Raw genomic sequence first — 56852 nt, forward strand, 5'->3', positions numbered from 1 at the left:
GCAAAAATGTCGCGGGAATGATGTAGCCGAATCCGAAAGCGCTATAGCAAGCCACCAGTGCGTAACTTCTCCGACGGTCCTGGCCGGCATTCACCAGGCTTGCGGCCGACTTCGGCGCGCTTGCGACAATCGGTCGATTGCGCATGCAGGCCATGGCCAGCGCCATCCCGGCACAGGCCACGATGCCCAGCTCCAGCCAGAGCGCCGTGGCAGACTGGTGACCGCCAAGCCAGGTCATGACGCCGGCCAGGGTAATGCCCAGGCCGACCCCGGTATAGATCCAGCTGCCCTGCCCTGTCGCCTGGCGAAGCGCCAGCTCATTGAGGCACCATCCGGATGTACAGACCAGCACCCAGGCACTGAAAATACCTGCCGCGCCGCGCAAGATCGCGCCGGCTGTCGCTATCTTGCTATCAACCAGTACGATTGCCAGGGTAGTCAATGCGATGCCCGCGAGACCGATTTGCACGCCGCGCAAGGGCTTTCTGAAAATCCGCGCGGCGCTCAACGCACCAAGCAGATAACCGATGTAGTTGGCAGCCGCCCATTCGGTCCCGGTAGCGATATCGATGATCCCGTCGCGAAGCATCAGCGGCAGCAATGGCGTAAATGCGAATCTGCCGATGCCCATGGCCACTGCGAGCGAGACAATACCGCCCACGACGATGGGCCAGGTCGCACCGGTCAGTATGGATTGGTTATCTGATGACGGATTCATAGCGCATATTAGACCTCAATATCCTGCTATTGTGGCAAGCCGTCAGCGCAAATTATTTTTTCGCAGCCTTGACGGTCTGCGATTTCTTGGGATTGGTGGGCTTTTCCTTCTCGCCTTGATCGAGGCTTAACAAGGCATCCGCGTATGAAATGAACCGGTTGAGGTAATCCGGCGAGATATCGCGCATCAACGCCAGCGAGCGCAGCATCAGCATATGGGAATTGATTGGCCCGGCATTCTTCGGCGCCTGTTCCAGCGCCTGCGCCACCTGCTTATCCACGCTGAGCTTTGCCCAGGTATTGCGGTGGTCGCGCAGCGCTTTCAATTCCGGCCGCGATCCAGCTTGGCTGGCAATTTTCGCCATGTGCACTTCGGCATTGCCCGCTGCATGTTGCTCAAGTTCGCGTACCAACGCGCTCAGGGATGCCGATGCGTCGCCGCGATTCAGGGCCGCCAGCAATCGGTGCAAACCCTTGAAGTCACCGGCATCGATATGCCGCTGCAACTCGCTTGCCGCATGCGGGTAGTGCTGGCCATGTTGGCCGGCCAATTCTTTAGCCTCGCGTTGCGCAACTGCGAAGCGCTCCTGAAATGCTGCGATTGCCTGCGCAAGCCTGGCGTCCAGCACCTCCCTGATATTGCCCTGGTGCGCCAGGGTCCGTTTGGCCAAGGCTTCAATGTAGCTCCAGCGCACCGGGTCGAACCGCTCCACCCCTGCTGTGCGCAGGGAAGCGATTTGCGCATCGATCTCGGGGTTCAGCCCCGATGGAGCGACTTCGACCTGGCTGCAATCCGGCTCAGTCATGGCGCAGTTTGTTTAGTGTTGGCGGCTTTCGGCACGGGCGCCATTTCCACGCGGCGGTTTTGCGCGCGCGCGGCATCATCGGTATTGGGCTTGACCGGCTGCTCCGAGCCAAAGGCGGCGGCAAAGACCATGGACGATGGCATGCCTTCCTCGATCAGGGTCCGGGTCACGGTCAGGGCGCGCTGGGCCGATAATTCCCAGTTGTCGCTGAAACGGCCACCGCGTATGGGCTTGTCATCGGTGAAGCCGCTCACCATGAGCAATTCATTACGCGCCCCCAGATAAGCCTGCAGCGGCGTGACCAGGCTCTTCAATACTTGCCGGCCTTCCGGCTGCAGCTCATCCGAATTGAGCGCAAACAGCACCTGGCCGCTAATGCCGATCCTTCCATCGTTCAAGGTGATGCGACCGGTGGCCAGCGGCACCGCCAGCGCTTTTTCCAGGCTCATGCGGCGCTGCTCTTCCTGCTGGCGCTTCTTGACTTCCTCCTGCAGATGCGAGGTCAGCTCCATCTGCACGCCCATCACCGCAACCAGGATCAGCACGAACGCGCCCAACAGGCTGGACATGAGGTCGCCGAAAACCGGCCAGACCGGCGCGCTATCCTCGACGCCGCCGTCGATGTCATCCACGCTGCTGCTCACTGCCCGACCTCATCGGCTGCCATGGCTTGCTGCGCCGGCAATCTGCGCAGTGCTTCGACGATTTCCTTCTGCGACATCATGGAGAGATCGATAATTTCACGCGCCTGCGCGACGTAATAGGCAAGCTGCTCGTCGCTTCTCGATTGCGATTTATCCATCGCACTTTCGATGCGCTCCAGGTTGCCGATCAGCTTGTCGTTGGCCTCGTTGAACTGCTGCACTGCCACGCCAAAGGTTTCGGAAAGGCTCGCCACATCGACCGCGCTGGTGGTGACGTGCGCAGCGATGTCGGACAATTTGGCGGCTTCGGCAGCCACGTTCTCCGCGAACGCGCCTGCTGCGTCGTTGAGCGTCGTCGCCGAAGATGCGACCAGCGAATCGATCACGGCACGCTGCTCGCCGGAGGCATGATTGATTGCTTCCAGCAAGGCATTGAGCGTTTCCATGATACGGCTGCGCTCTTCCAGCAGTTCGTTGTCGCGTGCCACCGTGTTGGAGATTTGTTGGCGCAACTGGCCGATGACATCGGCGGCCGCGCGCGGCGCTTCCGACGCGGTTTCGATAAGCCGCGTGATCGGTTCTTCCAGCGCCGTGCCCAGCGTGGTCAAGTGAGTTGCCAATTCAGCCTGCAATTGCGCCAGGCGCTCGACCGCAGCATTGCCGCGCGCGGCCTCATCATCCCGTAGCGCACCGAGCTCGGAGCGCAGGAGGCTAGCCAATTGCTCGGTGCGTTCGCGATGCTGTTCCATCCATTGCGCTTCGGCGCCGATGCGCGTACGCATGAGCTCCTCCGCGGAGGCCACCAGGCGAGTGGTTTCGGCAAGCGTATTGCGGGCGCCGGCCTGGGCATGCTCAGCGATATCCTGCACGGTCCGCGTCAGGGTGTCGCACATCTGTTGCTGCTGCGAGAGTGTCTGCGTTCCGGTTTGCTGCCATTCGCGGGAAAGCGAGGTCGCCATGTTTTCCAGCGATTGCGTCCATGCTTGCTGGCGCTGTTTGTCTTGCTCAGCCTGGCCGGACTGCAGGCTGGCATAAGCCTCGCCAACCTTGGTCACAAGCGCGGCGGAACGCTGCTCGAAGGTCTCGTTGAAGGCATGCAGGGAACGCCCGACCTGCTCCACCATGCCGGTACTGGTCTGTTCATGGTTTTTCAGCGCTGCCGTCCAGGTTTCGCTCACGCTGCCGGCAGTAGCACTGAATCGCTCGGAAAGACTGTCGAGTTGCTTTTCCACGGTAGTCGCCATGCGCTCGTGCGCCAGCGTCGCTTCGCGCGCAATCCCGCTCATCGCCGCCTCGACCACCGGCTTGATGCTCTCGCTCGCCGCATGCGCGCTCTGATTCAGGCTGTCGCGCAGCGACTTGTCTACCGCATTTGCCAGATCAGTATAGACGCCTTTGACATTGCTGTGGAACGCTTCCTGGTTGCTCAGCAGGCGCTGGTTCAATTGCTGGGTAGCGCTTTCCATCTGTGCCATCATCGCTTCCAACTTATCGACGACGGCAGGCAAGGCTTGCGATTGCATCTGCAAAGCCTTGAAGGTTTCCTGCCGCTGATGAGCAAATGAGAAGCGGCGCAAGACCGTCGCGATCTTTGCGTCCAGTAGCTGCGCCGTCTGCATTCTTTCGCGCCGGCTGAGCGACGACATCAACCCCAGCATTGCGGACGCCGCCACGCCTGCCACCGATGTGCCGAACGCCAGCCCCAAGCCCTTGACCGGCATAGCCAGCGCCGAGCGCATGGCTTCGAGATCGGTCGTTTTTTCCAAGGCAAACACGGCGCCTTTGAGCGTGACTACCATGCCCAGGAATGTGCCCAGCATCCCCAGCATTACCAGCAAGCCGACCAGATACGGCGTGAGAGCTGGCGCCGGCAAACCGACCCGCTCCCCCTCGATGCGCAAGCGTACGGCATTTTGTAGGGAGGGATGCACGCTGCCTAACCAGTCACCAAGGTCTGCAAGGCTATGGGGAATCGCAGTCAGCGCGCGTTCCAGGGACGACGTGGCTTGGCGAAACCGTTTCAGCTCGAGCGCACCATATGCATACACGGCACCGATGAGGGCGGTCATGGCCAGTGCCAGGGCGCTGGAGTCGATGAAGCCGATTCCGGCCCAGATGATGCCGAGCGCGCCTAACAGGAAGACGACGGTAAATAAGTGCTTATTGAATACTTTGATCATTGCGGTTCTTGTTTGAATGATTCGACGAGCCCCATCGTCGGTTGCAGCCGGAGCTCCACTTCCGCCAGCAGGAGCATTTGCATGTCATTGCAAAAGCGTGCCAGCCATGCTCCCGGTTTCATCCAGCCGGCGGGGTTGTCGGCCTGCTGCATATCAGCGAGCTTTTGCTGATGCTCTTTAAATAATTGATCGAAACGCGTCTTCAACAGGACCGGCACCTTCGACAGCAAGTGTCTTTCGCGGTCGTGGAAGATTTTTTCAAGCACGGCATCCAGCTCCGCGAGTTTCTTGAGTTGCGGCGATGTTTTTGCCAGCGCCGCCCGGACATTGAACCGCAGAGGCTGGATACTCAATTCCATGTCGCGCTGATGCGCTTCATAAAAGCGGCGATACGGCGCATAAGCGTTTTTGAAATCCGCAGGCAGATCGACATCCGGCGCGGGCAACTTGATGTGCGACTTGCCGGGATTGGGCGAACAGCTCTTCTTGACCGAATCGACCAAGAGAGTTTGTATGCGGTTGAATTCCGCGCTGGCCGCTGCGCAGGCGCCAGCATGCTCTTCCTGATGCAATTTAGGCAGCGCTTTTAGCGAGCCATCCGTGCTGCTGCTGTGCACGGCAGACAAGGTAATGGCATCAGCGAAGTGGATCCAGCTTCCCAAAGTTTCTGCGAATGCATTGCCGGAATCTGCGGCATCGAGAATGTCCAGATCAGCAAGACAACGAATGAGCTGCGAACTGTGGAATTTTGTACGCGTTAACATTCGCGTCATATGTAGATGCTGTCAAATTCGAAAAAAGCAGGAGGACGAGAAGCTCACGCCGTTATCCGCATGAACCCTTGTCTTGGCCCTTCTCTAGCGAATCCGAGCCACTTTCGGCGGCCAATTCATGGCATACATGAGCGGGCGATTATAGCGTGGAGGTGTGGGGAACTCAAACGAGCATGAAATACAAACAACAGCGACCCTGCCCAAGCGAAGGATGCCTGCGTGGCTGAGAAAATTGATAAGCGCGGCGGGTATGCGAAAAATGCGTAGCCCCCCGAATGAATCATTTCGGGTCAACCCTCGAACTTGCATCTTTAATATAAAAAAGGGGTGGACATAGTCCACCCCTTTTTAGCTAGGCTGCTCCGGCGCTAGCAAGCCGCCGGATGTGCCAATTTATTTCGGGCAGTTGCCGACATCGAAATATCCAGCCGAGGTTTCTGCCAAGGTGCTGGTATAGAACATGTTATACAAGCCCATCTTGGTTGCGGAACCCTTGGCATAGGCATAACCGCCAGAGGTATAGGCGCGGCCAGCCTGGACATGCGCATAATTGCTTGCGGTGGTCTGGGTGCAGGTGAACGCAGACTTGGTCGTCACGGTTACCAGAGCCGATAACGCGCTGGTGCTGCCGGAACCGACCGATTGCACCGTGAAGGTGTACGAGGTCTTCTCCAACAGGCCAGTGGCTTTGTGGCTGGTCGTCGTGCCGCTTGCTGCCGGAACCGAAACCACGACCGTACCTGCGCCACCGGTGCGGGTAACGGTATAGCTGGTAGCGCCGCTGATATTCGTCCAGTTCAGGACGATTTCATTAGCGGTGACCGAAGCTGCCGGTGCGGTAACGTCGGACGGCGGCACCAGGGCGATAGGGCCAACCTGGAATGAGGTCGAGCAAGCCGCATCCGATACGCCGCCGACATTGTCGGTAGCCTTCACTGTGGCGGTATAGCTGCCATTGGCCAGGCCGGTGTATTGCTTGCTGAAGCTCGGGCCGCTGCCGGCTGCGTTATCGTTCGACGGCGTCGGGCCGCTGATGCTCACGCTGTAGCTGGCGATCGAACCGTTGTCGGTCGCAGCACCATTGATGGTCACGGCCGTTGCAGTCGGCGAAGCCACCGAGGCCGAGCAGCTCGTCATGACAGGCTTGGGATCGCCACGTTGCACGCGCAGGTTGTTATCGAAGAAGAACTGGGTGACGTAAGCAGGATAGTTGACGTGGGTGTAGTCGACATAAAGACCGCCGCCGCTACCGCCGGCACCTGCCGGCCATGCATGGCCCATGCCGGTTGCTTCGATATAGGAGACGCGAATCTTGCCCGCGTTATCCTTCCACAAGGTGCCGGTGCTCTTGACTTCGGTGAAGGTGCCGGCACTGGTATTGGCGCCATAGGCGAGCTTCATGCCGTCACGATTGGTCCAGTCGTGGGTCGGATCCACAACGCTATCGGTCGAACCATTCACCACCGAGGTGATTTGCTTGTCGAGGTAGCTGCCGTAGCTGCTGCCGGCATAGGCGCGGCAGTCATTGGCAACCTGTTGCGCCGTGCGGGTCGATTTGGAACCGACACCTGCAGTGCCCGGGGTATTGAGTGCGGGACCGGCATTGATGCCGACGCCGGCAAAGTAATCCGGTGCCACGCAAGCCAGGTCAACCACCAGGCCGCCGCCAGCGGACAAGCCGGTGATGTAGATCTGGTCCGGATCGATGTCTAATCCGGAGCGCGATTTCACGGCATCGACCAGCTTGAGGATAATGGCTTCGTCGCGAGTCGAGCGGCTGTGGTTGGCGCCGAACCAATCCCAGCAACCGGAGTAGGTGCGGGTAGCGGTCGTACCGGAGGGCACGGTCGGCGCAACCACCACCATGCCGTATTTTTCAGCGGTGTCTTCCCAGTTGTATTTCTTGTTGATGACGTTACCGGATGCCGTCATCCCGCAACCATGCAGGGTGATCATCAATGCGCGGCCCTTGCCGATGGTGGCAGGTGCAGTGTTTTTCGGGACATAGGTGTAGGCATCAGCCAGGCCAAACAGGTTCGTTTCCTTAACCCATGTGCCGCTGCCTGGGGTTAATGCATGGGCAGATGCTGCCAGCGTACCCAGCACCAGCGAAACCGCCATTGCTTTCAAATTCCTGCGCATACTGAAGTTCTCCTTGATTGGTTGCATTGTAGAAACAATGTAAGGGGATTTTTGTTATGGCTCTTGCGGCCTTATTTGTCGTCTGAATACCTGATATGCAGGCAGGCGGAATTATTATCGCAATGACAATCACATGGGCGGCGATACCGTATTTTTACGATACCCTCATGGACTGGTCATTCAGCCAGTTCCCACTTGCGTCTCGCCTGATGTAGAGCAAGAACAAACGGCTACAGGAGCAGCGTTTACGTCAACAAGGAGAATCAATACAGAGAGGAAGGAATGCGAAATAAATATGACAGACGCGTGAATCAGTAATGCTCACACGGCAGGGAGAAAATCCTATCCAATATTCAGATATGGATTTCAGTAGGAAGTCTTAGTGGAAATAGATTGTTTGTCGCCATGAGCAAGCATGGCGACAAACGAAGACGGGAAATTAACGCGAGCCGGTGCCCGAAGAACCGCTCGACGAGCCGCCGGAAGTGCCACCACCGGTCATACCGCCCGAAGTGCTGCCAGTGCCGCCCGTACCGCTGGAACCTGAAGAACCGCTAGACATGCTGCTGCCACCGGAACTGCTGCCGCTCGAACCGGTACCGCCCTGATCGCCACGCTGGCAACCAACAAGGAATGCGCTCAAGACAGCCACTGCCAACACCATTTTCGAGGAATGCTTCATGTTATTTCCTTTCAATAAATAGTTATACATTGTGCTATCTAGACTGTGATCGAAATAATAAGTTCGATAACGGTTCGCCATTTTCATTTTTCTTCAAATATAAAATCGCGAACTTGTTGCCATTGATTTTTGCCAGCCACAAAATCCTTTACATGAGTTCATTTTTTATAAGATAGCTATACCATTTCTGTTACATGTATCAGTGTTGATACATGCGTATCGGGTCTGGTAAAAGTTTAAGCAAGCCGTGCAGCAGTAACGGCACCACCACCAGATCGTCCACCGCACCAAGCAGTGGAATGGCATAACTCAGCGGCGATAAGGCATATAACCCGAGTCCGATTAAAGCCGGCAGCAACCATGCAGGCCGCGAGGGATGGCGCAGTGCATACCAGGCGAGACGCAAATCCGTCCTGCTTGTACGCCACAAAATCATTAACAGCCTTTTCATTCGTAAATCCTGTTCGTAAAAATAAACGAAGGAAAACTTAGATACTGTTAAAAAGCAGACGTTCAGTTAAGCAAAGTCTCCTCTTAATTCTTCTTTTCAAATGTATCTTTTTTGCACGGTTAAACTTGCCAAGGTTTTAACTTACAAAAACGCTATGGCACAATCGGATTAGAAGAAAGGCAACAATGCCTTCTTCTACCAATCCTTAACAACCAGTATTAAAAAGAGGAGACAGCATTGGATAATCCCTATTTGGCACCAGATGCCGTATTAACCGCTCCGGCGGCGGATGACATCACTTACGAACCGTCGATATTTTCCTTGCATGGCAGGATAGGCCGCATCCGTTACCTGGCCTATTCATTCGCACTGTCATTGATCGTGCTGGTGATTGGCGGCGTGTTCAGCGCGATTGTCGTCGGCGTCACGCAAAACCCAGCCGTGGCCATGATCGTGTTGGGAATCGCCATCTACATTCCCTCTTTCGCTCTAGCCTTCATCATGGCCAAGCGGCGCCTGAACGATCTCGATCATTCCGGCTGGATGTCGCTATTGATGCTCATCCCGCTGGCCAATGTCATTCTTGGGCTCTACATGGTTTTCGCTGCCGGCACGCCGACAACCAATCGCTTCGGTCCGCGCCCGGTCAAGAATTCACGCGCAATCGTCATTTTCGGCTTGGCGATGCCAGTATTTTTCTGCGTGATTGGCATTCTTGCCGCGATTGCGATTCCGGCATACCAAAGCTATGTCATGCGCGCCAAGGCTGCCGAAATCCAGCAAACCATTCGTCCCTGATCTGCATTCGGCCGGGCAGGCACTGTCCGGCTGAACGTGCTAATCGACATGCCGTTATCAGGGCAGCACTGAGCCGCGAGAGGCATGTCGAAAGTCGTATTAAAGCTGGCCGCTTTCCTTGATGTCCAGATAGCGGTTCACCAGCACCATTCCCAGCTTTTCCGGCACCACATCGATCAACTGCCCGGCACGCATGCCAAGCCGGCGGATGGCATCGCTGCGCTGTTCGAGATACAAGGCCGTTGCGCAATGACGCAAGGCGTCATTGAACTGCAACACCGGCGCCTCGATGGCGTTATCCAGGATGCGCTCGCGCAGGCTGGCGCACAGCACGAGGTGACGGGAAGCCAGCAACTCGCATGCGGCGCGCATGGCATGATCGTCTTCATCGCGCAAATTGGTGATGACGACGACGAAGGCGCGCTTGCCCAAGCGCTTGAGCAATGCACCCGCCGCCTGCAGGTAGTCCGGCGCCGCCTCGCCGGCCTGCACATCATAGATGCCGGACATGAGGCGATCCAGCCCGGTTCTTCCCTTGGCCGGACTCATCCAGCGTGTTTCCGCGCCAAAGCTCATCAGGCCGACCGCATCGCCCTGCCGTTGCGCCACAAAGCCGAGGGTCAGGACAGCATTCAAGGCATGGTCGAAATGCGCATGCGTGCCATCCCGGGCCAGCATGCGCCGTCCGGTATCCAGCAAGAATACGACTTGCTGATCGCGCTCTTCCCGGTATTCCCGGGTGATCGGCTTTTGCAGGCGCGCCGTGGCTTTCCAGTCGATCGCGCGCAAGCTGTCGCCCTGGCGGTATTCGCGCAACTGGCGGAAATCCGTGCCTTCGCCGCGCCGGCGCTTGCGGATCGATCCTGCCGTCGGCGCGCGACGGTCAGTCGCGGTCAGCGCATGACCGAGCAGCTTGGAAAAGTCCGGGAATACCTTGACCACATCGTGTTGGCCCAGCCGGTAGCGGCGCTGCCACAATCCCAGCGGCGAGCCGACGCGGATATGGGCCTCACCAAAGCTGGCATCGCCACGCCGGTCGGGGCAAAGCCGGTAAGTAACAGAAGCGAATTTGCCGCTTTCGATACGGGTGGCATGCGGCAGCCCTTCCATGCCCCACGCAGTCGGGTAGTCATCCATCAGTTCAACATCCAGTGCGCGGGCGCCTTCATTATGCAAGGTCAGCGTTACCGCATTCCAGACATCGACCGGCCACACGCCTGCTAGCCGGCGCTCGACCTGCAGCGGCGGCGCCGTCCTCGCCAGCCAGGCATCGATGGCGCATGCCAGCAATAGCGCCACGCCACCGCCCAGCCAAAGCTGATCGAGCGGTTTCCAGAAGCTGGCTGCCAAGCCCAGCAGCGTCCAGGCCGCCGCCAGGTACAGCAATCGGCGCGAGGGAATCATGCGCGCGGCGCGGCGACTTGTTCCATCAGCGCGGCCAGCAAATCATCGCTGCTGAGGCCATCCAGTTCGCTTTCCGGCGACAGCGCGACGCGATGGCGCAGCACCGGCAGCACAGCGGCCTTGATATCGGCCGGCGTGACATAGTCGCGGCCCGCCATCAAGGCCATGGCGCGGGCAATGCGAACCAGCGCAATCGAGCCGCGCGGGCCGGCGCCCACTGCCAGTCCCGGCCAATCACGCGTGGCGCGCACCAGCCGGACAGCGTATTCCGCCACGGCGGCATCGACGCGGATCTGCGCGACAAGCTGCTGCAAGGTCACGATGGTGGCCGGCTTGACGAGACTGTTAACCTGCCCGACATCGAGGCCGTCGCCGATGCGGTTACGGGTGACGGTCTGCAGCATGGCCACTTCCTCTTCCTGGCTCGGGTAACCGATGCGCACTTTCACCAGGAAGCGATCGAGCTGCGCTTCCGGCAAGGGATAGGTGCCTTCATTTTCCAATGGATTTTGCGTGGCCAATACCATGAACGGCGCGGCCAGCGCATGCGACTCGCCTTCGATCGTCACCTGCCGCTCCTGCATGGCTTCCAGCAGCGAAGACTGGGTCTTGGCAGGCGCCCGGTTGATTTCATCGGCCAGCAGCAAGTGAGTAAAAACCGGCCCCTTACGTACGCTGAAGGTCTGATTCTTCATGTCATACACCGAGTGGCCCATCACGTCCGCCGGCATCAGGTCCGGCGTGAACTGGATGCGGGAAAAGCTGCCCGAAAAAGTGCGGGCCAGCGCTCTGACCAGGAGTGTCTTGCCCAAGCCCGGCACGCCTTCGATCAAGACGTGACCGCCGGCGAGACAGCACGCCAATACCTGATCGATTACGGCTTGCTGCCCGACCATCGCCTGGCTGATCTGGGCACGCATGCGCTGCACGATATCGATGGCTTGCTGAAGATGCTCGGGCTGCACGCCGGACGGCGTGGCTGTGACGGCGACAGTTGCGGCATTGGTGGCGGCAGTGGCGGAAACCGGATTAGCGCTCATGGGATTTTCTCAATTGTCGAAGAGTGTGAATTTGACGGGTGAAGGCGGCGGGCGTCTTGCCGGCCGGATGACGCAAGGCGTCCGCCACATCGGCGACGGCAAGATTGCTGGCCTTCGCCAGGCGTTCGATTTGCTCGTCCGGATGCCGACGCAGCAACTCGGGGCTGCGCCGTTGCCATGCCTTGTTGGCAGCAGCGCGGGCTGCTTCCAGCAGCAGTTCGCGGCCGCCCTTGAGCTTCCAGAGCCAGCGGCCGCTGGCATCGATATGCTCGATCAGCGAGCGCCGCTCCAGCGTCGGTTCCGGCAAGATCGGCCCGAAGCGGCGCAGCGCCGTCCACAGCATCAGCAACAGCAGGCAGACTGCGCCAATCAGGGCGGGGCGGAAATTATCCCAGAGGGCTTGGTACCATTTCACCATATCGATGTCGCGCACGATGATGAAGTGAGCGGCAGACGGTTTGCCGGTGTGCGCGCCTTGCCTCAGCTGGGCAAGTCCCAGCAGCATTTCGGCGTGATCGTAACGGGCGAGCTGACGGTTATTGAAATAATTCTGCGCCACCAGCACGACGTGTCCGCGCCCTTCCGCATAGACACGTACCGCATCGCCGGCGACGTCGCCGTGCAGCGGCGCGGGATGCGCCTTACCGGACCGCATGCCGACATAAGAGACGTCGAGCTGCAACGCATAGCCTGCGCCCGGCGGCGTGAAGTCCGTCAGCCGATCGGCTGCCTTGCCTTTGATTTCAGGAGGAGTAAAGAGGCTGGATTCCTTCGCCGATGCCGATTCCTTTTTTTTGCATTCACACTTCGCGTGCTTTAACGTCACGCCGAACCGGGCGGCGACAGGATCCGTTTCCACTTTGGCGACGTTACTGCCGCGCTGAGCCGCAGCCTGACTATCGTCATCGCGATCGTCGTCGGCATCGCTGCCCCATTTGGGCCGCATGATGAGCGTATTGCCCTTGCGGACCCAGGCCAGCAACAGATTGGCTTGCTCGGGGCTGACCATGCCGCCGTTTTCCGCGATGAGCAAGGTGCCGTCGGGAAGCGGCTTGAGCAGCGCTTCGCGCAATGTCGTCTCATCCCTGACGGTGAAGCCATGGTTCGTCAGCAGGCGGGTGCTGGCCAGCATGGGATTGTTGCGCAGGGAGTCGGAAGTATAGGGGCGCGCCACCCAGCGCCTTTCAAAAGCGCTGAACCACCACAGGCAACCGGCGCCGATCACCAAGAGCGTCATTGCGGCATATAGCCACTGACGATGCTTGTAACTCATGCTGCCACCGCCTTGCCAGGCAGGTTGCGGCCAAACTGCTCATGCCAGCTCATGCAACTGGCGCTGAGGGTTTCCGTGGCCGGCCAGCGGTCGCCGTATGCGCCGTCCAGCCAAAGAGCAGTGACAGTATCGGTCACCTGCAAGCGCCCCGTGCCCAGCTGCTGTTGACGGCATGCGATCCGGGCCAGACGCAGGCAATCCGCCTCGGTCGCGCCGCGCGTCAGCAGCAAGCCATCCTCGGTGGTCAGGCGGGAAACCGTTGCGCGATAAAGCAAGGCCAGCGCGCCGCGCCGCTCGCCTCTTTGCCATAACGCCAGCACGTTACCGACAATATCGTCCGGCAGGCTTTCAGGCCGGATGTCGAGACCGCCGATTTCAGTCGCAGGCAAGGGCTTGGCTGACTGGAACATGCCGGCGAGCTGGCCGCGGTAGCGGTAGAGCAGCCACGCCACCAGCATGAGCGCCGCCGCAATCAATGTAATCCGGATGATTTCAGCGACCACCTCCAGATTCGGCAAATCCGGCGCCGGGTCCTTTACTTCTTTCTCCTTTGTGCTTGCCTTCGGCTCCCACGTCTCCATGCAACGGTAATTGCGCAAGTCATCGCTTTGATACAGTTGCTCGATTTCCCGCCGCAGCCGGGCTTGCTCGGTATTATGGTCGGGAATGCGCGGCGTGGGCCTGGAGTTGGCCCATTCTGGCTCGGCGCATTGCTGAAAAGCGGCAGGCGGCTTGGCGGGCGTTGCCGCGTTTGCAGCGGCGGGCCAGCTCGCCAGTGAGCCCGCCGATACGCAGGCCAGCATCAGGCTGACCGCTGCCGCCACGGCACTGATGCCGCGGTATGCCGGCGGCGCCTTCAGCTGGCGCAGCGTGATTTCGATATCCCAAGCTTCCAGTGTCGCGCGGCGGCTCAGATACAGCGTGAAGCAGCAGGCTGCATAAATCGGGCCGATGATGCCGCCGCTTAAGGCGTAGCCGCCGAAACTAAGCGCCAGCATCAGCCGCGATGGCTCGCTCGAGAATTCGCCAAACAGATAGGCAAATGGGTTGATGGAGTTTTCATTGGTCAGGAAGATGCCGATAAAGGCAATCAAGCCGATCTGCAGAATCACTTCCAGATGCGCGCAGGCGATGCCGAACCAGTATGCCGAACGCGATGTCCCGCCGCTGCCGATGATGGCGCGGCGCGCCGCCGCCGTTGCGCTGTTTGCGCCTTCGAGCTGCCAGATTGGCTGGTACAGGCCGCGGCTGGGAACAAACGGACGCCACCAGGTCAGCAGCCGGAACCATCCACCCTTGAGCTGGCGCGGCCAGGCACGCAGGGCTTGCCGCCATGTCACGTTTTCGCCGAATACCTGGCGCGACAAAATGTATAGCGGAGCGCGCTCCAGCAAGGGCCGTAACCACCATGGCAGAACCAGCCACCAGGTGCCATGCTCGGGAAACCAGTACGCGAGAGCAGCCGCCAGCGCGACAAGCGGCAGCCATAGCGCCAGCCATGCCGCATAGACGGTGCCGGCATGCGCGCGCAGCAAGGCCATGCCGAGCTCAAGCGCCAGCGCATTCGGGCGCGGACGCAGATCGATGCGCAGCTTTTCGAGTTCCATTATCGGCCTGCCCTTCCTGCCAGCGAAAAAAAGGCGATCACGGCAATCCAGCAGATCGTGCCCACGACGTATTTCACTTCGACAGAGATATTGCCGCTGGCCGACCAGAACGCTTCGACGAAAGCCGCCAGCACGGTCAGCATGGCGGCTCCGACGATCACCGGGAACATCGCCCTGGCGGCGGATAAAAGCGCATGCCGGCGTGTCAGCCGGCCCGGCGCGATCAGCGACAGCCCCAGCCGCATTCCTGCCAGGCCGGACAGCAGCAGGCCGGTGACTTCGAAACTGGCATGGGTAATGACGAAGGCGCTGAAGGTTTCGCGTGTGGCCGGGTCCTTGCCCAGCCAACTCGCCACCACGCCCAGATGCATGCCGTTAAATACGATGCTGAGCAAGGCGGGAATGCCGCCGAAAAGTCCGGCCGCGAAGGTGCGAAAGCCGATCGAGACGTTATTCCAGATATAAAAGCCGAACATCATCACGTCGCTTTCGCTGCCGCCGCGACCGAGATTCATCTTCCCCGGCTGGTACATCGCCTGAAAATCCTGCAGCTGTTGCGGCGACATGAAGGCATAAGCCCAGTGGGGCTTGACCCATACCAGCCAGCCCAGCGCCAGCGCCACGCCCCAGAACCCGACCAGAGCCAACAGCAGCAGGCGCCATTCTCGGCGCACCTGGCGCGGCATTTCCTGCAGCAGCCAGTCACGCAAGGTCTGCGGGCGCTCGGCGGCGGCGCCATACAAATGCCGATGACAATCCGATACCAGCCGCTGCAGATAACCTGTCAGAAGCGGCGAATACCCGCGCTGCCCGGCCAGCGCCAGGCATTGGCACAAGCGCCGGTACAGCGCCGGCAATTGCGGCGCGGCCTCATGCGTCTTGTTCTGCAAGATGGCGGTGATCTCGTTCCACAAGTCGGCGTGCTCGGCCTCGAACTGTTTTTGCTTCATCAGGTCAGCCCTGCCACGATGCCGCGCAAGCGCTGCAGCGATGCCGCCCCTGTCAGCCCGGTCAGCGGTTCAGCCAGCGAGCCCAATTCTTCTAGCCGCTCCGGGGATAGGGTCTTTTCACGCTCGAACAAATCCACCAGGGCCCGTTGCTGCTCGGGCGTAAGCGGAAAAGGCGCAGCAAGCGGCGGCACGCCAACGGCAAGCTGGCTGCGCTCCTGGCCCTTATCCGTGTAGACGACTTGCGTGCCGGCGACGATGTCGCCAAGGCGTCGGCTGCGGCCATCGAATAACATGGATAACAAGCCGGCGAAATACATCGCGGGAAGAAAGTCCGCCACCAGCATCAGGTTGCGCAAAGCGGATTCACGCCAGCCGACCGGCAATCCGTCGGCACGAACCACTTCTATGCCCATGATGCGCTTGCCCAGCGTGCGCCCGCCGCAATACACCTCGCACAGGATCGGATAGCCCCAGTAGCTGACGAACAGCAGCACCAGATACACGCCCTGGCCGACCTTCGATCCAAGCAAGACCATCGCCAGCGCCCATATCGCCATCAGCCAGATCATGAGATCGATCGCCCAGGCCCAGGCCCAGGCGCGGGTCGCGGCTCCCGCAGGCGTCAATAACAAGCGCACACCCTCGGGGGTCGTCAGTGACAATCGGCCATCGATCAAATTTGCTTGGAAAGACATGGAAGCGTTATTTTTTGTCACCAGGACATATTTACCGGCACACAGTCTACGAGTTCACCTTTTTTATGTCCATAAATGCAACATGGATGCGTCGTGCGCACAACAGCCTATGGCGTATGTTCTAAAAAATTTAACAAATAGCCACAAAAAAGGGATTTAGTTTCCGTCTGGAATTATTTATTATGGTACGAAGCACCTAGGCTTTATGTTGAAGCCTCCGCGCCGTAAAGAAAGTAAGTGATTCGTGCAAGCTGCGCCACAAAATTATTGCTCCAGATCAACATTACCGTTCTTTTCAGGAAACTCATATAGAATGAAAAGCAATCGGTTCATGCTTGCGTATTGCCGCCACGGCGCCTGTTTCAGGTTCAAGTCAAAGCCGATCGATTGCAAATGTTTGCCGCTGACATGTGCGCGCCCAAATCCGCGCGTTCCGGTATAAAAAGCCGGCACATGAAAGGCGGCAATGGCCCAGACACCGAGCATGGAAAACCTTTTAAAACATCTGGTAGAAATCACGGGACACCGTGATCACAACCTGCTTGATATTTCCGTCATCTCCGCGCTCAGCGATCTGGTGGGCGCCAGCCAGGCGCGTGTCCTCGAAATTTTCCGTGTGCGCGATGAATTGTTTGTGCGGCCGCGCGTATGGCTCAAGGAAGGCAAAGCCGTTTCGGTGGATGACCTCGCCGACGGCGAGCAAAACGGTGAACCGCTTGCCGACTTCCCGGCGCTGGTCAACTGCATTGAAAAGCATCTCGACAGCGTAGAAGAAGATACGCCCAATGGCGACTATGCGCTGTGGGTGCCGGTCTGGCTGAACGACAAGGTCAGCACTTGCCTGCATATCGTCAACACGGCGCCATACACGCATTCGACGAAGGATGTGATGGCAGGCATCCTGAACGTGTACCGCAATTTCCAGAGCCTCCTGGATTACAGCGAGCGCGACTCGCTGACCGGCCTGTTGAACCGCAAGACCTTCGATGAAAAATTCTCGAAGATGACTGCCTATATCGCGCCGCCAGATAGCAATAGCGCGAACGATGGCGAGCGGCGCAATAGCGACGAGGCACGTGAACACTGGATGGCGATGGTCGATATCGACCACTTCAAGCGCATCAACGATACCTTCGGCCACCTGTATGGCGACGAGGTGCTGATCCTGGTGGCAAACCTGCTGCGCGCTTCCTTCCGCGCCCAGGACCGCATCTTCCGCTTCGGCGGCGAGGAATTCATGATCCTGCTGCGCTCGGCGACGCTCGACGATGCGCGGCGGATTTTCGAACGTTTCCGCGCCAGCGTCGCGCAATTCAATTTCCCCCAAGTCGGCCAGGTCACGGTCAGCCTCGGCTTCGTAAAGATTTCGGCGCAAACGCCGGTGGTGCTGCTCGGCCATGCCGATCAGGCGCTTTACTATGCCAAGACCCATGGCCGCAACCAGGTATGCCAGTATGAAGAGCTGGTCGCCAATGGCTTGCTGCACTCTGGCGTATCGAACGATAGCGTCGAGTTCTTCTGATAATATCCTGATATCTTTCTGTTGATCCTGCCGTGGCACTTTTGGTGCCGGTGCATGCGGAGCTTTTGGATGCAGGCTTTTTCCCGCACTCTCATCGACCTTTACCATGTAGCGGAAAACGCCTCCTTGCAGCGCTTTCCGGAAGAGGTGCTGCGATTGCTGCAACCGTGGATCGATTTCGATGGCGCCGTATTCGGCATGGGAGAAAGCCAGACCGAGGCGCAGGCCAATCTGCAGATCGTCCATGCCCATATCCATAACCGTGACGCATCGCTCCTGGCCGATTACGAGACTGTCTCGGCCACCGACCCGGTCACCGGCGCCTTCCTTGCCGGCCTGGCCAGCCCCATGCCGGTGGATTGCCAGGCCGTGTATGCGAACCGGCAGCATGAACAAGTCGACGCTTTCGCGCATAAGCACCAGCTGCGTCACCTGATGCTGTACGGTGACGCGCCCAGCGCCGAGCGCAGCGGCCGCTGGCTGGTGCTGTACCGTAGCGACAATCGGGCGTTCCAGGAACTTGAAGCGGATTTGCTGCATGCGGCGTGGTTCCATGTCTCGCGCGCGGTGGATATCAACCGTGCGGTTGCGCTGGACCGGCAAGACCCGCAGCATGCGCGGCGTGCCTCGGCATTGGTCAATCCGCGCGGCTTGATCGAGGCGGCCGATCCGCAGTTTCATGCCTTGCTGGAGCACGAATGGCCGAGCGGCGGACACAAAAGCCTGCCACAGCCCTTGCTTGACAGCGCTGAACGCGGTCAGCCTTACCGCGGCCGCCGCATTGAAGTGACGATGCGGCGCGAGGATGCCTGGCTGGTGTGCGTGGCGTGCGCCATCGAGCAGCGCGGCAGGCTGACGCCAGGCGAATATGCCGTGGCGCGCCGCTTTGCCGCCGGCATGAGCAACAAGGAAATCGCCCGCGAACTGGGCGTGTCGCCGCATACCGTGCGCAGCCAGCTCAGCAATGCCTACGCCAAGCTGGACGTGCATGACAAGGCTGAGCTGGCGCAGCGCCTGATGACGCTGTCGCCCTGAGTCTTCACTCCGCCAGAATTTGGCGCATTACAAGCCGGTGAAGACGCTGGTCTCCCACGCCGTTTCCGCATTCGGATAGAAATTCACCGTCGCGCCGCCCAATGCCGTCGGGGCGCTCGCTGCAGTTAACGTGCCCTTGATGAAGGCATCGATCAGGCGCACTGTCTCCAGCGGCTTGCCGACCGGGAAGCCATGGTCGAAGCCCTGATTGGGATTGATCATGACCGCGTCGACCGTGGCGCCGGCCTGCTTCAAGTCATACTTCGAGGTCGCCGTGTAATTGTCGTAAATGACCTGGTCGCCGCGCCATGTTGCAAAGTCCGTGCTGGCCTTGGCCAGCATGGCTTTCTTCCCGCTCAGCAGCGTACCCAGGCGGCCATCGCCGGGAATCGTCACCGGCGTGCCATCGCCATTGGCGACCGGCTTGACGACGTTGCTGCCCGATACGTTGAACTTGTGCGCGTAATAGAGCGACTCGGGCATGTACTGGATGTTGAAGCCGTCGTACAGCGAATTGGTGTAATTCGGCGAGGAACGGAAGGCCGGGTCGGTGATTGCCGCCGGGGTGAAGGCCTGGGTAATGTCGTACTTGAGGATATCGTTATACACCAGCATGTCCCAGATATTCTGCACATTGGTGAAGGTACGCTGATCGCCCTGCCAGGAGCGTTGCTGGAATTCGGTGGCGACGATGCCCTTGGCGTCATCGGTCACCGGCACCCAGTCGCCGTCCGCCCAGACTTGTCCGAGCGGGTCGGTGCCGGCTTGTCCGGCGTTGAAGGAGACGCGCACGCCGCGCGTGCCGATGCCGGCCAGCCCCACCAGGTTGGCGTAGCGGTTGGGATTGGCGATCACCATTTCGAGCGCCACGCCAAAACCGAGCGAATAGCCGACCAGCGTCACGCCCGACGTCGGAAAATCGGCAATGCTGTTCATGACTTTTTCAAAGTCGAGCGCGAAGTCGCGCAGCGAAGTGATCTTGCGGTTGTAGCTCGACTTGCCGCTGCCGCGATAGTCGAAGGTGTACACGGTGTAAGCATCGTTGAAGGCATCCACCGCGCGGAAGGCTGCCAGCATGCCTTCGAAGGTCGCGCCCGAGGTGTTATTACCCGGCACCAGCACGATGGTGTGCGGGCCATGGCCGACCTTGCGCACGTAGATGCTTTCCTTCGGATCGGATGGCGAGGTGCCATTGATAATGACCGCGCCTTCTCCGAGCGTGGCCACCGGGCTGAGTGTCGTCGTGGTGGTCGTGGTGACGGCGGTCGAGGCGCCGCTGGTGAGCGCCGCCTCCGGCGAGGAAGAACCGCCGCCGCAGCCGGCCAGCAATGTCGCGCCGGCCAGGCCCAGCATGGTCAATAATCTTCTTGCGATTGTCATGGTGTGTCTCCTGTGATGAACGTGGCTTGTCAGCCACTTTGGGGAATCACACATTACGCAAATCCGCCGGCGACCTCCATCACGCAAATGCATGAGATGACGATATGCCGGAGGCGGAATCGCATAAAAATTTCTTGAGCTCAATGAAGGGAAAAAGCTGCGGCAATTCGATGCCGTAAGTTGCGCAATTAGCGTACGTGCGCAGATTTATCGGCGTATGATCTTGATGGGTTACCCATCTATTCATGACTAGCTGAGAGGCAATATCTTGCAACACTCTGCATCAGCTCAGGGCGCCACAAGGCAAAAACCACCTTTGTACCGGTCGCTCTATTTCCAGGTCATCGTCGCCATTATCCTTGGCGTCTTGCTCGGGCACTTTTACCCTGAAACCGGCGCGGCGATGAAGCCGCTTGGCGATGGCTTCATCAAGCTGATCAAGATGATCATCGCGCCCATCATTTTCTGTACCGTCGTGATCGGCATCGCCGGCATGGAAGACATGAAAAAGGTCGGCAAAACCGGTGGCCTGGCGCTGATTTATTTTGAAGTGGTGAGTACGATCGCCTTGCTCATCGGGCTTGCCATCGTCAACCTGGTACAACCGGGCACGGGCATGCATGTCGATCCGGCTTCGCTGGATATCAAGGGCTTGGCCGCCTATACCGGGCCGGGCAAGATGGAAAGCACGACGGATTTTTTTCTGAACATCATCCCATCCAGTGTGGTGGATGCTTTTGCCAAGGGCAATATTCTCCAGGTTTTACTGTTTGCCATCCTGTTCGGCTTCGCCCTGCATCGTTTCGGTGGCCGCGACAACATGGTGTTTCACCTGATTGAAAAGACCGGCTCGGTATTGTTTGGCATCGTCGGCATCATCATGAGAGTCGCGCCGATCGGGGCCTTCGGCGCCATGGCGTTTACGATCGGGAAATACGGCGTCGGCTCGCTGATTTCATTAGGCAAGCTGATGGGTACCTTTTACGCAACCTGCCTGCTGTTCATCTTTGTCGTGCTGGGCACCATCGCCCGCTTTCATGGCTTCCGCGTCTGGAAACTGATTAAGTACATCAAGGAAGAATTATTCATCGTTCTCGGGACATCTTCCTCCGAATCGGTACTGCCGCGCATCATGGCAAAGATGGAAAACCTTGGCGCGAAAAAATCCGTCGTGGGCCTGGTGATACCGACGGGTTACTCCTTCAATCTCGATGGCACGTCGATTTACCTCACCCTAGCTGCAGTGTTTGTCGCTCAGGCAACCGATACGCACATGACGCTGATGCAGCAGCTGACGCTGTTGGCGGTGCTGGTGGTGACCTCCAAGGGCGCCGCCGGCGTGACGGGCAGCGGGTTCATCGTGTTGGCTGCCACCCTGGCCGCAGTCGGCCATGTTCCGGTTGCCGGCCTGGCGCTCATTCTGGGTATCGACCGCTTCATGTCGGAAGCCCGGGCGCTGACTAACCTGATCGGCAATAGCGTGGCAACGCTGGTGGTAGCCAAATGGACGGGCGACCTCGATATGGACCGCATGCGCTCACACCTTGAACATGAATCTGCCGAAGAAGCGGATGCCCCCGAAGAAATCGTCGCTGAAAAACTCGAGAGGGATGAAAAAAGCGCTTGATCGATCCACTGCCTGAATGCCCGTACACTGGCATTCAAACCCGGCGTGGATGGCAAGTCGATAGCGCATTCAAGTCGAGGAAAAGTGGCAAATCGGCAAAGGTGCGATAATGCTCCTCTGCTTCTCACACCCCTTATCTAATCGATGAATCCCGGACTTGCTTATGCCGCCACCGCCTATACGGCATGGGGCTTGTTCCCCCTGTACTTCAAAGCGCTGCATCACGTGCCGCCTTTGCAAGTCCTGATGCACCGCGTGGTGTGGTCGCTGGCATTTTTAGCCATCGTCTTGACGACGCGTCGTCATTGGGCATGGCTGGGCCGGGCACTGCGCGACATGAAGGTAGTCGGCGGCTTCGCAGCCAGTGCGCTTTTGCTATCCGTGAACTGGTTCGTGTATATCTGGGCGGTTGGCGAAGGGCGGGTGGTCGATGCCAGCCTGGGATATTTCATTACGCCGCTCGTCAATGTCATGCTCGGTCTGCTCCTATTGAAGGAACGGCTGCGGCCGCTGCAGTGGGGCGCAGTCGGCCTGGCGGCCGCCGGCGTGGCATGGCTGGCTTGGCAAAGCGGCGGCTTGCCCTGGGTCGCGCTAGTGCTGGCTATGACCTTTGGCTCCTATGGCTTATTGCGCAAGACGGCCGCGCTGGGGGCGATGGAAGGCTTGACGATGGAAACCCTGCTGATGTTTCCGGTGGCACTTGCTTACCTTGGCTGGCAATACACGAGCGGCAACGACGCCGTCGGCAGCGCCCCCGTGACCGAGCAATTGCTGCTGGCAGCATCCGGGCCCATCACGGCGATTCCGCTGCTGATGTTCGCCGCCGGCGCGCGCCGCATCCCGATGTCGGTGCTCGGCTTGCTGCAGTACATTGCACCCACCATTCAATTCCTGCTGGGCGTAGCGCTTTACCATGAACCCTTCAGCGGCGCGCGCCTGGTGGGATTCGCGCTGATCTGGAGCGGCCTGGCGATGTATTCCTGCGAAGGACTGTGGCGCAGCTGGACAAGAAGAGCCGCCGTGCCCTGAGCCATCCCCAGGTTCAACGGCAACGAGAATTGCCGCCTGATCCGAACACGGGATTAAAGCCAATCAACTGTCATGCGCTGAGCGCACCGGATTTCATCTCGGGTGACATATCGGGTATGCTTCCACCTTTCCATTGAAGTCATCTGATATCCATAATGGCTAACTACGTTTACACCATGAATCGCGTGGGCAAGATCGTGCCGCCCAAGCGTCATATTCTTAAAGATATTTCTCTTTCCTTCTTCCCTGGAGCAAAGATCGGCGTGCTCGGCCTGAATGGTTCGGGCAAATCCACCCTGCTGAAAATCATGGCTGGCATCGACAAGGATATCGAAGGCGAAGCGATCCCGATGCCGGGTCTGAACATCGGTTACCTGCCGCAGGAGCCGCAGCTCGATCCGGAACAGACCGTGCGCCAGGCCGTGGAGTCGGCCCTTGGCGAAGTGTTCGAGGCGCAAGCCAAGCTCGACGCCGTGTATGCCGCCTATGCCGAGGAAGACGCCGACTTTGATGCGCTGGCCGCCGAACAGGCACGCCTGGAAGCGATCATTGCCGCAAGCGATGGCAATAGCCTGAACCAGCAACTGGAAATGGCAGCCGATGCGCTGCGCCTGCCGCCGTGGGAAGCCAAGATCGGCGTGTTGTCCGGCGGTGAAAAGCGCCGCGTCGCGCTGTGCCGCCTACTCTTGTCCAAACCCGACATGCTCTTGCTGGACGAGCCGACCAACCACCTGGATGCGGAATCGGTCGACTGGCTGGAGCAATTCCTGCAGCGCTTCCCCGGCACCGTGGTCGGCATCACCCATGACCGCTACTTCCTCGACAACGCTGCCGAATGGATCCTGGAACTGGACCGCGGCCACGGCATTCCCTGGAAAGGCAATTACAGCTCCTGGCTGGAACAAAAGGAAGCGCGCCTGAAGCAGGAAGAAGCCAGCGAAAGCGCGCGTCAGAAGACCATCGCCAAGGAATTGGAATGGGTGCGGCAAAACCCCAAGGGTCGCCAAGCCAAGAGCAAGGCACGCCTGGCCCGCTTCAATGAACTCTCCGAATACGATTACCAAAAGCGCAACGAGACGCAGGAAATCTTCATTCCGGTCGCCGAGCGCCTGGGTAACGAAGTCATCGAATTCAAGAATGTCTCGAAAGCTTTCGGCGATCGCCTCTTGATCGACAATCTCTCGTTCAAGATTCCTCCGGGCGCCATCGTCGGCATCATCGGTCCCAACGGTGCCGGTAAATCGACCCTGTTCAAAATGATCGCCGGCAAGGAACAACCGGATAGCGGCGAAGTGGTGGTTGGCCCGACCGTGAAGCTGTCGCTGGTGGATCAGTCGCGCGAAGAACTCGATAGCAAGAAAACCGTGTGGGAAGACGTGTCGAATGGCGCCGATATCCTGACCGTGGGCCGCTTTGAAATGCCGTCACGCGCTTACCTCGGCCGCTTCAATTTCAAGGGAAGCGACCAGCAGAAAGTCGTCGGCAACCTGTCGGGCGGTGAACGCGGGCGTCTGCACTTGGCCAAGACCCTGCTCATGGGCGGCAATGTCTTGTTGCTGGACGAACCGTCAAACGACCTCGACGTGGAAACCCTGCGCGCGCTGGAAGACGCCTTGCTGGAATTCGCCGGCAGCGTGCTGGTGATTTCGCATGACCGCTGGTTCCTGGACCGTATCGCCACGCATATCCTGGCGTTCGAAGGCAATTCGCAAGTGACTTTCTTCGACGGTAATTACCAGGAATACGAAGCCGACAAGATCAAGCGCCTCGGCGAAGAAGCGGCCAAGCCAAAACGCGTGCGTTACAAGCCGGTGACCCGGTAATAACGCGCATTCATCCCGGATGGCTTGTATCGGCATCCGGGGTCGCCTCCTTCCTGCCTCCCTGCCCTCTCCGCCAGCCATTCCAACAGGAATCGATCGATTCCCACCCGCACGCAAGCCTAGGGAATTTTTTAGGCCGCATGCCGCCATCGCCGTGCAGAATACTGCTTCAATTTATATGTAATCAAAGGCTTACAACATTTTTCCTGCCTATGATGAGGTGTTCTTCCCTTGCATGAACACTTTTCATCTCAACGATATCCCGAGGAAAAATGAAGACAAACAGCACTCTTCTTTTGGCTCTTTTTGGCGCGCTGGCGGCTAACGCGGCGCATGCGGTTGGCGTCACCGGCGAACTTGGTACCACAGGCGTGGGCGTGCATTTCAGCGTGCCGCTGACTTCCAGCATCAATGCCCGCATTGGTGCCAATGTGTTGAATTACAGCTTCGACGGCTCGACCAGTAACGTGGACTATGACTTCAAGCTCAAGCTACGTACCGTGGATGCGTTACTGGATTGGTTTCCCACCGCGAATCAATTTCGTTTGACGGCAGGCGTCATCTATAACGGCAACAAGGTGGATGCCGTTGGCCTGCCCACCGCCGGCACCTATACGCTTAACGGCAATGTCTATAATGCGGCGACTGCCGGCACGCTCAATGGCCGCATCGATTTCCGCAATTTTGCTCCGTATGTGGGCATCGGCTGGGGCAATGCCGCGTCCAGAACCAGAGGCTGGAGCCTCTCTTCCGATTTGGGCGCGTTCTATCAAGGGAAGGCGCGCACTTCCCTGAGCCTGAATGGCTGTTCAGCGGGCCCGGCGATCTGCAACCAGATTGCCAACGACGTTGCCGCCGAAAATCTTCGGCTGGCCGACAAAGCAGACGATTACCGCGTCTATCCCGTTATCCGCATTGGCATCACATATATCTTCTAAGCCCCGCCTGGTGAGATAACTTGGCGCTGCGCGTTCTGGGCTACCTATTCCACCACGCCCTGCTCGCGCAGCCATTGCACCAGTTGCTGCAAGCCTGCCTGGTTGATCGTGATTTCGCTGGAAACGAGATCCTGGCCATCCGTGTCTTCACGAATCTGGATGCCCACGGACTTGCCGCTTTCCCCATGCAGCGTCACGACCAGTTTTTCATTGCCGATGGCGGAAGCATTCTGGATTACCGCCTGGCCGGAATCCGATGCCTGGAATGTCGATTGCATGGCAACTCCTTTTCATTCATCCATGCCATTCAAGGATTCGATATCGCCGATGGCTAGCTTCAGCATCAAATCCGGCTTGGCTTCCTTGAAAGGAATGCCGGTTGCCATGGCGTCGGGAAAAGCCTTTTTCATCAGGCCATTCTGAAAAATAAAATACTCTCCATGATCGTATTCGATCGTGTAAGTCAATTGCTTTCCGGTGCGGCGCTTGTATTCTTCAATAGGCATGGTGCTTCTCCATGTACGATGACCATCCATCATTGTTTATAGCGCTTACGCTAGCATGGCTTGCCGAATCGTGAAGCGCGTTTAGTCAAAGATGATTTTTTTCCACGGAGGTTGCCATGCCTTTGGAAATAATCGATGAATATGAAATCGAGTATGAGGGCGTACTCCTGCCGCAGCACGAGGGCTGGGGCGCCTATGTCACCGTGTATGGCCCCTCGCACAATCCCATGCACATGAATGCGATTTATCCGCGTCACCATGTCTCGTTTGAAAAAATTTTTCCTAACGAACAGTTAGCCGAGGCGGAAGCGCGTCGGGTCGCGCTGGAGCTGGTGCATCACCATCGTCGTCCGGCCTGACGCTTTGCCGCTCAACACCGTCACGGAGAGGCTTTGCTGAGGAAAGGAACGATTGCGCTGTTTATCGGCCTAAATCCTTTATCACTCCCAGCCTAATTGGAGATGGATATGAGCGTGTCGAAACTGCAGAAGGAAGCATGGCACCCCTATTTTGACGCCATGTCGCGGATGTTAACCGGCAAAACCGCAGAGATTGCCGTGGATTCCTTGAAGCTCGGTCATCAGATCGAAGCGGAATGGCTGCCCTTGTACGGCCTTGTCTATGATCCGAAAAGCGATGTGTTCGAAGTAGTGATGGAAGGACTGGACCACATGATCCGTCATCCGCAGGAAGTGTACATCGACATCGACGCCACCGGCTTGAACAGCGTAGAGGTGGTGGATGAAGACGATGTGCACCAGATCATCAGTCTGCGTTCACCCCTGATGCTGCCGCAATCGCTGCACTGACGAGAAGCCTCGTTAGCCGCCCGCAGGCCAGATGCATGAATTGAGCGGCAGGGTGGACAAACAGGCCTTGCCGCTGCCCACCCTGCCGCCGTCCAGCCCTAACTCACACTTAGGGCTTCAGCACGACCTTGATGCATTCATCCTGCTTGTTCTTGAAGAGATCGTAGCCGTGCGGCGCCTCGTCCAGCGGCAAATGATGCGTGATGATGCAGGTGGTATCGATCTCGCCCTTCTGGATCCGTTCCAGCAAGGGTTGCATGTAACGCTGCACATGCGTCTGGCCGGTCTTGATGGTCAGCGAGCGGTTCATCACCGAGCCGAACGGCACCTTGTCGATCAAGCCGCCATATACGCCGGGCACCGATACCGTGCCGCCGTTGCGGCATGCCATCATGGCTTCGCGCAGCGCGATGGGCCGGTCGGACTCCATCCTTACCGCCTGCTTGATCGTGTCATACGCGCCCACCATGCCGACGCCATGCGCTTCCATGCCGACGGCGTCGATGCAGGCATCCGGGCCGCGTCCGCCAGTCAGCTGCTTCAAGGCTTCTAGCACGCTGACCTCTTCGTAATTGAGCGTTTCGGCACGCAGCTTTTTGGCCATGCGCAAACGTTCAGGGAAACGGTCGATGGCGATCACGCGTTCCGCCCCCTGCACGAAGGCGCTCTGGATGGCGAACAAGCCGACCGGGCCGCAACCCCAGATCGCCACGACATCGCCCGGCTCGATACTGCAATTTTCCGCCGCCATCCAGCCGGTCGGCAAAATATCGGACAGGAAGAGCACCTGGTCGTCGCTCATGTCATTCGGCACCTTGAAGCAGCCGACATCGGCATAGGGCACGCGCACATATTCCGCCTGGCCGCCTGCATAGCCGCCGGTCAGATGCGAGTAGCCGAAAATGCCGGCCGGTGAATGCCCCCACATCTTTTCCGCCATCCAGGCATTGGGATTGGAGTTCTCGCACAGCGAATACAGCTTTTCCTCGCAGCTCAGGCAATGACCGCACGAGATGGTAAACGGCACCACCACGCGGTCGCCGATTTTCAGGTTGGTGACAGCGCTGCCGAGCTCGACCACTTCGCCCATGAATTCGTGGCCGAGGATGTCGCCCTTTTCCATGGTCGGCACATAGCCGTCCAGCAGATGCAGGTCGGAGCCGCAGATCGCCGTGGAGGTGATCTTCAGGATCGCATCGCGCGGATTGAGGATGGTCGGGTCGGGAACGTTATCGACTTGCAGCTTGTTCTTGCCATGCCAGACATTTGCTTTCATCCCGGTTCTCCCTGTTTGAACAATAAACGCGTGATCATGCTGCGCGGCCCTGACGGCTGGCCGACCGTGGTCGGAATCTCGCCGGTTTCCATCAATTGCTTGAAGCGCCGGAGGTCCTGGTCGATTTGCAGTTCCGGCTCTTCGCCAAAGAGTTTCGCCAGGACTGACCAGGCCTTGCCCCCCGGCGGGCTATACAGCAGGTCGATCCGGATCACGGTGCCGCGCCCGCCGGCACCCCGCTCAAATCGCACCGTGCCGGCATTTTCAATGTCGGCGCCTTCCAGCGAATGCCAGGCCAATAGTTCACCCGGATGGTCTACCGTGATTTCGGCATCCCATTCGACGGTCGTGCCGCCCGGCGCCTTCGCGCGCCAGTGTGACTTGGTATCGCCAGTCACACTGACCTCTTCCAGGTGCTTCATGAAACGCGGGAAATTCTGGAAGTCACGCCAGAAGCGGTAGCATTCTTCCGGCGACTTGTTGACCGTGATGCTCTTCTGGACATCTACTTCGCCCGGCTTGGTGGTTTGCACGACCGACATGCTGGATTGGCGCGCTTCGCGCTTCTCGCGCATGCTGGACATGACGTCGAGCACGGTGATGCCGGCGACGATGGCGGTGGCCATGCCGATGCGCTGGCGGCGCTTACGGTGGAAGCGGCTGGTCGTCTGCGCCGCCACGCCGAGCAGCGCCAGATCCATGATGTCGCCCGCCACGCGCGACCATAGCCAGTTGCCCTGCTGGCGCGGCTGGCTCAGGATGCCGGCGCCGCTGGCAATCTCGCGCAAGCCGACCGCGCGCAAGAGCATGGGATGTTCATCGACGCCGGCGGCGCGCGACACTGCGCGCGGCGCCAGCAACTGGGCAACACCGAGTCCGATACTGAGCCACCCCAAGCCCTTTGCCAGATTCGCAGCGCTGCTATGCCGTTGTTGCGGACGCGAACGGGCGCTGCCGGCAGAACGGCCATACGAGGCGACACCGGAAAACGCTTGCTCGTCATGCTGTGCCGACGCGGGGGCCAGCGGCGTATTGGGTGGGTTGTAGAGGGCTGGGGCTTGGCGTGGCGCAGCAGCTTGCCCCGCTGAATTCAGTGTTGACTCCATAAGTCTCTCCATTGTGCGTGGCGGAAATGACAACAAATTTGATAATTAGGGTGTCATGCCAGACTGGAGTTCCCGCTTACCGCAATGCAGACTTGCGCGGCTTATACTTGCGCCTACGCGCTTTCCAAAAATGAATCTTGCCGATGAAACTTGCTAATCTCTTCGAAAATATTCCTCAGCAACTTCCCGAAGAAGTCGTGGAAATGCTGGCCGGCTCCGGGCAGGTGCGTATCGAACGTATCGTGTCGCATGGCCACTCCTCGCCTGCCGGCTATTGGTATGACCAGGACCAGCATGAGTGGGTGGTGCTGTTGAAGGGACAGGCAAGCCTGTCGATCGATGGCCGCGATGAACCGCTGCACCTGTCGCCGGGCGACTATGTGAATATCCCGGCGCATGTGCGCCATCGGGTCGAGTCGACCAGCACCAGTGAAGAGACGGTGTGGCTGGCCGTTTTCTATTAGCCGGCTTTGTGAGTGTACATCTACAAAAAGCGGCGGCTGCATGCGACAATCGCAGCCATTGTTTCAGCTGAGCAATCACTATGCAACGCGACACTCTGGTTCATTGCCATCCTGACGACCTTCCCTGGGTACCCTGGGCTTTGCCGGGCGCAGAGTTCAAGCTGCTGCATGCCGACCCGGATAGCGGCCGGTTCTCGCTGATGATCAGAATGGCGCCCGGCGTTGACGCGCCGAAGCATCGCCATGTCGGCGCGGTGGAAGGCTGCGTGCTGGCGGGCGGCTTTTACTACGATGACCAGCCGGATGTGTGGTTCGGGGCGGGCTGCTATCTGCTGGAGCGCGAAGGCGCCGAGCATAGGCCTGTAACACCGCAGGGCGCGGAAATGTTCGCGGTCTATCACGGCCCGGTGGAAGGTCTGGATGCGCAAGGCAATGTCACCGGCCGCATCGACTGCCGCTGGCACATGAAAGCCTGGCGACTGCGCATGGCACAGGCGCGCCGCCACAGCGAAAAACCCAAGGCCGGCACATGAGCGGCACGGGCGGCATGCGTCAAAGGCGGCTTGCTCGCTTCGCCGCCATTACCCTGGTGGTGCTGCTGGTGCTGGCGGGGGCTGGATTTTTCGGCTTGCGCTATGCCACCTCGCTCCTGAAATCCCAGGTCGAAGCGGCGCTCGGAGAAAATAGCCAGGTCGGCGCCATCCATGTCGGCTGGTCCGCCATCGAAGTGCAAGACTTGCGCATCCGCGCGCCGCGCGACTGGCCCGCTCAGGAAACCTTGCATGCCGCCCGCATCGTCATCGTGCCGGACTTGCGCGGCCTCCTATCGGACCGTTCGCATATCAAGATCCATAGCATCACCATCGACGATGCTTACCTGTCGGTGCTGCGCACCCGCAATGGCCGCTTGCGCCTCTTGCCCAGCCTGCTGGAAGCCAAAAAAGCGCCGGAAGAAAAAGGTGGCGGCAATGCCGTTGAGGTATCGATCGGCAAAATCGAATTGCGCGGCAGCCAGGTGGAATTTTATGACGCCAGCATCAAGCAGCCGGCGCACCGCATCCGCCTCGATGCCTTGCATGTCACGGCGGAGCAATTGAATGTGCCGAGCCTGAGCGGCCGCACCGAGGTACGGATTGATGGCATCGTGAAAGGCATAAAGCGCGACGGCAAACTGACCATCGTCGGCTGGCTGGAGATGACCAATAAAAATTCGAAACTGGACACCCGCCTGTCCGGTGTCGACTTATTGACGTTGCAGCCCTACCTCATCAAGGCAGCGGAGACGGGGGTCAAGCGCGGCACGCTCGACCTGCAATTGCAATCCACCGTGACCGCCAACCGCTTGCATGCGCCCGGCAAGATTACGCTGATTGATCTGGAATTGAGTGAAAAAGGCGGAGGTTTCGGCACCTTCATGGGCTTGCCGCGTCAGGCGGTCGTTGCCGGATTAAAGGACCGCAACAACCGCATCACGGTCCAATTCACGCTGGAAGGCAGACTCGACGATCCCCGCTTTTCACTCAACGAGAGCTTTGCCAAAACGATAGGTGCGGCGACCGCAGGCTTGCTTGGCATTAGCATCGAAGGCTTGGCAAAGCAATTAGGCAATGCGCCGCAATCCATCGGCTCGGCACTGAAGAATCTGTTTGGCAAGTAGCGTCGGCTATTGCCCAAAAGGCTTAGAACTTTCCACTTATGCATGACTCCATTGGTTTTGACCCGTATGGAGACAGCATCATGGATAGCACTCAAGATACCCAAGGGGCGCAAGACAATCTGCAGCAATTGGGCGGCCTCCGCGTAGCGGTACTCCTTACCGATGGCTTCGAGCAAGTCGAACTTACCGGCCCGCGCGAAGCACTGGAGCGAGCCGGCGCCAGCGTCAGCTTGATTTCGACGCATCTGGGGCAAGTACATGGCTTGCATCATGTCGACAAGGGCGATGCCTTTGATGTCGACCTGACCTTCGATGACGCCGAACCTGAGGATTTCGATGCCGTACTCTTGCCCGGTGGTGTCGTCAATGCCGACCAGATCCGCATTTCCCCGCAAGCCCAGCAATTCGTCCGCCGCATTCAGGATGAAGGCAAGATCATTGCCGTCATTTGCCACGGCGCCTGGCTGCTGGTATCGGCGGGACTGGTGAAAGGCCGCACGCTCACCAGCTGGCCGACGCTGCAAGACGATATCAACAATGCCGGCGGCCACTGGGTCAACCAGCAAGTCGCGGAAGACGGCAACTGGATCAGCAGCCGCCGTCCGGGCGACATTCCCGCTTTCAATGAAAAACTGGTCGAACGGCTGAGCGAACGCATCAACCTGAGTGCGCGCGGCACTTCGGATCAGTTGCGGCCCGGCGCGACCAGCTGACGCCTTAACGGCTGGCCAAGCCTGGAGACCGATAGCCGCATGGCCAGCCGTCCCGACTTGTTCCGCATGCATTGCGGCTCGCAGACAAAATCTGCACGGCTAGTCAAGTGCCAATTTCCGGTAATAGTTACAAGATCCGCCAGCCAAAAAACGCTACGATCCTGACATGGATCGGCGATGCGAGCTCAGGCGCGCCAGCGATCCACACTCACTCATCAGAATCAATCAGGGAGAAAAATAACATGACGTTTGTGGATGCGATCAAGACTTGCCTGTCGAAATATGCGGACTTCAATGGCCGTGCCTCACTGTCGGAATACTGGTGGTTTGTGCTGTTTATCGTTGCCGGCGGCTTTGCGATTTCCTTCGTCAGCGACTTGCTCGGCATGCTGTTTTCTCTCGCCACCCTGGTGCCGTCGATCGCGACGGCCGCACGTCGCCTGCACGATACCGACAAGAGCGGCTGGTTGCAGCTGATCGCGCTGATTCCCGTATTGGGATGGATCGCCGTCATTTACCTGCTGGTGCAACCGGCAAAAGAGCCGAACCGCTTTGGCATGGCGCCGGAATTGACGCCCTTTAACAGCACCAACTGAACTGAGGATTACCGTCTTCCTGGACTTGTCTCGTGGGGCGCCTGGCGGCGCTTCGTTTTTATGCCGCCGGCTTTTTTCCGCGCCCCGCTCTGCTGCACCTATTGCAGGAAACGCGCCAATTCCGCCGGCCGCACCGCCTGCGTGACATAGTGCCCCTGGAATTCATCACATCCCTGTTCCCGCAAAAAATCCAACTGCGCCATCGTTTCCACGCCTTCGGCAATCACCTTCAGCTTTAAACTCTTTGCCATGATCAGGATGGCGCGAATGATGGCGGCATCATTGACATCGTCAGCCAGATCGCGCACGAAGGATTGGTCGATCTTGAGCTTGTCGACGGGGAAGTGCTTCAGGTAACTGAGGCTCGAGTAGCCCGTGCCAAAATCATCGACCGCCAGCGCCACGCCCATGTCACGCAAGGCGCGCATGGTAGCCATCGTACTGCTGGATGCATCCAGCAATACGCTTTCCGTAATTTCAAGTTCCAGGTAACGGGGTGGCAAGCCGGTTTGCTCCAGCGTCTTGCGCACCTTTTGCAAAAAGTCCTTTTGCCGGAACTGGATGACCGACAGGTTGACGCCAACCCGCATGGGCTTGCCCTCGTCATACCAGGCTTTCGCCTGCCGGCACGCATTCTGCAAGACCCAGTCGCCGATCGGGACGATCAATCCGGATGCTTCGGCGGCATGCAAGAACCGCGCGGGCGCCAATAAGCCAGCCTCGGGATGCTGCCAGCGCAGCAGGGCTTCCACGCCGATGATCCGGCCGGAACCGATGTCCAGCTCCGGCTGGTATTCCAGCACGAGTTGGTTCTGATCCAGCGCCACGCGCAACTCGTGCTCCAGCGTCAGCCGCTCGACCATGCGCACATTCATGTCGTGATCAAAAAACTGGTAATTGTTGCGGCCGCTTTCCTTGGCATGGTACATCGCCGTGTCGGCATTCTTGATCAGGGTATCGACGTCGTTGCCGTCGTCCGGATACATGCTGATGCCGACACAGGTGGTGATGGTCAGGGTATGGCTTTCGATATAAAAGGGCATCCCGGTGGCGTGCAGGATATTGCCGGCGATATGCGCCACCTGTCCGCTATCGCCGATATTCGACAGCATGACGACGAATTCATCGCCGCCCTGGCGGCTGACGGTGTCGTTACTGCGCACGCACTTCTTCAGCCGCTCCGCGAGCGCCTGCAAGAGGTTGTCGCCGATATGGTGGCCGAGCGAATCGTTGATATTCTTGAAGCGGTCCAGATCCAGAAACAGCACCGCGAGCTTGCCGCGATTGCGCCGCGCGGAAGCGATGGCTTGATGCATCCGGTCCAGCAGCAAGACGCGGTTGGGCAAGCCCGTCAGGAAGTCATGCTCGCTCAGGTGGCGTATGCGCTCTTCGGCAGCCTTGCGTTCCGAGATATCGGAAAAGATGACGATGTAGTTGACGATGCGCTGGTCGCTGCTGCGCACTGCCGATACCGAAGCCCATGCAGGAAAGCTTTCGCCATTGCGGCGGCGTCCCCAGATTTCGCCTTGCCAGTGGCCGTGGCGCTGCACGGTTTCCTTGATGCGTTCATAAAAATCCGGCTCATGCACGTCCGAGCGCAATATATCCCTGCCGCCGCCGGCAATGTCCTGCTCCTGCAATCCGGTCAGCTCGGTGAATGCCGCATTCACGCGCATCATGCACCACTTCGCATCGAGGATGGCGATCCCTTCGCGGCTGCCTTCGAATACCTGGGCCGAGAGCCGTAATTCATGCTCCGCGCGCTTGCGGTCGGTGATATCGCGCACGATGGCATACATGAAGGCATCGCTGCTGCCATCCAGCACCGTCAATGTCACCTCGCCCCAGAATGTGCGCTTATCCAGGGTGCAGTACTGCCATTCGAAGCGGTGGCTGCCATGCTTGAGCGCAATGGCATGCATTTCTTCCATCTTCTCTTGCGACAGGCGGCCGTCAGGCTGGTACTTCGGCGAGATCTGGTAGGGGACCGCCCCCTTCAGGCCGTTGGTATCCTGACCATAGCCGAACAGGCGTAGCGCCGCCGGATTGAATTCCTGGATCTGCCCTTCGCGCATCATGATGATGGCATCCGCCGACTTGGTGAACAATTCGCGGATGCGGCTTTCCTTGTCCAGCAAGTCACGTTCGCGCTGCTTGCGCTCGGTGATATCGATATCGATGCAATAGATGCCTGTGGTCTGCTCACCTTCTCTTATCGGGAACATCGTGGAGCACACCCATACATGGCCGCCCGCAGGCGTAGCGACTTGCATATCGCGCGGCACGGCCGGCTTGCCAGCCTGCCATATGCGCGCCACCTCGTCCTCCCACCCCGGGTGATGGCGGCACGATACCAGGACGTCGCGGATATGCCGGCCAAGCGCCTCGCTGCGCGAGATGCCATACAGCTTTTCGCTGACATCATTCCAGACACGGATGATGCCGTCGCGGTCGAAACCCTGCACGGCGACAAGGGGCACCTGGTCGATCGCCTGTGCGAAACGGGTCAGGGCCTCGATCGAATTTGCCTTCTCGTCGCCAGCAAACATAGCCACTCATCCATGCCAAATAACGCACTCTTATCGAAAAACGGACCTGGCGCTGCCTTGGCAACAGCCATCGCTTCCCGCCCTTTCCTGAGAAAGGCTCCCAAATATCCAGTTGACGCAATCAAGGTCGAATCCGACCAACAGTTGGTATGTGACTTAAGGTATGCAGCGCCATCTTTGCACCACGAGGCAATGACCTCTCTTTCCAGCATTCGGCTGGAATGAATAAGGAGCATACGGGCTGATTGGCGCGAATGAAATATCAGGCAACCAAAGATCGCAAACGTTTTTTAATTATTCGTTATATTTTTGAGAACGATTAACGTTATTTCTGGGATGCACCTTGCCGGCAGGATCAAGGTGCAAGGGCGAGGAGTCAGACAGCGCGGCGGGAGGACGTCAGGCAACGCCTCCCGCTGCTTCAGGCAGGGTTACTTCTTCTCTTTCGGCCGGCCATCCGGCAACTTTTCGGCATTCGGGTCGCGTGTGCGGGCAGGGTCCGGCGGACTGGGTTCGGTTTGATTGAAGCGCGCGCGGGTCGCTTCATCGACACCCAACACGCCACGCAGATCCGTATCGACCAATCCATTTTCCAGGTCTTCAAAGGCTTGCTGGATATCTTCCCGCGGTTCGCCGATATCCTGGCTGTCGAAGGATTCATCGCGTTCGTGCGGCAAACGGGGAGCCGCGCCCGGCGCGGTCGGCGGCCCGGTCTTGATTTGGCGTTGTTTCAGAGGAGGTTGAGCCATAGTCATCACCACAAAGGAATTGGCAAAACCAGCTTTCATGCAATGCTCATACCACCCAGACTTATGCCCCTGCCGCATGAAACAGCTTGCATCTGCGGCCATCTTTGCCGAAAAATGAAGTCGCGCACGGCCTTTGTCAGTAGGAATTACAAAGCCATGTAAAGATTACCGGAGGAATGACTGGACTTCGCATAAAAGGCAATTGATAGCGAGCGCCTGATAGCCAGCCGCTACACCTGCAGCCGCGCCCTGGCAGCGCGATATTCTTGCTCCAGCCTTGCCACCACGTCGGCGACGGCCGGCGCGTCATCGATCAAGCCCACGCCCTGTCCCGCACCCCAGATATCGCGCCAGGCTTTGGCAGCGTTATTGCCACCGGAACTGAAATTCATTTTGGATTTGTCTGCCTGCGGCAAATTATCCGGATCGAGACCGGCGGCTTGAATCGATGTCTTCAGGTAGTTGCCGTGCACGCCGGTAAACAAATTGGTATAGACGATATCGGCGGCGCTGGAATCGAGGATAGCCTGGCGATAGGCTTCGCTGATATTGGCTTCCTTCGTCGCCAGCCAGCGCGAGCCGATATAGGCGAAATCCGCGCCCATGGCTTGCGCCGCCAGGATGGCATCACCCGTGGCAATCGCGCCCGACAAGGCAAGCGGCCCGGAAAAGAATTTTCGCACTTCTCCCACCAGGGCAAACGGCGACAGGGTGCCGGCATGGCCACCGGCGCCGGCGGCGACCAGCACCAGGCCATCGACGCCGGCTTCCAGCGCCTTTTGCGCATGCCGGATCGAGATCACGTCGTGCAGCACGATGCCGCCATAGCCATGGATCGCCGCCAGCATGTCCGGCGGCGGTGCGCGCAGGCTGGAAATGATGATCGGCACGCGGTGGCGCACGCAGACTTCGACATCCTGCGCCAGCCGTTCGTTGGACTGGTGCACGATCTGGTTGACCGCAATCGGCCCTATCACGGCGTGCGGATGCGCGGCGAGATAGGCCGCCAGTTCCGTCTGCATTTCATGCAGCCAGGTGTCGAGTAACTCCGCCGGGCGCGCGTTGAGCGCAGGGAAGGCGCCTACCAGGCCAGCCTTGCATTGCGCCAGCACCAGCTGCGGGCCACTGGCAATGAACATCGGCGAACAGATCACCGGCAAACGCAGGTTTTGCAAAACGGCGGGCAATGCCATACAAGCTCCTCAAGCGCAATTGCGAACTGCTTGATTATGCGTCAAAAAGAACGGTCGTTCCTAAATTCAGGATAAAACCGGTGATTTGTCGCATTTTCAGCGCGAAATCGTATGCTACGATCAGTCACCATACTGAGACACAGTCGCATTAATGAAAAAAACGCCCTGGCAAGCGCACCAAAGCATCGGGTTGCTCGTTGCGCTTTTCGGCGCCATCCTGGTGTTTCGCTGGATATTGAACGATGCAACGATCACCCGCCTGATTCCGGGTGCGGCAGCGATGGAATTGAATGCGCCATTGCTGTTGCTGACCGCGGGCATTTGCTGCGTTTTTTATCCCGAGCGCGACCACTATGCCGCGCCGCTCAAGATACTCTTGCGCCTGTGTGGCTGGCTAGTGCTCATTCTGCCGCTGCTGCAGCTGCTTCAGCATCTGTTCGGCATCAATTTGGGCATCAATTTTGTTAGGCTGCCAGTCGTGCCGACCGAAGGCAGGCCGCATCCGGGCCGGCTATCCCCGCAAGCCGCGCTGGCCTTCCTGAGTGTTGGCAGCGCCCTGTTCCTCCTGCGGCGCAAGCGGGACGACATCCGTTACTACCGCATCGTGCTGACGCTGATCCTGGTGCCGATGCTGATCGGCTTAACCGGGCTGGCCGGCCATTTCCTGCAGCTGGAAACCTTCTACCACCTGCCGAAATATAACCAGATGACCGTGCCGACGGCGCTCGGCATCAGCCTGCTGAGCTACGGCGTGTGGCTGCTGCAGCAAAGCATCCTGAGCCACCATCAATTGAAGACGCGCCAGTACTGGGAGCGCGCAACCCGCCGTGCCATTGCGACGCTCGTCATTGTCGCGCTGGCAGGAGGCATTGCGGGTTTTGCCGTCATGCGGGATGCCTTCGAGGATGCGCTGGCAGAGAGCATTCGGCTGAGCGTCACGTCCAATGTGGCTGCGCTTGGCAATATGCTGGAAAACAAGCTGGCATTGCATCGCACGATTGGTGCCAATCCAGGCCTTCGCCGCAACCTGATCCAGCTGCAAAAGCAGCCGCATGACAAGGCTGCGCGCGCCTCCGTGGCGGAACATATCGCTTACCTGTCCGCGGTCGGCCTGGACGGCGTGCGACTGTACGATGCCGGCGGCCGGCTGGTTGCCGCCGCGGGTGGGGCCATGCTGCATGACCAAGCAGCGCTGGCCCATCGCCTGAGTCGCGCCGAGCAGACTGCCTACCTGGTGTGGCAGGATGGCTACCTGCTGCACACGGAAAACAAGTTGATCGCAGAGGGCCACACAGTCGGCACCATCGTGGTCGAACAACGCTTGCCGGATTTCGACAAGTTGCTCCATGACCTGCAGGTCAGCCATGCTTCTGCCGATGCCTTGCTGTGCAGCCGCGATAACAACGCGGCGATATGCGCGCCAAGCCGACTCACCGATGCGGTTACCAGCATGCCGCTTCCCGGCCCGCCGGGCATCGCGACGCCGATCGAGCTGGCGTTGCTGGGCCAGAGCGGCATCGTGACCACCCGGGATGCGCGCCAGAACAGAATCTTTGCCGCCTACGCGCCATTGCAGGAATTCGGCCTCGGGCTGGTGATAACGATGGATCTCGAAACGCTGTACGCGCCGCTCAGGCAAAAAATCCAGCTGCTCGCAGCAGCGCTGATCATATTGGTGGCATTCGGCACCCTGACCCTGCGCCTGGCGGTGCGTCCTCTCCTGCAACGCCTGTCGGACAGCCAGCGGCGCCTGCGCGCCATTACCGACAATGTGCCGGTATTGATCACCTATATCGATCCGGAATACAAGATCGGCTTTTGCAATCACACCTTTGAGGAATGGTTTGGCACGCCGGCCAGCGACGTACTCGGCAAGCCCGTGAACGCCGCCATCGGCCCATTTAATTTCGCCCAACGCGAGAAATACATGGAACGGGCACTTGCCGGAGAAAGGGTGGAATTCGAGGTGAGCTCGGACACCAATGGCGTCAGGCGCCACTTGCAGAATACTTACGTGCCCGACATCACGAGCGACGGCACGGTGGCCGGCATTTACACCTTGTCCATGGATATAACTGCCGCAAAGGACGTGCAGCAGCGATTACAGCAAATGGCGCGCTTCGATGCGCTGACCGGCTTGCCGAACCGCTATCTCATGAACGAGAAGCTGCATGAAGCCATCATGCGGTGTCATCGGTCGGGCGAGCCGATGGCGATCATGTTCCTGGATGTCGACCATTTCAAGCTGATCAACGATAGCCTTGGCCATGCCGGCGGTGACGAGGTGCTCAAGGAGTTCGGGCGACGCCTGAAGGCGAGCGTGCGGCAAACCGATACGGCGTGCCGGCTGGCGGGCGATGAATTCGTGATCATCTTTGAAAAGATCGGCAGCCCGGATGCTGCCGAAACTATCGCCAGCAAAATCATTGCCAATGTCGAGGCGCCCTTCGCAGTAGAAGGCCATCCCGTGCAGATCGGCACCAGTATCGGCATTGCCTATTGTCAGAATCCGCCCCAGTCGCCGGCATCCCTGATCAGCCAGGCTGACCAGGCGCTCTACGAAGCCAAGGAAGCCGGCCGCGGCACGTACCGCCTGGTGTGCTGCTGAGGCCTCAATCGCATCATGCCGCCAGGCGCATCTCGAACACCGCCGCGGCATCGGGCAGCAAGGGCGCATTCGGCGCCAGCGGGTCGCTCAGCACGGCGAACAGGTAATCGATATTGATTACCTGGATCAGCAGGTCGCCGCCATTGGCCTTGATCACCTGGGTGATCAGCATACCGCCCGCGCCATTGGCCAGGGGAGTCGCGACGATTTGCGCGGCCTCGAACTCGGGCACGCCGTGCAAGTCTTCCACCAGCAGCCCGATCATCTGGTCGCCATGCTTCACGATGATGACCTGACTGGCGGCTTCCATTGGCGAAGGCGTGCCGCGCATCAGGTGGCCGAGATCGTAGACCCAGGCATAGCGCTTTTCTTCCCCTTGCTGTTCCAGCGAAATGATGCCGACCCGTTCGCTGCGGCCGCCGATCGACACGCGCGAGATGCGCTGCACCGGCAAGGCTTGCTGTGCATGTTCGGCGTCGATGGCGAACATGGCGCCGTTGACGAAGAAGGTGGCAAATTCATGGCCGCCGCTGCCGGCGTCGACAATGGCCTCCTGCCTGCTCTTTGCCGCGATCTGGCGCACTTGGCCAAAATAGGTGAACACCACTGCCAGCACATCATCGACATAGCCATCCGTCTTCTTGAATTCCCGGTAGCCGCTGGATACCGTGCAGCCCATCACGGCATAGTGGCCATCGTGCTCGACGATGCGCGAAGCGCCGCTGCCGTTGGGAAGTTTGAGCAAGCCCGGATCGATTTCCAGCATGCTGCCGACCGGACGCGCCGGATCGGTGCTGGAAATGATGCGCCCCTGCCGATCGATGTAAAAGGCATGGGCTGCCTCCTTGCCTGCCAGGCAGCTTTGCAGCATGGCGGAAAATTCGATCGTGCTGTCGAACACGAGGCCGATGCCGCCCACCACCATGCCGTCATGGTGCGGATCGCGGATGGCGGCATGATAGATGTACGTCGGTGCGCCGTCATACAACTGGCTGGAGGAAAATGCGCTGACATGGTAATTCTGCTCGCCGCGCAGGGCTGTCACCTGCGCCAGCGTTTCGGCGTCGAGCATCGTGCCGACGATTGAAGCATCTCCTTCGCCGTCGCGGCTGCTGGCGATAATCACGCCGTCGCGGTCATACACGAAAATGCGTGTGTAGACGGTGTAAAGCCGGTTGATGTAATCCAGGATGGCGGTGATCTGCTGCGTCGACTCCAGATCGAGTTCCTGCTCCGCCAGGCGCAGGCGCAATTCCGGCGTCAGCGCCCACCAGCGGCAATCGTCCGAGCGTTCATACAGGTTGCGGTCCAATAGGTCGACCAGCAAGTGCGAAACGAATTCGGCGTCATTGAGGTTCGAGCCGATGACGGTCTGGTACAAATCCCGAATCGATTGCGAAAACAGTTCATTGCTGCGGCTGCCGGTTTCGCCGATCTGCTCGAGGATCGTCTTGAGCTTTTGCAGTTCGCCGTGCTGGCCGGCGGTCATGACCTGGCCATTCCAGACCACGCGCCGGATAGTGTCGGCCGCCGTCATGATCTCGAACAGTGGCGGACAGAACGAGCGCGCATGACTCAGCAAGCCTTCCGCGCTGTCGGCGCCGAGATCGTCCAGCGCATGACTAGCCTCGCCGGTAAACGCCACCTCGACCGGTATCATCACCTGGCCCTGCCATCCCGGCGGCCCCATGTAACCCTGATAACCGGCGGCGGAAAATGTCCGCACCAGATATTCGCGGCCGCCATAGACCATCAGGCGCGAACTGCCGTCGCGGTTGACCGGCACCACCGCACCGACATCGATCCAGCTACGGTCGGCGCTGGCAATCACCCGGTTGCCGCCATCCAAGAGCAGCATGTTGAAACGGTCTTCCTCTTCACGCAGCGAACGGAAGATGCCGGCCATTTCTTCTTCGAAGTTGAAGCACAGGCAAAGCACGCCGACCACTTCGCCTGTCTGCGGATGCAGCATGCGCTGCGAATAAATCAGCGCCTGCTTCTTGCTCGGACGCAGATCCGTGGCGCGGAAAGTCTGCACATAGCCGGCAGTGCGGAGCGACTGCGCAATCAGCGGATCGACGCTGCCTTCGACCGGACTTTCCTCATCGATCTGCACCAGCACATTGCCCTTCGTATCGAGCAGCAGGATTTCGTCGTAGACCGTGTACTTGTTACGATAGGCGCGCAAACGGTAGCGAATGGCAGCGACATCGTCGGTGTCGCCGGCGACGAATTCGCAGAGCTTGCGGTCCGTCGCCAGGAAGCCGACGTCGGCCGTGCGCTCGTACAGGTTGCGCACCACGATATCGATGACATACTGCGCCTTGGCGCCGATCTTGGCCAGCACGGTCGCCACTTTCTCGCGCACCAGGCTGGTCACGAGCTCCTGCTCCAGGCGATTGAAGCCCTCGCGGGTCGCGGCCATGGTCGGCAGGATCGCCTTAGCCTCGTTCGGACAATTCATTTTCGCCGAGGCCTCGATCATGCGCCACATCAGGTTCAGCTCATGCAGCGACTGCTCGCAACGGGTCACGTCGCGCATATAAGGGAGAAAGTTATCGATCTGCAAGGGCGTGCTCTTATCCATGATGCGATCTCGATGCTAATAAATTGTGTATGGCGGCATGGCTGCCGATCAGCTCATTCAAGGGCAGCGGCTTGCTCAGCAGGTAGCCTTGCAGGTAGGTGCAGCCGAACTGGGTCAGATACAGCAGTTGCGCATCGTTTTCGATGCCTTCGGCCACCACGTCGAGCTTCATATGCCGTCCCAGGTCGAGGATGGAGCGCACGATGGCGCCGTCACCACGGTCGTCCGGCAGGCCGGCGACGAACAAGCGGTCGATCTTCATTGAAGTAATGGGCAGTTTTTTGAGGCGCGACAGCGAGGAATGGCCGATGCCGAAATCATCCAGGCTGATCTGGAAACCCAGCTGCCGCAGCATTTGCATGACCGGCACGACTTTTTCCGGCTGCTTCATGACCATGCCTTCGGTCAGCTCCAGGCAGACATGGCGCGAGGCGATGCCGCTGGCGGCCACGACGTCGGCGAGCTCATACGGCAACCGCAGATTGATGAATTCCGGCGCCGCCATGTTGACGTTGACGCGCAGTTCGGGAAAACCGGCGCGGTGCATGACGCCCAGATCGCGGCAAGCCTGGCGCACGACCCAGCGGCCGATCTGTACAATCAAGCGGCTCTTTTCGGCAATCGGAATAAAGCTCCCCGGCAGCACCAGCTCGCCGCCCGGCTTGCGCCAGCGCAGCAAGGCTTCCACGGCGACGATCCGGTTGCCATAAAAGTCGAACACCGGCTGGTATTCGAGGAAGAATTCATTCTGCGCCAGCGCCCGATGCAGTTCCGCTTCCATGGTCAATTGCTGCGCCAGCGAAGTCTGTTGCTGGGCGATCAGGCGCGTGCCGCTCTCGGAGCAGAAACAATAGGCGTTGCGCCCGGCCTTCTTGCTGCGATACATGGCTTCATCCGCGCTGCGCAACAGTTCCTGCGGGGTCCAACCATTCTCGCCGAATACGCTGATGCCGACGCTGGCGGATACTTTCAACTCCTGGCCTTCGAATAGCGATGGCGTGCCAGCGGCATGCAGCACGTGTTCCGCCAGGTCCGACAAGGAAGCATTCACCGCCGCGCCGTCGGCACTATCCAGGGGCGCCAGAATGGCAAACTCATCGCCGCCCAGCCTGCCGATGCGCACGCCTTTTCGGGCCAGCGGCTGCAGGCGCCTGGCAAAGTCGCGCAACACCAGATTGCCCGCATCATGGCCGAAGGCATCGTTGATCGGCTTGAAGCGATCCAGGTCGATATACAGCAGGCCGAACAGCTTGCCGGTACGGCCTGCCTCCTCGCTCATTTCGCCGAGGAGCTGATGGAAATAACTGCGGTTGGCGAGTCCGGTGAGGTCATCCGTCTGCGCCAGCTGGCGCATCAAGTCTTGCTGCTCCATGCGCTGCACCGCCTGGGCGATCAGGCCGCCGATGACCGCCGACAGGTTGGGCAATTGGGCATCGTGCTGGCGGGTCAGCGTGCTGAAGAACTCCAGCACGCCGACATTGTGCCGCTGGCCGTCCGCCGCGACATAGGAAACCGGAAAGGCATAGCCTGACTCCAGCCCGCATTCGCGCGCCGCGTCGCGCCGCAGGAAGCTGTGGTCGCTTTTCATGTCCTCGATCCAGCCTGCCTGCCCGGTGCTCCAGACATGGCCGACGAAGCCTTCGCTGGGCGCCATCCGTACGCGCGCACTCGCGTTGTCGAATTCTGCCAGCGCATAGTCGGAGTGGCTCCAGTGGTACTGGCAAACCAGTTGCGCCGACTCGTACGGCCCTTGCTGGATCTTGCGCATTTGCCAATAGGCTCCCCACTCCCAGCCGAGGTTTTCGCATACCAGCTGGATTACCTTCGGCACCGCCTCATCCAGCGAATCGGCGCCGACCAGCGACTGCGTCATGGCATAGCTGAAGCGTTCGCGCATTTCCACGTGCTTGGCCGCAGTAACATCCACCACGACGCCGGCATGCATGCCCGGCGTTGCGCCTGCCGCCGGCACCGATTGCATCCGCAGCCAGCGCAAGCCGCGCGTCCCCTGCAGCACGCGGAACTGGTAATCGATCAGCACGCCCGGCAGCTTGGCTTGCATGAGTGCCGTGGTGAGCTGGAGCATGTCTTCGGGCACGACATTGGTAAAACACTCTTCCAGCGACCTGTGCAGGCCGGGATCGACTTCGAGGAATTGCGCCGCGCCATGCGACAGGATGAGTTGTTCCTCGCGCAGATCAAACCACCAGCGACCAAAGCCGGCAACGGTTTCCATGGCATCCGGATAGGCGAGCTCGGCCAGCACGGGTACGGCAGCATGCGGGACTGAAGCCGAAGTCGGCACCAGGGCTTGTAGCGGCGGCAGTTTGGAATTCATGGCGGTCTATTGCTTGATGTTTTGTATCCATAAAGCAACATTCGGGCCATCCCGAACACAACAAGCCTCACCAAAATGGAACATCAATGGAAAGCGTGCCTGCCCTTTCCTGAACAGGCAAAAACACACTGCACAAGCACGCACCAGATCGGTGCGACAGTAGGCAAAAGCACTGCTTCCTGCTGTCGCACGCTGCGCAGGCTAGCGCGTGTTTTGATAGGCCAGCGCGAGCTTGGCAAACTCGATCAGCAAGGCTTGGTTACCGCCATTGAAAGTCATGAAGGAATTGCCGGTGCGGACGACCAGGCGCGGTGGAAAAATCCCGCTGGCATAAGGAATGCCCAGCATTTTCACGCCCCTGACGTCAGACCAGGCCACCTGCTTGGTATAGAGCCAGGTTTGGCGGATGCCTTTATCATCGATGGTCGTGCGTGCCCGCAAAAACCAGTAATAACTCACGCCCAGCATGACTGCGGCTCCCAGCAACAGCAATTTGACCCCGATGCCGAATTGCAGGATCGGGAACCGAACCGCGACCGAAATGCCATAACCAGCCAGAGCAATCGACACGACCGTCGCTAAAATTTTGAACCAAGGGCTGTATGACGGCCCGGTTATTGCCTGTTCAGGCTGATACCAACGTAAAGTCATCCGTTTTAACTTGCATCAATGTTAACATTTTAATAAAAGGCAATATATCGCCGCTTAAGCCTAAGCTGCCAGACGTCATTATGCCGGGAAGTGTACCAAGTCACCGAAGATTGCCTGTCTGCTCGGATTAGCCAGCTGAAATTTTTTATATAGCATTTTTACGAGTGGACAATGCCTACCCAGCCATTTAGACTTTCCGCAATTATAAAAATTGCAAATGGTCACAGACCGCATTGCACAGGGACAACCAGGCTTGAAAGTATTGAAGATCACTTTCGAACAAGCCTTACTAAAGGAGAGATGCATGACCGACGCGCGTAATTACGATGCGTTGCCGATGGATTGGGTCGGCGATTATTCTGGCAAAAAAGCACTGCTGACGCCGAATATTGAAGCCATTTTCGACCCGCATACCGGTGCTCGTTATACCTACAAGCAAATCGATGAACGCGCCAATCGTGTGGCGACCTATCTGGTAGATAAGCTCGGTATCAGCAAAGGCGACCGCGTCGGCCTCATCTCGCGCAACCGCATGGAATGCATCGATCTCTTCTTTGCTTGCGGCAAGATCGGCGCTATTCTCAGTCCGCTTTCCTATCGCTTGCAAAAACCCGAACTGCGCGACCTGATGCAGCGTGAAACCTTGAAAACGCTGTTCATCGAAGATGTGTTTGCCACGCTGGTCGACGACAGCGTCCTCCCCGAGCAACGCCCGACGGTGATTCAGTTTGGCGATGGCGACAATGCCGCAGCCTATGATGCGATCCTGGCTACCGAGCCGCGGGACGTCAAGGTGCCGGTCGCCATGAATGATCCCTTCCTGTATATCCATACCGGCGGCACCACGGCCGTGCCGAAGGTTTGCATCATTTCTCATCGCCAAATGATGTGGAATGCCTTCGAAGCCTTGCTCATGTGTGCCGGCTCGGGACACAGCCGCGAGCTGGTGCTGTTCCCCCTGTTCCATGTCGGCGGCTGGAATGTCTTTTTCTGCCTCTTCATGCGCAATAGCCTGGCGATCCCGCTCAGGCAATTCGACGCCGGACAAATTCTCGACATGGTTGATCAAAAAGTCATCAACCGTCTCGGTGTCGTGGAAGCCATGCTGCAAATGCTGGTGGCACATCCAAAATTCGAAAAGACCGATTTCTCGGGCATCGAGCTGATCACGACTGCGGCGGCGCCGTGCTCTAACGAAACCCTGCAGCCATTCTGGGATCGCGGCATTTCTACCAACCAGGCTTATGGCTTGACGGAAGCAGGCCCATCCAATTTCGCCTTCCTGGCGCGCGAGCCGGGCCTGGAGCATGTGAAAGCCAATTCGCGCAAGGTCGGCACGCCCTTCTTCTGCTGCGATTACAAAATCGTCTCCGAAGAAGACCACAACACACCATTGCCTCCGGGCAAGATCGGCGTGCTGTGCCTGCGCAGCTACCATAACTTCGATGGCTATCTGAACGATCCGGAACGCACTGCCAAGATTCTCGACCAGGATGGCTGGATCTACAGCGGCGACCTGGCTGTCTGCGACGAGGAAGGCTTGGTCTCCATCGTTGGCCGCGCCGACAACATGTTCATCACGGGCGGCGAGAATGTCTCTCCGGAAGAGATCGAGAATGCACTACGCAGTCATCCGGCCGTGGCAGCGGCCATCTGCGCCGGCATTCCCGACAAAAAGTGGGGAGAAATCCCGGTTGCCATGGTAGTGCTCACTCCTGGCAAATATGCCACCGAGGCAGACTTGCGTACGCATTGCAAGGAATTGCTGGCTTCCTACAAAGTCCCCAAAACGGTGGCCATTGCCGACGCCATCCCCTTGACTCCGGTCGGCAAACTCGACCGTAAGGCTTTAAAAGCCTATTTCACTAATAAGCAAGCTGCCTAGCCACATATTGGCCGGCGCCGATGCGCAAGTGCGACATCGGCGCCAAAATCCAGAGCTTATTTACCTTTTCTAACCTTTTCTCGATTTCCTTCGGAAAACAAACCGGTACAATGATTCGGTAATCGAGGGAATGTTGGCAATAAAATAACAATCATATGCCGCTTTCCCAAGCGCATGGCTTTGTCATGCTCAATCTGGAGAGACCGAGGCAAATGAATTTGGCAAACGTGACAATTCGCACCCGGCTGCGCATCGGGTTCGGTATCCTGCTGGCTTTTTTGGTCGGCATGACCTTGCTGGCATTATCGACCGCTGCACCTGATGCCAGCCGCACAGTCATCATCGCGAGCGGTGCTGGCATGCTTGTGGTCGGCATGCTGTGCGCATGGTGGATCGGCCGCAGCATCAGCGGCCCGCTGCAGGAAGCCATCGCAGTCAGCAAGCGCATGGCGGCAGGCGACATCAGCGAACCGATCAGCGCACGCGGTCAGGGCGAATTGCTGGAACTGCAGCAAGCGCTGCAGGAAATCAGCGAGCGCATGTTCGAGATCGTCTCCAAGGTCCGTTCCGGCACCACCGCTGTGGCGACTTCCGCCGGATTCATCAATGGCGACAATACCGCCCTGTCCGGACGCACCGAAGCGCAGGCCAGCTCGCTGGAAGAGACGGCGTCGTCGATGGAAGAACTGACTTCGACCGTGCGCCAGAATGCCGACAATGCCCGCCAGGCCAACCAACTGGTGTCGCACGCTGCCGAATCCGCCGTCAAGGGCGGCCAAGTGGTCGATAACGTCGTGGCCACCATGGGGTCGATCAAGGAAAGCTCGCGCAAGATCGTCGACATCATTTCCGTCATCGATGGCATCGCTTTTCAAACCAATATTCTCGCCTTGAATGCAGCGGTGGAAGCAGCGCGCGCCGGCGAGCAGGGACGCGGCTTTGCCGTGGTGGCGGCGGAAGTGCGCACGCTGGCACAGCGCTCGGCTTCGGCGGCCAAGGAAATCAAGACGCTGATCGGCGACTCGGTCAGCAAGGTCGATGCCGGCAGCCATCAGGTTGACGAAGCTGGCGACGCCATGAAGGATATTGTCTCCAGCGTCAAGCGCGTGGAAGACATCATGAGCGAGATTGCCGCCGCCAGCGCCGAGCAGAGCAGCGGTATCGAGGAAATCAACAAGGCAGTCATGCAGATCGATGGCATGACGCAGCAAAATGCCAACCTGGTCGAGCAGGCAGCCAAGACCGTGGTCACCCTGCAGGATCAGGCGGTACGCCTCAGCGAGGCCGTCTCAGTTTTCAACCTGGGCGAACGGGAATTCGGCAATGCTGAAGATGCTCGGGCGCTGGTCGAGCGCGGCTGCGAAATCCTGCGCAACTATGGCAAGCAAGCCTTCTTTGATGAAGTCTGCGACCCGACCGGCCAGCTGATCGACCGTGATCTGTACTTGTCGGCCTGCGACAACACCGACAAAATCGTCATACATGGCGCTTTCCCGCGCCTGGTGGGCACAGACGGCAAGGTCATCAAAGACCCCGATGGCAAGTATTTCGTCATGGAGATGCTGCGAATCGGCCGCACTCAGGGCAATGGCTGGGTAGATTACAAGTTCATTGATCCGATGACCAAGAAAACCATGGACAAGACTGCTTACATTGGCACGGTCGGCGATATCGTCATGTCGTGCGGGTTCTACAAACGTTAAGCAGCAACGAACGTTTTTTCAGGGCGCCGTTGGCGCCCTTTTTATTTTCAGGCTTGCGCTACGCCTTGCTCGAGGAAGCGCTCCAGACAAGCGTTGAATTCCGCCTGCTTTTCCTGGAACAGCACATGGCCGGCTTCCTTGAAAAGCGCCAGTTCGGCATTGTCGCCAATACCTTTAACAAGCGTATGCGCATTCTTCACCGGCCAGACCACGTCGTCTTCACCATGCATGACCAATACCGGCACGTTGATTTTCGCCAGCCACTTGTAATACGGTCGGGTATCCTGCACCGCCTGTAATTGTGCCCGCGTTGCATGGTCGGGCTGGGCGCCGATCCTGGCGTAGAGTTGTATCGCTTCGTCAAACACTTCCGGATGCGCTTCCAGATAACGCGGATGGAAATACAGGCTGAACAGGGTTTGCAGGCGCTGCCGCGGCGTGGCGCCGGGGAAGGCCAGTTTCTGCAAGACGGCAAGCGAAGGAAAGGTGATGCGCGGATCGCCGCCGGAGACGCCGGTGGACACCAGTGCGAGTTGCGCGACCCGCTCGGGATAATGATGAATGAAGCATTGCACCAGCACGCCACCCATCGATACGCCGACCAGGCGCACCGGCTCGGTAATATCCAGGGCATCCAGCAAGCCGGCCAGGTCTGCCGCCATGTCATCCATGGTATAGGGACCGGGCGGCATGCTGCTGCGGCCGGAGCCGCGGTTATCCAGCGCAATGACGCGGTAACGATGCTTGAAGTGGGCGATCTGCGCCCGCCATGACTCGACCGTGCCGCCCAGACCAGGCACCATCACCAGCGGCGCGCCGCTGCCCTGCTCTTCGTAATAAAGATCGATTCCATTGACTCGTAATGTCGGCATAGGCTTTGTAGGCTGGCTAAGCTGAATTCATCCGGATTAATGCGCGCGCTGCTGCACCAGGATCCATGGCTTGACGACCACGGTCCACAGTTCAGCCTCGGCATCCAGCCAAGTTTGAGCCTGATCGTCGGAAACGCGGCCCAACTGACCGGCACTCATCCATTGCGCGACCGCTTCCTTGTTGTCATTGGCAATTTGCAGGGCAACCTCAACCAGGTCCAGGTCATCATGCACGGCAATGACCGTGCCGGAGGCAAAGAAGCGCTGCAGTTCTTTCCAGGCAAAGCGGGCGGTTTCGCCATTGAGCTTGGCGCGCAAGAGTTCATCCTGCGAGGGGGCATTCGTCATGGGTATGGGATTGATAACGGAATAAAGTGAGCATTCTAATCGCTGGATGCTGCGCTCGCCCAGGCGCGAAGCAAGCCGGGCTGCACGACGCAACCAATTCAGCGATTGATGAGCAGGATCAGGGAAGTGGCAATGGCAATCACCGACAGGATCATTGCGGTCATGCACATGCGCGTCATGCGCTTTGCCCGGCTTTCTGCCTCCAGCGCCGCATCTTCCAACGCCGTGACGGCACGCTGCAGCTGCTCGGCCAGTTCGCGGATGTTGGCATCATTTTGCGCGGCGACCGCCTGGAGTTCGGCGATCTGCTGCTGTACCGGCGCATCCACGGACAGGCCGACGGACCCGCCTTCCGCTTTGGGCTTGGTGAAAATCGGCCGGGCCGCCGAGATGATCGTGCCCACATGAGGCAGCACTGCTTTTAAGGCTGGAATAATCCAGGATGCCATGTTCTGCTCCTTGCGCGCGGCAGGTCTGAAAACAAGGGGAAAGCTCATGGTGCTGCGCGGACCATGTCCGTTTCGCGGCACCGTACGGCCATAGCCAGGTGAATACGCATTATCGGCCACAACGCCTGCCCGAGCCAGTCCCGGCCTATTGTCCAGGGTCAATTACATTTTTGCGATTGAAAAAACGCAGATGCGAGGTTCGATTCAATGGTCTAATAAGGCTCTATCATTTGAGGAAGGTACCGGCATGACTGCAAAGAATCACGATTCCGCTGACGACGATTCGATTTGGGTGGTGTATGAAGCGCCGCCTGATTTCCCGGATAAATATGTCGCCCGCCGCTTGCTGGGGAATCGTCCGACCGCCGATTTTGTCATCGGCGACACGCTCAACGACGTGCGCAGCAAGCTACCGGAGGGCTTGTTCAGGATCGAACGCAGCGACCGCGACGACCCGATGGTGCGGGAATCGTGGATATGAGCGGATTCAGCCTGATCTGACCCGCCGACGCCGGACGCCTTGGCGCCGGCTCGAAAGATTAAGCCTGGGACGGCACGCCGTCGAAGAAGTCGACTTCACCGGTTTCGAGCGAATACTCGGCGCCGACCACCAGCAAGCCATCGTTCTGGATCAATTGCTCGATGATTTCGGAGCCATGGCGCAGATGATTGGCCGAGGCGCGGATGTTGGCGCGCACGGCCTGGTGCACCAGCTCGTCATGCTGATGACGCAATTCCGTCTCCATCAATGGCGCCACCGACGGCCGCACGCGGTCGACGATCGCGCGCAAATTGCGCGACTGGTTTTCGGAAGGGCGCTGCAATTCTTCAATCGTGGATTTGATGGCGCCGCAATGGGAATGGCCAAGCACGACCACGAGCCTGGTATGGAACAGTTCCGCGGCAAATTCAACGCTGCCGATCTGCGACGGCGCGACGATATTGCCAGCCACGCGGATGACAAACAGGTCGCCCAGACCCTGATCGAAAATGATTTCAGCCGGGACGCGGGAATCGGAACAGCCGAGGATGATGGCAAACGGTTCCTGCCCGGCGGTCAACTGGCTGCGGCGCGTCTGGCTGGACAGGGTGGCCATGCTTTTCACATCCGAGACGAAACGGTGATTCCCCTCGCGCAAACGTTGTAGTGCTTCAATTGCTGAAATCATTGGAGTGTTACCCTTTCTTGTATGGTACGCGATGTTATCGCTGCGACGGGCTTTGCGGACGCGCATCGGCGTCGGGCACCTCGCCGCAAATAGCACGCTGGTAGTCGGTCGCAGCAGGTTACTTAAGTGGCTAACATTATAAAAGAAGCTCCGGTATGCCGTATGCGGATAGAAATATCCTGACTTGATGAATACGGCATCTACATTGAAGAATGCAGCGCCTATTTTTCTGCAATCAGCCTATGCCAAGCTTACTGACCATGCAGGCACCTTGCACGGAATCATCCGAGGAAAATGTGCACCATACCCTCTCGCTGGTGATACCGCTGTATAACGAAGAGGGGAATGTCCTGGCGCTGGTCGATGCCGTGCAGGCGGCACTGCAGGATTCGCCCTGGCCATGGCAGCTGATCCTGGTGGATGACGGCAGCCACGACGGCACCCGGCGGCGCTTGCAGGAAGTGACGGCGCGTTTTCCCGGCCAAATCTGTGCCGTGCTGTTACGCCGCAACTTTGGCCAGACGGCGGCAATGCAAGCCGGCATCGATATGGCAAGCGGCAGCATCATCGTCACCATGGATGGCGACTTGCAAAACAATCCCCAGGATATCCCGCGCATGGTAAAGCGCTTGCTGGACGAGGATCTCGACCTGCTGGCCGGCTGGCGCCAGAACCGCCAGGACCACGTGTGGCTACGCAAGGTGCCGTCGTGGATCGCCAATTGCCTGATTGCCCGTGTCACCGGCATCAGGTTGCATGACTATGGCTGCTCGCTCAAGGTATTCCGCGCGTCGGTGATCAAGGGCGTGCGCCTGTACGGCGAGATGCATCGCTTCATTCCCACCTGGCTGGCGACGCGGACCGCGGCGGAGCGTATCCGCGAAGAGCCGGTCAGCCACTTTCCGCGCCTGCACGGCAAGTCGAAATACGGCTTGTCGCGCACGATCCGGGTCGTGCTCGACCTGATCGCGATGTCATTCTTCATGCGCTTTCGCGCCAGGCCTGGGCACTTCTTCGGCTGGATCGGCCTGCTGTGCGGCCTGAGCGGCACGGCGGCGATGATTTATCTGGCATACCTTAAAATTGTCTGTGCAGAGCAGATCGGCAACCGGCCGCTCCTGGTATTGGGTGCGATACTGCTCCTGACGGGCGTGCAATTCATCTGCACCGGCATCGTGACCGAGATGCTGATGCGGACCTATTACGAGGCCTCGGACTCGCGCATCTACGTGATCCAGAAAATACTTGGCGGCCCTGCGGATGGCGCGCCAGCGAAGGCCGGACTGGCAGAGGAAAGGAATGTGCCATGAGCACGGAAAGCTGGTGGTTGCTGGTCGGCCTGCTTGGCCAGGGCTTGTTCATGATGCGCTTCGTGATCCAGTGGATTCACAGCGAGCGGCAGCGCAAGAGCGTGGTGCCGCTATCGTTCTGGTATTTCAGCATCCTGGGCGGGCTGACGCTGCTCGTTTACTCGATTTATCGCAAGGATCCCGTCTTTATCCTTGGCCAGGTGCTCGGTATCGGGATTTATTTGCGTAACCTTGCCTTGATCCGTTCCGCCAAAACATCCGGCGCCAATTCCGAAGCCACCTGATCCGCCATCCCGGGCTACAGGAGCATGCATCCTCGATGAATCCCACTGCCTCGCCCTCTTCTTTGCACGCCGGCGAGCCGTCGGCGGTGGCCTTCTCCGGTTCCCGGCGCTTGTGTCGCCTGCTGGCCTGGCTGCTGCTGGCTGCGTGTTGCGCCTTGTGGTGTTACGTGCTCGGCGCGCGGACGCTGATTCCCACCGACGAAAGCCGTTATGCCGAAATCGCGCGCGAGATGACGGCCAGCGGCGACTTTATTTCGCAACGCCTCAATGGCATCCAGTATTACGGCAAGCCGCCGCTGCAGGCATGGATGACTGCGCTCACCTTCCAGGCATTTGGCCTGGGCGAATGGCAGGCGCGCTTGTGGACCGGCCTGTGCGGCCTGTTCGGGATTGCCATGGTCACGTACACGGGCTGGCGCCTGTTCGGCAGGCGCGCGGGCCTGTTCAACGGCCTCGTGCTGGCGTCGAGTCTGTACTGGATCGCCGCCGGCCACATCAGTTCGCTCGACATGGGCTTGGCGGCCATGATGACCCTGGCGCTGTGCGCGCTGCTGCTGGCGCAACGCGATGATGCCAGTGATGGCGAGCGGCGCAACTACATGCTGCTGTGCTGGGCCGGGCTGGGGCTGGCGATGATGTCGAAGGGCTTGATTGGCGTAGTGCTGCCGGGTGCGGTGCTGGTAGTGTACGCGCTCCTGACGCGTGACTTCGCCATCTGGAAGAGGCTGCATGTCATTGCGGGGCTGCCGGTATTTTTTGCCATCACCCTGCAATGGTTCGTGGCGATGTCGGTGCGCAATCCTGAATTCCTCCATTTCTTTTTCATCCGCGAGCATTTCCAGCGCTTTTCCAGCAATGTGCATTTGCGGCAAGCACCCTGGCATTATTACCTGCCCTATCTGTTGGGCGGTGTGCTGCCATGGCTGGGGGTATGCCTGCAAAGCCTGCGGGCGGGATGGGGCAAAGCAGCCGGCAGGTTCCAGCCAGATAAGTTGCTGCTGGTATGGGCGGTTTTTATTTTCTGCTTTTTCAGCATCGCAAAGGGCAAGCTTCCCTCGTATATCCTGCCGGTTTTCCCGGCAATCGCGATGCTGATAGGCCATTACCTCGACAAGGCGCCGCGCCGCGATTTCATCATCGCTGCGGCGTTGACTGTCGTCGTGGGCGTTGTCATGCTAGGCATGGCCTGGCATTTCCCCAGGCGGCGCGATCCGGCCGAAGTCGCGCTGTATCACGCTTACGTGCCCTGGATCGTCGTTGCGGGTATGTCGATGCTGACCGGCGGGATACTGGCGATTCGCTTGTCGGCGAAGATGCGCACGGCGGCGGTTGTGAGCATCGCGCTGGCAGGCTTCGTCAGCGGACACGCGCTGCTGCTCGGGCATGAACCGTTTGGCCGCAACAAGGCCGGACTGGAGCACCTTGATGAGATCAGCGCGGAAATCGGCCCGGATACCGCGATCTATTCCGTCGGCGCCTATGAATATTCCCTGCCCTTTTACCTGCGCCGCACCATGACCATGGTTGAGCATGCGGAAGATGGCATGGTGCTGGGCTTGCAGAAGGAACCGCAGTTGTGGATTCCGCAGCGTGAAGATTTTGTGCGTGAGTGGATGAAGAAGCGCTCAGCCGGGAACAAGGCCATCGCTGTCATGCGCCCGGACATTCATGCGCAATTGCAGAAGGATGGCGTGCCAATGCGGGTGATCGCCAGGGATGCGCGCCGCATCGTCGTTGCCAACGATGCGCGCTGAGTGAAAAATCACCTCAGGTTTTTGCAGGCTGACCGATGCGCTGATTCGTGCACATCGGTCAGGTATTGCTTAGTTCTCGCTTAATTATCGATTTCGCAGCGCGCATCGACAGCGGTGCCGCGCGCCTTCATGCCGAGCTTGTCGAGCAAGGCGCGGTCTTCATCGATATCCGGGTTACCGGTGGTGAGCAGCTTTTCGCCATAGAAGATCGAATTGGCGCCGGCAACGAAGCACAGGGCTTGCACCGCTTCGCCCATCTGGCGGCGACCTGCCGACAAGCGCACGCGCGCCTTCGGCATGGTGATGCGCGCCACGGCAATGGTGCGTACGAATTCGAGCGGGTCGAGCGGCTCGGTGCCATGCAACGGCGTGCCTTCCACCTGCACCAGGTTATTCACGGGCACCGATTCCGGGTACGGTTCCATGTTGGCCAGTTGCGCAATCAAGCCGGCGCGCTGGCGGCGCGATTCGCCCATGCCGACGATGCCGCCGCTGCATACCTTGATGCCGGCGCCGCGCACGCGTTCCAGGGTATCCAGCCGGTCCTGGTAGTCGCGGGTGGAAATGATATTGCCGTAGAATTCCGGCGCGGTATCGAGATTATGGTTGTAGTAATCCAGGCCGGCATTACGCAGGCGATCGACCTGGTTTTCATTCAGCATGCCCAAGGTGCAGCAGGTTTCCAGACCGAGGGCCTTCACTTCGCGCACCATCTCTTCGACCTTTTCCATGTCGCGGTCTTTCGGCTCGCGCCATGCCGCGCCCATGCAGAAACGGTTGGCGCCATGCGCCTTGGCTTCGCGGGCTGCTTCCAGCACGGTTTCCAGGGGCAGGATTTTTTGCGCTTCCACGCCGGTATCGTAGCGCGCCGCCTGCGGGCAATAGCCGCAGTCTTCGGAGCAGCCGCCGGTCTTGATCGACAAAAGCGTGGCCAGTTCCACTTCGGTCGGGTTGAAGTGTTCGCGATGCACTTGCTGCGCGCGATAGAGCAGCTCGGTAAACGGCAAGTCGAACAGCGCGACGATTTCATCCACCGGCCACTTCTCGGCCACGACAGGCTCCACGGGCGCGGGAGCAGGATGGAACACCAGAGTTTGCGACGACATAAACAAGCATCCTTTTCAGGCAGCGGCTGTAGCCTAGGCAATGCAGGCTACAGCCCCGGGTTAAATAAATACTTTCACAATCACGGTCAGGCAGAGCGCGGCGCGCGCTGCACCGGCCAGCCGGGCAATACCGAGAAATCCAAATGACTCGCAGCAGCCGCCGGCAACGCCGACGGCAGGCGTGGAATGCAGCCCAACAGCGGCGCCTCCAGGCGCGCACTCAGCGATTCGACATTGGCGATGCCATGCTGCATCCCCAGGTCCACCACGTTGCCGATCCAGCCCACCAGCTTCAAGCCGCGTGCCGCGATGGCTTCGGCAGTCAGCAAGGCATGGTTGATGCAGCCCAGGCGCAGCCCGACGACCATAATCACCGGCAATCCAAGCTGTTGCGCCAGATCGGCAGTATCGTAATTATCGGTCAGGGGCACGCGGAAACCGCCGACGCCTTCGACAACCACGGCATCCGCCATGCCGGCTACGCGATCATAGCAGGCCAAGATGCGCTGCGGGTCGATTTCGACGTTTTCCAGGGCGGCGGCGATATGCGGCGAAGCCGGCTCGCGCAGCAAATAGGGAGTCGCCAGTTCTGGCGGCAAGGACACCGAGGCAGCGGCGGCAATGGCATCGGCATCGGTGTTATGCCAGGCGCCA

53 protein-coding genes (2 of these 53 cut by a window edge) are annotated in these 56852 nt (G+C 59.1%); 21 read left to right on the top strand and 32 right to left on the bottom strand.

Going from position 1 to position 56852, the window contains the following annotated elements; genetic code table 11:
* The 8 genes from EDC30_RS08115 to EDC30_RS08150 form a co-directional block, all read right to left on the bottom strand.
* Window positions 1–718, bottom strand: the 5' portion of a protein-coding gene (locus EDC30_RS08115) for a YbfB/YjiJ family MFS transporter (protein WP_132258323.1). The gene continues 479 nt to the left of window position 1, outside the view; 718 of the gene's 1197 nt are visible here — the first part of the coding sequence; its start codon is at window positions 716–718; its stop codon lies beyond the left edge, outside the window.
* 52 nt (window positions 719–770) lie between these two features.
* The gene (locus EDC30_RS08120; RefSeq protein ID WP_132258324.1) at window positions 771–1523 is read right to left on the bottom strand and encodes a DUF2894 domain-containing protein; all 753 of its coding nucleotides are present in this window, start codon (window positions 1521–1523) and stop codon (window positions 771–773) included.
* Window positions 1520–2155 (bottom strand): OmpA family protein, encoded by a 636-nt coding sequence (locus EDC30_RS08125; protein WP_132258325.1) that lies wholly within the window; start codon window positions 2153–2155, stop codon window positions 1520–1522. The genes EDC30_RS08120 and EDC30_RS08125 overlap by 4 nt, the downstream gene beginning before the upstream one ends.
* A gap of 8 nt (window positions 2156–2163) precedes the next feature.
* On the bottom strand, window positions 2164–4347 hold the full coding sequence (locus EDC30_RS08130; RefSeq protein ID WP_132258326.1) for a DUF802 domain-containing protein: 2184 nt from the start codon (window positions 4345–4347) through the stop codon (window positions 2164–2166).
* On the bottom strand, window positions 4344–5120 hold the full coding sequence (locus EDC30_RS08135; RefSeq protein ID WP_132258327.1) for a DUF3348 domain-containing protein: 777 nt from the start codon (window positions 5118–5120) through the stop codon (window positions 4344–4346). Before EDC30_RS08135 ends, EDC30_RS08130 begins: the two co-directional genes overlap by 4 nt.
* Before the next feature lie 393 nt (window positions 5121–5513).
* Window positions 5514–7241, bottom strand: coding sequence for an extracellular catalytic domain type 1 short-chain-length polyhydroxyalkanoate depolymerase (locus tag EDC30_RS08140; protein WP_165973762.1), 1728 nt, complete (start codon window positions 7239–7241; stop codon window positions 5514–5516).
* 460 nt (window positions 7242–7701) lie between these two features.
* Window positions 7702–7944 (bottom strand): hypothetical protein, encoded by a 243-nt coding sequence (locus EDC30_RS08145; protein ID WP_132258329.1) that lies wholly within the window; start codon window positions 7942–7944, stop codon window positions 7702–7704.
* A 199-nt stretch (window positions 7945–8143) separates the two neighbouring features.
* On the bottom strand, window positions 8144–8395 hold the full coding sequence (locus EDC30_RS08150; protein WP_132258330.1) for a YkvA family protein: 252 nt from the start codon (window positions 8393–8395) through the stop codon (window positions 8144–8146).
* A 237-nt stretch (window positions 8396–8632) separates the two neighbouring features.
* Between EDC30_RS08150 and EDC30_RS08155 the strand changes: the two genes are divergently transcribed.
* A complete protein-coding gene (locus EDC30_RS08155; protein WP_207907237.1) occupies window positions 8633–9193 on the top strand; it encodes a DUF805 domain-containing protein in 561 nt (186 codons plus the stop codon).
* A gap of 99 nt (window positions 9194–9292) precedes the next feature.
* Here EDC30_RS08155 and EDC30_RS08160 read toward each other — a convergent pair whose 3' ends face one another.
* The 7 genes from EDC30_RS08160 to EDC30_RS08190 form a co-directional block, all read right to left on the bottom strand.
* Window positions 9293–10597, bottom strand: coding sequence for a DUF58 domain-containing protein (locus tag EDC30_RS08160; RefSeq protein WP_132258331.1), 1305 nt, complete (start codon window positions 10595–10597; stop codon window positions 9293–9295).
* Window positions 10594–11637 carry an AAA family ATPase gene (locus EDC30_RS08165; protein WP_132258332.1) on the bottom strand — a complete coding sequence of 348 codons (1044 nt, stop codon included), beginning with the start codon at window positions 11635–11637 and terminating at the stop codon, window positions 10594–10596. Before EDC30_RS08165 ends, EDC30_RS08160 begins: the two co-directional genes overlap by 4 nt.
* Window positions 11627–12910, bottom strand: coding sequence for a DUF4350 domain-containing protein (locus tag EDC30_RS08170; RefSeq protein ID WP_132258333.1), 1284 nt, complete (start codon window positions 12908–12910; stop codon window positions 11627–11629). Before EDC30_RS08170 ends, EDC30_RS08165 begins: the two co-directional genes overlap by 11 nt.
* Window positions 12907–14517 (bottom strand): hypothetical protein, encoded by a 1611-nt coding sequence (locus tag EDC30_RS08175; RefSeq protein WP_132258334.1) that lies wholly within the window; start codon window positions 14515–14517, stop codon window positions 12907–12909. Before EDC30_RS08175 ends, EDC30_RS08170 begins: the two co-directional genes overlap by 4 nt.
* Window positions 14517–15467, bottom strand: a complete 951-nt coding sequence (locus tag EDC30_RS08180; protein ID WP_132258335.1) for a stage II sporulation protein M — start codon at window positions 15465–15467, stop codon at window positions 14517–14519. Before EDC30_RS08180 ends, EDC30_RS08175 begins: the two co-directional genes overlap by 1 nt.
* Window positions 15467–16162: an RDD family protein gene (locus tag EDC30_RS08185; protein WP_132258336.1), complete on the bottom strand. Its 696-nt coding sequence runs from the start codon at window positions 16160–16162 to the stop codon at window positions 15467–15469. The genes EDC30_RS08180 and EDC30_RS08185 overlap by 1 nt, the downstream gene beginning before the upstream one ends.
* Window positions 16163–16426: 264 nt before the next feature.
* On the bottom strand, window positions 16427–16648 hold the full coding sequence (locus EDC30_RS08190; protein ID WP_132258337.1) for a hypothetical protein: 222 nt from the start codon (window positions 16646–16648) through the stop codon (window positions 16427–16429).
* Here EDC30_RS08190 and EDC30_RS08195 point away from each other — a divergent pair.
* A complete protein-coding gene (locus EDC30_RS08195; RefSeq protein WP_132258338.1) occupies window positions 16647–17684 on the top strand; it encodes a GGDEF domain-containing protein in 1038 nt (345 codons plus the stop codon). The genes EDC30_RS08190 and EDC30_RS08195 overlap by 2 nt on opposite strands.
* A gap of 69 nt (window positions 17685–17753) precedes the next feature.
* Complete coding sequence (locus tag EDC30_RS08200; protein ID WP_165973763.1) at window positions 17754–18719, top strand: helix-turn-helix transcriptional regulator; 966 nt, start codon at window positions 17754–17756, stop codon at window positions 18717–18719.
* A gap of 27 nt (window positions 18720–18746) precedes the next feature.
* On the opposite strand, the gene EDC30_RS08205 is transcribed toward EDC30_RS08200, so the two are convergent.
* Window positions 18747–20099: an alpha/beta fold hydrolase gene (locus EDC30_RS08205; protein WP_165973764.1), complete on the bottom strand. Its 1353-nt coding sequence runs from the start codon at window positions 20097–20099 to the stop codon at window positions 18747–18749.
* 268 nt (window positions 20100–20367) lie between these two features.
* Here EDC30_RS08205 and EDC30_RS08210 point away from each other — a divergent pair, with 268 nt between their 5' ends.
* The 4 genes from EDC30_RS08210 to EDC30_RS08225 all read left to right on the top strand — a co-directional run bounded on the left by EDC30_RS08210 (window position 20368) and on the right by EDC30_RS08225 (window position 25516).
* Window positions 20368–21726 carry a dicarboxylate/amino acid:cation symporter gene (locus EDC30_RS08210; protein ID WP_207907238.1) on the top strand — a complete coding sequence of 453 codons (1359 nt, stop codon included), beginning with the start codon at window positions 20368–20370 and terminating at the stop codon, window positions 21724–21726.
* A 144-nt stretch (window positions 21727–21870) separates the two neighbouring features.
* The gene (rarD, locus tag EDC30_RS08215; protein ID WP_132258342.1) at window positions 21871–22755 is read left to right on the top strand and encodes an EamA family transporter RarD; all 885 of its coding nucleotides are present in this window, start codon (window positions 21871–21873) and stop codon (window positions 22753–22755) included.
* A 155-nt stretch (window positions 22756–22910) separates the two neighbouring features.
* Complete coding sequence (ettA, locus tag EDC30_RS08220) at window positions 22911–24578, top strand: energy-dependent translational throttle protein EttA (protein ID WP_132258343.1); 1668 nt, start codon at window positions 22911–22913, stop codon at window positions 24576–24578.
* A 272-nt stretch (window positions 24579–24850) separates the two neighbouring features.
* Window positions 24851–25516: an AsmA family protein gene (locus EDC30_RS08225; protein ID WP_207907239.1), complete on the top strand. Its 666-nt coding sequence runs from the start codon at window positions 24851–24853 to the stop codon at window positions 25514–25516.
* Window positions 25517–25560: 44 nt separating this feature from the next.
* Here EDC30_RS08225 and EDC30_RS08230 read toward each other — a convergent pair whose 3' ends face one another.
* Together EDC30_RS08230 and EDC30_RS08235 are read right to left on the bottom strand one after the other, a co-directional pair.
* Window positions 25561–25794 (bottom strand): hypothetical protein, encoded by a 234-nt coding sequence (locus tag EDC30_RS08230; protein WP_132258344.1) that lies wholly within the window; start codon window positions 25792–25794, stop codon window positions 25561–25563.
* A gap of 12 nt (window positions 25795–25806) precedes the next feature.
* Window positions 25807–26022 carry a hypothetical protein gene (locus EDC30_RS08235; RefSeq protein ID WP_132258345.1) on the bottom strand — a complete coding sequence of 72 codons (216 nt, stop codon included), beginning with the start codon at window positions 26020–26022 and terminating at the stop codon, window positions 25807–25809.
* A gap of 116 nt (window positions 26023–26138) precedes the next feature.
* On the opposite strand from EDC30_RS08235, the gene EDC30_RS08240 reads away from it, so the two are divergent.
* Window positions 26139–26381 (top strand): hypothetical protein, encoded by a 243-nt coding sequence (locus EDC30_RS08240; RefSeq protein ID WP_132258346.1) that lies wholly within the window; start codon window positions 26139–26141, stop codon window positions 26379–26381.
* 108 nt (window positions 26382–26489) lie between these two features.
* The gene (locus EDC30_RS08245) at window positions 26490–26831 is read left to right on the top strand and encodes a DUF5335 domain-containing protein (protein ID WP_132258347.1); all 342 of its coding nucleotides are present in this window, start codon (window positions 26490–26492) and stop codon (window positions 26829–26831) included.
* Window positions 26832–26940: 109 nt separating this feature from the next.
* Here EDC30_RS08245 and EDC30_RS08250 read toward each other — a convergent pair whose 3' ends face one another.
* Window positions 26941–28107: a zinc-dependent alcohol dehydrogenase gene (locus EDC30_RS08250; protein ID WP_132258348.1), complete on the bottom strand. Its 1167-nt coding sequence runs from the start codon at window positions 28105–28107 to the stop codon at window positions 26941–26943.
* Window positions 28104–29213 carry an SRPBCC family protein gene (locus EDC30_RS08255; RefSeq protein WP_132258349.1) on the bottom strand — a complete coding sequence of 370 codons (1110 nt, stop codon included), beginning with the start codon at window positions 29211–29213 and terminating at the stop codon, window positions 28104–28106. The genes EDC30_RS08250 and EDC30_RS08255 overlap by 4 nt, the downstream gene beginning before the upstream one ends.
* Window positions 29214–29356: 143 nt before the next feature.
* On the opposite strand from EDC30_RS08255, the gene EDC30_RS08260 reads away from it, so the two are divergent.
* The 5 genes from EDC30_RS08260 (at window position 29357) to EDC30_RS08280 (ending at window position 32643) form a co-directional block, all read left to right on the top strand.
* Window positions 29357–29677, top strand: a complete 321-nt coding sequence (locus tag EDC30_RS08260; protein WP_132258350.1) for a cupin domain-containing protein — start codon at window positions 29357–29359, stop codon at window positions 29675–29677.
* 80 nt (window positions 29678–29757) lie between these two features.
* The gene (locus tag EDC30_RS08265; RefSeq protein ID WP_132258351.1) at window positions 29758–30210 is read left to right on the top strand and encodes a 2,4'-dihydroxyacetophenone dioxygenase family protein; all 453 of its coding nucleotides are present in this window, start codon (window positions 29758–29760) and stop codon (window positions 30208–30210) included.
* Window positions 30207–31334: a DUF748 domain-containing protein gene (locus EDC30_RS08270; protein ID WP_132258352.1), complete on the top strand. Its 1128-nt coding sequence runs from the start codon at window positions 30207–30209 to the stop codon at window positions 31332–31334. The genes EDC30_RS08265 and EDC30_RS08270 overlap by 4 nt, the downstream gene beginning before the upstream one ends.
* Before the next feature lie 80 nt (window positions 31335–31414).
* Window positions 31415–32047, top strand: a complete 633-nt coding sequence (locus tag EDC30_RS08275) for a type 1 glutamine amidotransferase domain-containing protein (protein WP_132258353.1) — start codon at window positions 31415–31417, stop codon at window positions 32045–32047.
* A 242-nt stretch (window positions 32048–32289) separates the two neighbouring features.
* Entirely contained in the window at window positions 32290–32643 is a 354-nt protein-coding gene (locus EDC30_RS08280) for a DUF805 domain-containing protein (RefSeq protein WP_132258354.1), read from the top strand.
* Between the two features lie 98 nt (window positions 32644–32741).
* On the opposite strand, the gene EDC30_RS08285 is transcribed toward EDC30_RS08280, so the two are convergent.
* The 3 genes from EDC30_RS08285 to EDC30_RS08295 form a co-directional block, all read right to left on the bottom strand.
* Window positions 32742–35192, bottom strand: coding sequence for a sensor domain-containing protein (locus tag EDC30_RS08285; protein WP_132258505.1), 2451 nt, complete (start codon window positions 35190–35192; stop codon window positions 32742–32744).
* A gap of 431 nt (window positions 35193–35623) precedes the next feature.
* On the bottom strand, window positions 35624–35941 hold the full coding sequence (locus EDC30_RS19590; protein ID WP_207907240.1) for a hypothetical protein: 318 nt from the start codon (window positions 35939–35941) through the stop codon (window positions 35624–35626).
* 230 nt (window positions 35942–36171) lie between these two features.
* Window positions 36172–37134, bottom strand: coding sequence for an NAD(P)H-dependent flavin oxidoreductase (locus EDC30_RS08295; RefSeq protein ID WP_132258355.1), 963 nt, complete (start codon window positions 37132–37134; stop codon window positions 36172–36174).
* Between the two features lie 151 nt (window positions 37135–37285).
* Between EDC30_RS08295 and EDC30_RS08300 the strand changes: the two genes are divergently transcribed.
* The gene (locus EDC30_RS08300; protein WP_132258356.1) at window positions 37286–39742 is read left to right on the top strand and encodes a GGDEF domain-containing protein; all 2457 of its coding nucleotides are present in this window, start codon (window positions 37286–37288) and stop codon (window positions 39740–39742) included.
* A 13-nt stretch (window positions 39743–39755) separates the two neighbouring features.
* Here EDC30_RS08300 and EDC30_RS08305 read toward each other — a convergent pair whose 3' ends face one another.
* From EDC30_RS08305 to EDC30_RS08315, 3 genes are all read right to left on the bottom strand, one after another.
* Window positions 39756–42329: a chemotaxis protein CheW gene (locus EDC30_RS08305; protein ID WP_132258357.1), complete on the bottom strand. Its 2574-nt coding sequence runs from the start codon at window positions 42327–42329 to the stop codon at window positions 39756–39758.
* Entirely contained in the window at window positions 42322–44667 is a 2346-nt protein-coding gene (locus EDC30_RS08310) for a putative bifunctional diguanylate cyclase/phosphodiesterase (protein WP_132258358.1), read from the bottom strand. Before EDC30_RS08310 ends, EDC30_RS08305 begins: the two co-directional genes overlap by 8 nt.
* 201 nt (window positions 44668–44868) lie before the next feature.
* Window positions 44869–45237 (bottom strand): hypothetical protein, encoded by a 369-nt coding sequence (locus EDC30_RS08315; protein WP_243656695.1) that lies wholly within the window; start codon window positions 45235–45237, stop codon window positions 44869–44871.
* Between the two features lie 385 nt (window positions 45238–45622).
* Here EDC30_RS08315 and EDC30_RS08320 point away from each other — a divergent pair, with 385 nt between their 5' ends.
* Window positions 45623–47203, top strand: coding sequence for an AMP-binding protein (locus EDC30_RS08320; protein ID WP_165973766.1), 1581 nt, complete (start codon window positions 45623–45625; stop codon window positions 47201–47203).
* Window positions 47204–47415: 212 nt separating this feature from the next.
* Entirely contained in the window at window positions 47416–48906 is a 1491-nt protein-coding gene (locus EDC30_RS08325; RefSeq protein ID WP_165973767.1) for a methyl-accepting chemotaxis protein, read from the top strand.
* 47 nt (window positions 48907–48953) lie between these two features.
* Here EDC30_RS08325 and EDC30_RS08330 read toward each other — a convergent pair whose 3' ends face one another.
* From EDC30_RS08330 to EDC30_RS08340, 3 genes are all read right to left on the bottom strand, one after another.
* Window positions 48954–49778: an alpha/beta fold hydrolase gene (locus EDC30_RS08330; RefSeq protein ID WP_132258361.1), complete on the bottom strand. Its 825-nt coding sequence runs from the start codon at window positions 49776–49778 to the stop codon at window positions 48954–48956.
* A gap of 36 nt (window positions 49779–49814) precedes the next feature.
* On the bottom strand, window positions 49815–50126 hold the full coding sequence (locus EDC30_RS08335) for a DUF2288 domain-containing protein (RefSeq protein WP_132258362.1): 312 nt from the start codon (window positions 50124–50126) through the stop codon (window positions 49815–49817).
* Between the two features lie 98 nt (window positions 50127–50224).
* Window positions 50225–50575: a hypothetical protein gene (locus EDC30_RS08340; RefSeq protein ID WP_132258363.1), complete on the bottom strand. Its 351-nt coding sequence runs from the start codon at window positions 50573–50575 to the stop codon at window positions 50225–50227.
* A 247-nt stretch (window positions 50576–50822) separates the two neighbouring features.
* On the opposite strand from EDC30_RS08340, the gene EDC30_RS08345 reads away from it, so the two are divergent.
* Complete coding sequence (locus tag EDC30_RS08345; protein WP_132258364.1) at window positions 50823–51056, top strand: hypothetical protein; 234 nt, start codon at window positions 50823–50825, stop codon at window positions 51054–51056.
* 58 nt (window positions 51057–51114) lie between these two features.
* Here EDC30_RS08345 and EDC30_RS08350 read toward each other — a convergent pair whose 3' ends face one another.
* Window positions 51115–51744 carry a carbonic anhydrase gene (locus tag EDC30_RS08350; protein ID WP_132258365.1) on the bottom strand — a complete coding sequence of 210 codons (630 nt, stop codon included), beginning with the start codon at window positions 51742–51744 and terminating at the stop codon, window positions 51115–51117.
* A 242-nt stretch (window positions 51745–51986) separates the two neighbouring features.
* Here EDC30_RS08350 and EDC30_RS08355 point away from each other — a divergent pair, with 242 nt between their 5' ends.
* The 3 genes from EDC30_RS08355 to EDC30_RS08365 are packed head-to-tail and all read left to right on the top strand — an operon-like array spanning window position 51987 to window position 55092.
* Entirely contained in the window at window positions 51987–53054 is a 1068-nt protein-coding gene (locus tag EDC30_RS08355) for a glycosyltransferase family 2 protein (protein WP_243656696.1), read from the top strand.
* Window positions 53051–53338, top strand: a complete 288-nt coding sequence (locus tag EDC30_RS08360; RefSeq protein ID WP_132258366.1) for a lipid-A-disaccharide synthase N-terminal domain-containing protein — start codon at window positions 53051–53053, stop codon at window positions 53336–53338. The genes EDC30_RS08355 and EDC30_RS08360 overlap by 4 nt, the downstream gene beginning before the upstream one ends.
* A gap of 35 nt (window positions 53339–53373) precedes the next feature.
* Entirely contained in the window at window positions 53374–55092 is a 1719-nt protein-coding gene (locus tag EDC30_RS08365; RefSeq protein WP_132258367.1) for an ArnT family glycosyltransferase, read from the top strand.
* Between the two features lie 80 nt (window positions 55093–55172).
* Here the strand turns inward: EDC30_RS08365 and bioB are convergent, their stop codons facing one another.
* Both bioB and bioD read right to left on the bottom strand, forming a co-directional pair.
* On the bottom strand, window positions 55173–56198 hold the full coding sequence (gene bioB / locus EDC30_RS08370; protein WP_132258368.1) for a biotin synthase BioB: 1026 nt from the start codon (window positions 56196–56198) through the stop codon (window positions 55173–55175).
* Window positions 56199–56284: 86 nt separating this feature from the next.
* On the bottom strand, window positions 56285–56852 hold the 3' portion of the coding sequence (gene bioD / locus EDC30_RS08375) for a dethiobiotin synthase (protein ID WP_132258369.1). Its footprint extends 149 nt past the window's final position; the window shows 568 of its 717 coding nt (coding positions 150–717); its start codon lies off the right edge, out of view; it ends in the stop codon at window positions 56285–56287.

Source organism: Paucimonas lemoignei (assembly GCF_004342585.1).
Classification (GTDB): Bacteria; Pseudomonadota; Gammaproteobacteria; order Burkholderiales; family Burkholderiaceae_D; genus Paucimonas; species Paucimonas lemoignei.

Excerpts from the sequence above, each read along its gene's own strand:
- EDC30_RS08180 (WP_132258335.1), bottom strand. The coding sequence starts at position 15,467 with ATGAAGCAAAAACAGTTCGAGGCCGAGCACGCCGACTTGTGGAACGAG.
- EDC30_RS08275 (WP_132258353.1), top strand. The coding sequence starts at position 31,415 with ATGGATAGCACTCAAGATACCCAAGGGGCGCAAGACAATCTGCAGCAA.
- EDC30_RS08135 (WP_132258327.1), bottom strand. The coding sequence starts at position 5,120 with ATGACGCGAATGTTAACGCGTACAAAATTCCACAGTTCGCAGCTCATT.
- bioB (WP_132258368.1), bottom strand. The coding sequence starts at position 56,198 with ATGTCGTCGCAAACTCTGGTGTTCCATCCTGCTCCCGCGCCCGTGGAG.
- EDC30_RS08170 (WP_132258333.1), bottom strand. The coding sequence starts at position 12,910 with ATGAGTTACAAGCATCGTCAGTGGCTATATGCCGCAATGACGCTCTTG.
- EDC30_RS08235 (WP_132258345.1), bottom strand. The coding sequence starts at position 26,022 with ATGCCTATTGAAGAATACAAGCGCCGCACCGGAAAGCAATTGACTTAC.
- EDC30_RS08255 (WP_132258349.1), bottom strand. The coding sequence starts at position 29,213 with ATGGAGTCAACACTGAATTCAGCGGGGCAAGCTGCTGCGCCACGCCAA.
- EDC30_RS08205 (WP_165973764.1), bottom strand. The coding sequence starts at position 20,099 with ATGACAATCGCAAGAAGATTATTGACCATGCTGGGCCTGGCCGGCGCG.
- EDC30_RS08230 (WP_132258344.1), bottom strand. The coding sequence starts at position 25,794 with ATGCAATCGACATTCCAGGCATCGGATTCCGGCCAGGCGGTAATCCAG.
- EDC30_RS08190 (WP_132258337.1), bottom strand. The coding sequence starts at position 16,648 with ATGCTCGGTGTCTGGGCCATTGCCGCCTTTCATGTGCCGGCTTTTTAT.
- EDC30_RS08270 (WP_132258352.1), top strand. The coding sequence starts at position 30,207 with ATGAGCGGCACGGGCGGCATGCGTCAAAGGCGGCTTGCTCGCTTCGCC.
- EDC30_RS08355 (WP_243656696.1), top strand. The coding sequence starts at position 51,987 with ATGCCAAGCTTACTGACCATGCAGGCACCTTGCACGGAATCATCCGAG.
- EDC30_RS08265 (WP_132258351.1), top strand. The coding sequence starts at position 29,758 with ATGCAACGCGACACTCTGGTTCATTGCCATCCTGACGACCTTCCCTGG.
- EDC30_RS08325 (WP_165973767.1), top strand. The coding sequence starts at position 47,416 with ATGAATTTGGCAAACGTGACAATTCGCACCCGGCTGCGCATCGGGTTC.
- EDC30_RS08320 (WP_165973766.1), top strand. The coding sequence starts at position 45,623 with ATGACCGACGCGCGTAATTACGATGCGTTGCCGATGGATTGGGTCGGC.
- EDC30_RS08225 (WP_207907239.1), top strand. The coding sequence starts at position 24,851 with ATGAAGACAAACAGCACTCTTCTTTTGGCTCTTTTTGGCGCGCTGGCG.
- EDC30_RS08140 (WP_165973762.1), bottom strand. The coding sequence starts at position 7,241 with ATGGCGGTTTCGCTGGTGCTGGGTACGCTGGCAGCATCTGCCCATGCA.
- EDC30_RS08295 (WP_132258355.1), bottom strand. The coding sequence starts at position 37,134 with ATGGCATTGCCCGCCGTTTTGCAAAACCTGCGTTTGCCGGTGATCTGT.
- EDC30_RS08305 (WP_132258357.1), bottom strand. The coding sequence starts at position 42,329 with ATGGATAAGAGCACGCCCTTGCAGATCGATAACTTTCTCCCTTATATG.
- EDC30_RS08150 (WP_132258330.1), bottom strand. The coding sequence starts at position 8,395 with ATGAAAAGGCTGTTAATGATTTTGTGGCGTACAAGCAGGACGGATTTG.
- rarD (WP_132258342.1), top strand. The coding sequence starts at position 21,871 with ATGAATCCCGGACTTGCTTATGCCGCCACCGCCTATACGGCATGGGGC.
- EDC30_RS08360 (WP_132258366.1), top strand. The coding sequence starts at position 53,051 with ATGAGCACGGAAAGCTGGTGGTTGCTGGTCGGCCTGCTTGGCCAGGGC.
- EDC30_RS08245 (WP_132258347.1), top strand. The coding sequence starts at position 26,490 with ATGAGCGTGTCGAAACTGCAGAAGGAAGCATGGCACCCCTATTTTGAC.
- EDC30_RS08195 (WP_132258338.1), top strand. The coding sequence starts at position 16,647 with ATGGAAAACCTTTTAAAACATCTGGTAGAAATCACGGGACACCGTGAT.
- EDC30_RS08200 (WP_165973763.1), top strand. The coding sequence starts at position 17,754 with ATGCAGGCTTTTTCCCGCACTCTCATCGACCTTTACCATGTAGCGGAA.
- EDC30_RS08130 (WP_132258326.1), bottom strand. The coding sequence starts at position 4,347 with ATGATCAAAGTATTCAATAAGCACTTATTTACCGTCGTCTTCCTGTTA.
- EDC30_RS08185 (WP_132258336.1), bottom strand. The coding sequence starts at position 16,162 with ATGTCTTTCCAAGCAAATTTGATCGATGGCCGATTGTCACTGACGACC.
- EDC30_RS08120 (WP_132258324.1), bottom strand. The coding sequence starts at position 1,523 with ATGACTGAGCCGGATTGCAGCCAGGTCGAAGTCGCTCCATCGGGGCTG.
- EDC30_RS08335 (WP_132258362.1), bottom strand. The coding sequence starts at position 50,126 with ATGACGAATGCCCCCTCGCAGGATGAACTCTTGCGCGCCAAGCTCAAT.
- EDC30_RS08175 (WP_132258334.1), bottom strand. The coding sequence starts at position 14,517 with ATGGAACTCGAAAAGCTGCGCATCGATCTGCGTCCGCGCCCGAATGCG.
- EDC30_RS08145 (WP_132258329.1), bottom strand. The coding sequence starts at position 7,944 with ATGAAGCATTCCTCGAAAATGGTGTTGGCAGTGGCTGTCTTGAGCGCA.
- EDC30_RS08165 (WP_132258332.1), bottom strand. The coding sequence starts at position 11,637 with ATGAGCGCTAATCCGGTTTCCGCCACTGCCGCCACCAATGCCGCAACT.
- EDC30_RS08250 (WP_132258348.1), bottom strand. The coding sequence starts at position 28,107 with ATGAAAGCAAATGTCTGGCATGGCAAGAACAAGCTGCAAGTCGATAAC.
- EDC30_RS19590 (WP_207907240.1), bottom strand. The coding sequence starts at position 35,941 with ATGGCTCAACCTCCTCTGAAACAACGCCAAATCAAGACCGGGCCGCCG.
- EDC30_RS08280 (WP_132258354.1), top strand. The coding sequence starts at position 32,290 with ATGACGTTTGTGGATGCGATCAAGACTTGCCTGTCGAAATATGCGGAC.
- EDC30_RS08300 (WP_132258356.1), top strand. The coding sequence starts at position 37,286 with ATGAAAAAAACGCCCTGGCAAGCGCACCAAAGCATCGGGTTGCTCGTT.
- EDC30_RS08240 (WP_132258346.1), top strand. The coding sequence starts at position 26,139 with ATGCCTTTGGAAATAATCGATGAATATGAAATCGAGTATGAGGGCGTA.
- EDC30_RS08350 (WP_132258365.1), bottom strand. The coding sequence starts at position 51,744 with ATGATTTCAGCAATTGAAGCACTACAACGTTTGCGCGAGGGGAATCAC.
- EDC30_RS08160 (WP_132258331.1), bottom strand. The coding sequence starts at position 10,597 with ATGATTCCCTCGCGCCGATTGCTGTACCTGGCGGCGGCCTGGACGCTG.
- EDC30_RS08365 (WP_132258367.1), top strand. The coding sequence starts at position 53,374 with ATGAATCCCACTGCCTCGCCCTCTTCTTTGCACGCCGGCGAGCCGTCG.
- EDC30_RS08310 (WP_132258358.1), bottom strand. The coding sequence starts at position 44,667 with ATGAATTCCAAACTGCCGCCGCTACAAGCCCTGGTGCCGACTTCGGCT.
- EDC30_RS08340 (WP_132258363.1), bottom strand. The coding sequence starts at position 50,575 with ATGGCATCCTGGATTATTCCAGCCTTAAAAGCAGTGCTGCCTCATGTG.
- EDC30_RS08330 (WP_132258361.1), bottom strand. The coding sequence starts at position 49,778 with ATGCCGACATTACGAGTCAATGGAATCGATCTTTATTACGAAGAGCAG.
- ettA (WP_132258343.1), top strand. The coding sequence starts at position 22,911 with ATGGCTAACTACGTTTACACCATGAATCGCGTGGGCAAGATCGTGCCG.
- EDC30_RS08260 (WP_132258350.1), top strand. The coding sequence starts at position 29,357 with ATGAAACTTGCTAATCTCTTCGAAAATATTCCTCAGCAACTTCCCGAA.
- EDC30_RS08285 (WP_132258505.1), bottom strand. The coding sequence starts at position 35,192 with ATGTTTGCTGGCGACGAGAAGGCAAATTCGATCGAGGCCCTGACCCGT.
- EDC30_RS08345 (WP_132258364.1), top strand. The coding sequence starts at position 50,823 with ATGACTGCAAAGAATCACGATTCCGCTGACGACGATTCGATTTGGGTG.